Origin of the sequence: Pseudomonas sp. LFS074, from assembly GCF_047978165.1 — a bacterium.
Lineage (GTDB): Bacteria > Pseudomonadota > Gammaproteobacteria > Pseudomonadales > Pseudomonadaceae > Aquipseudomonas > Aquipseudomonas putida_P.
Genome location: NZ_JBFPFV010000002.1, coordinates 223,579 through 279,575, shown reverse-complemented (window position 1 = coordinate 279,575; position 55,997 = coordinate 223,579). Strand labels below are relative to the sequence as shown.

General features: G+C 62.4%; 52 protein-coding genes (2 of these 52 only partly in view). 18 read left to right on the top strand and 34 right to left on the bottom strand.

Annotated features, from left to right (window positions below):
- Window positions 1-559, top strand: partial view of a flavin monoamine oxidase family protein gene (locus ACNQP3_RS19435; protein ID WP_060493899.1) — the 3' portion only. 677 nt of this gene lie to the left of the window's left edge; 559 of the gene's 1,236 nt are visible here — the last part of the coding sequence; its start codon lies off the left edge, out of view; its stop codon occupies window positions 557-559.
- A 3-nt stretch (window positions 560-562) separates the two neighbouring features.
- Here the strand turns inward: ACNQP3_RS19435 and ACNQP3_RS19430 are convergent, their stop codons facing one another.
- The 10 genes from ACNQP3_RS19430 to gloB form a co-directional block, all read right to left on the bottom strand.
- On the bottom strand, window positions 563-3,493 hold the full coding sequence (locus tag ACNQP3_RS19430) for an aminotransferase (protein ID WP_264316347.1): 2,931 nt from the start codon (window positions 3,491-3,493) through the stop codon (window positions 563-565).
- A 141-nt stretch (window positions 3,494-3,634) separates the two neighbouring features.
- On the bottom strand, window positions 3,635-4,201 hold the full coding sequence (locus ACNQP3_RS19425; protein ID WP_071984576.1) for an HD domain-containing protein: 567 nt from the start codon (window positions 4,199-4,201) through the stop codon (window positions 3,635-3,637).
- A 64-nt stretch (window positions 4,202-4,265) separates the two neighbouring features.
- Window positions 4,266-4,835 carry a helix-turn-helix domain-containing protein gene (locus ACNQP3_RS19420; protein ID WP_264316346.1) on the bottom strand — a complete coding sequence of 190 codons (570 nt, stop codon included), beginning with the start codon at window positions 4,833-4,835 and terminating at the stop codon, window positions 4,266-4,268.
- A 2-nt stretch (window positions 4,836-4,837) separates the two neighbouring features.
- Window positions 4,838-6,445, bottom strand: a complete 1,608-nt coding sequence (locus ACNQP3_RS19415) for an ABC transporter ATP-binding protein (RefSeq protein ID WP_012273317.1) — start codon at window positions 6,443-6,445, stop codon at window positions 4,838-4,840.
- A gap of 1 nt (window position 6,446) precedes the next feature.
- Entirely contained in the window at window positions 6,447-7,466 is a 1,020-nt protein-coding gene (locus ACNQP3_RS19410) for an ABC transporter permease (protein ID WP_012273316.1), read from the bottom strand.
- A 1-nt stretch (window position 7,467) separates the two neighbouring features.
- Window positions 7,468-8,541: a microcin C ABC transporter permease YejB gene (locus ACNQP3_RS19405; protein WP_060493897.1), complete on the bottom strand. Its 1,074-nt coding sequence runs from the start codon at window positions 8,539-8,541 to the stop codon at window positions 7,468-7,470.
- A 1-nt stretch (window position 8,542) separates the two neighbouring features.
- Window positions 8,543-10,378 (bottom strand): extracellular solute-binding protein, encoded by a 1,836-nt coding sequence (locus tag ACNQP3_RS19400; protein ID WP_264316345.1) that lies wholly within the window; start codon window positions 10,376-10,378, stop codon window positions 8,543-8,545.
- Window positions 10,375-12,204, bottom strand: coding sequence for an extracellular solute-binding protein (locus ACNQP3_RS19395; protein WP_264316344.1), 1,830 nt, complete (start codon window positions 12,202-12,204; stop codon window positions 10,375-10,377). Before ACNQP3_RS19395 ends, ACNQP3_RS19400 begins: the two co-directional genes overlap by 4 nt.
- A gap of 267 nt (window positions 12,205-12,471) precedes the next feature.
- Window positions 12,472-13,902, bottom strand: a complete 1,431-nt coding sequence (locus ACNQP3_RS19390) for a lytic transglycosylase domain-containing protein (RefSeq protein ID WP_012273312.1) — start codon at window positions 13,900-13,902, stop codon at window positions 12,472-12,474.
- Between the two features lie 100 nt (window positions 13,903-14,002).
- Complete coding sequence (gloB, locus tag ACNQP3_RS19385) at window positions 14,003-14,782, bottom strand: hydroxyacylglutathione hydrolase (protein WP_264316343.1); 780 nt, start codon at window positions 14,780-14,782, stop codon at window positions 14,003-14,005.
- A gap of 85 nt (window positions 14,783-14,867) precedes the next feature.
- On the opposite strand from gloB, the gene ACNQP3_RS19380 reads away from it, so the two are divergent.
- The 4 genes from ACNQP3_RS19380 to ACNQP3_RS19365 all read left to right on the top strand — a co-directional run bounded on the left by ACNQP3_RS19380 (window position 14,868) and on the right by ACNQP3_RS19365 (window position 19,255).
- On the top strand, window positions 14,868-15,641 hold the full coding sequence (locus tag ACNQP3_RS19380; RefSeq protein WP_012273310.1) for a class I SAM-dependent methyltransferase: 774 nt from the start codon (window positions 14,868-14,870) through the stop codon (window positions 15,639-15,641).
- Between the two features lie 15 nt (window positions 15,642-15,656).
- Window positions 15,657-16,103 (top strand): ribonuclease HI, encoded by a 447-nt coding sequence (gene rnhA, locus ACNQP3_RS19375; RefSeq protein WP_003251460.1) that lies wholly within the window; start codon window positions 15,657-15,659, stop codon window positions 16,101-16,103.
- A 51-nt stretch (window positions 16,104-16,154) separates the two neighbouring features.
- The gene (gene dnaQ / locus ACNQP3_RS19370) at window positions 16,155-16,913 is read left to right on the top strand and encodes a DNA polymerase III subunit epsilon (protein ID WP_012273309.1); all 759 of its coding nucleotides are present in this window, start codon (window positions 16,155-16,157) and stop codon (window positions 16,911-16,913) included.
- Window positions 16,914-17,005: 92 nt separating this feature from the next.
- Window positions 17,006-19,255 carry an Orn/Lys/Arg decarboxylase N-terminal domain-containing protein gene (locus ACNQP3_RS19365; protein WP_071984573.1) on the top strand — a complete coding sequence of 750 codons (2,250 nt, stop codon included), beginning with the start codon at window positions 17,006-17,008 and terminating at the stop codon, window positions 19,253-19,255.
- Here ACNQP3_RS19365 and ACNQP3_RS19360 read toward each other — a convergent pair.
- Window positions 19,239-19,457 carry a hypothetical protein gene (locus tag ACNQP3_RS19360; protein ID WP_010954911.1) on the bottom strand — a complete coding sequence of 73 codons (219 nt, stop codon included), beginning with the start codon at window positions 19,455-19,457 and terminating at the stop codon, window positions 19,239-19,241. The genes ACNQP3_RS19365 and ACNQP3_RS19360 overlap by 17 nt on opposite strands.
- Before the next feature lie 156 nt (window positions 19,458-19,613).
- Here ACNQP3_RS19360 and chrR point away from each other — a divergent pair, with 156 nt between their 5' ends.
- Window positions 19,614-20,174 carry a class I chromate reductase ChrR gene (chrR, locus tag ACNQP3_RS19355; protein WP_012273307.1) on the top strand — a complete coding sequence of 187 codons (561 nt, stop codon included), beginning with the start codon at window positions 19,614-19,616 and terminating at the stop codon, window positions 20,172-20,174.
- 84 nt (window positions 20,175-20,258) lie between these two features.
- On the opposite strand, the gene ACNQP3_RS19350 is transcribed toward chrR, so the two are convergent.
- On the bottom strand, window positions 20,259-22,331 hold the full coding sequence (locus ACNQP3_RS19350) for a TonB-dependent receptor family protein (protein WP_264316342.1): 2,073 nt from the start codon (window positions 22,329-22,331) through the stop codon (window positions 20,259-20,261).
- Between the two features lie 219 nt (window positions 22,332-22,550).
- On the opposite strand from ACNQP3_RS19350, the gene ACNQP3_RS19345 reads away from it, so the two are divergent.
- Genes ACNQP3_RS19345 through ACNQP3_RS19335 form a run of 3 tightly spaced genes read left to right on the top strand, consistent with a single transcriptional unit; the run spans window position 22,551 to window position 23,511 of the window.
- Window positions 22,551-22,799, top strand: coding sequence for a LuxR family transcriptional regulator (locus tag ACNQP3_RS19345; protein WP_012273306.1), 249 nt, complete (start codon window positions 22,551-22,553; stop codon window positions 22,797-22,799).
- Window positions 22,800-22,808: 9 nt separating this feature from the next.
- Window positions 22,809-23,156, top strand: coding sequence for a head completion/stabilization protein (locus tag ACNQP3_RS19340; protein ID WP_060514460.1), 348 nt, complete (start codon window positions 22,809-22,811; stop codon window positions 23,154-23,156).
- Window positions 23,149-23,511 carry a hypothetical protein gene (locus ACNQP3_RS19335; RefSeq protein WP_060514459.1) on the top strand — a complete coding sequence of 121 codons (363 nt, stop codon included), beginning with the start codon at window positions 23,149-23,151 and terminating at the stop codon, window positions 23,509-23,511. Before ACNQP3_RS19340 ends, ACNQP3_RS19335 begins: the two co-directional genes overlap by 8 nt.
- Here ACNQP3_RS19335 and ACNQP3_RS19330 read toward each other — a convergent pair.
- Complete coding sequence (locus ACNQP3_RS19330) at window positions 23,508-23,888, bottom strand: helix-turn-helix domain-containing protein (protein WP_012273303.1); 381 nt, start codon at window positions 23,886-23,888, stop codon at window positions 23,508-23,510. The two genes, ACNQP3_RS19335 and ACNQP3_RS19330, sit on opposite strands and share 4 nt — an antisense overlap.
- 179 nt (window positions 23,889-24,067) lie before the next feature.
- Between ACNQP3_RS19330 and ACNQP3_RS19325 the strand changes: the two genes are divergently transcribed.
- Window positions 24,068-24,331, top strand: a complete 264-nt coding sequence (locus ACNQP3_RS19325; protein WP_264316341.1) for an ogr/Delta-like zinc finger family protein — start codon at window positions 24,068-24,070, stop codon at window positions 24,329-24,331.
- Between the two features lie 89 nt (window positions 24,332-24,420).
- On the opposite strand, the gene nuoN is transcribed toward ACNQP3_RS19325, so the two are convergent.
- The 16 genes from nuoN to ACNQP3_RS19245 form a co-directional block, all read right to left on the bottom strand.
- Window positions 24,421-25,890 (bottom strand): NADH-quinone oxidoreductase subunit NuoN, encoded by a 1,470-nt coding sequence (gene nuoN / locus ACNQP3_RS19320; protein WP_264316340.1) that lies wholly within the window; start codon window positions 25,888-25,890, stop codon window positions 24,421-24,423.
- 7 nt (window positions 25,891-25,897) lie between these two features.
- Window positions 25,898-27,430: an NADH-quinone oxidoreductase subunit M gene (nuoM, locus tag ACNQP3_RS19315; protein WP_012273300.1), complete on the bottom strand. Its 1,533-nt coding sequence runs from the start codon at window positions 27,428-27,430 to the stop codon at window positions 25,898-25,900.
- Between the two features lie 40 nt (window positions 27,431-27,470).
- Complete coding sequence (gene nuoL, locus ACNQP3_RS19310) at window positions 27,471-29,324, bottom strand: NADH-quinone oxidoreductase subunit L (protein WP_264316339.1); 1,854 nt, start codon at window positions 29,322-29,324, stop codon at window positions 27,471-27,473.
- Window positions 29,321-29,629, bottom strand: coding sequence for an NADH-quinone oxidoreductase subunit NuoK (nuoK, locus tag ACNQP3_RS19305; RefSeq protein WP_003251446.1), 309 nt, complete (start codon window positions 29,627-29,629; stop codon window positions 29,321-29,323). The genes nuoL and nuoK overlap by 4 nt, the downstream gene beginning before the upstream one ends.
- Window positions 29,630-29,632: 3 nt before the next feature.
- Entirely contained in the window at window positions 29,633-30,133 is a 501-nt protein-coding gene (nuoJ, locus tag ACNQP3_RS19300) for an NADH-quinone oxidoreductase subunit J (RefSeq protein WP_012273298.1), read from the bottom strand.
- Between the two features lie 10 nt (window positions 30,134-30,143).
- Complete coding sequence (gene nuoI, locus ACNQP3_RS19295) at window positions 30,144-30,692, bottom strand: NADH-quinone oxidoreductase subunit NuoI (protein WP_003251442.1); 549 nt, start codon at window positions 30,690-30,692, stop codon at window positions 30,144-30,146.
- An 11-nt stretch (window positions 30,693-30,703) separates the two neighbouring features.
- Window positions 30,704-31,711: an NADH-quinone oxidoreductase subunit NuoH gene (gene nuoH / locus ACNQP3_RS19290; protein WP_012273297.1), complete on the bottom strand. Its 1,008-nt coding sequence runs from the start codon at window positions 31,709-31,711 to the stop codon at window positions 30,704-30,706.
- Window positions 31,708-34,422, bottom strand: coding sequence for an NADH-quinone oxidoreductase subunit NuoG (gene nuoG / locus ACNQP3_RS19285; RefSeq protein WP_069942305.1), 2,715 nt, complete (start codon window positions 34,420-34,422; stop codon window positions 31,708-31,710). The genes nuoH and nuoG overlap by 4 nt, the downstream gene beginning before the upstream one ends.
- Window positions 34,423-34,555: 133 nt before the next feature.
- Window positions 34,556-35,920: an NADH-quinone oxidoreductase subunit NuoF gene (gene nuoF, locus ACNQP3_RS19280; RefSeq protein ID WP_012273295.1), complete on the bottom strand. Its 1,365-nt coding sequence runs from the start codon at window positions 35,918-35,920 to the stop codon at window positions 34,556-34,558.
- Window positions 35,917-36,414: an NADH-quinone oxidoreductase subunit NuoE gene (gene nuoE / locus ACNQP3_RS19275; protein WP_012273294.1), complete on the bottom strand. Its 498-nt coding sequence runs from the start codon at window positions 36,412-36,414 to the stop codon at window positions 35,917-35,919. Before nuoE ends, nuoF begins: the two co-directional genes overlap by 4 nt.
- A 2-nt stretch (window positions 36,415-36,416) precedes the next feature.
- A complete protein-coding gene (gene nuoC, locus ACNQP3_RS19270; protein WP_012273293.1) occupies window positions 36,417-38,198 on the bottom strand; it encodes an NADH-quinone oxidoreductase subunit C/D in 1,782 nt (593 codons plus the stop codon).
- A 79-nt stretch (window positions 38,199-38,277) separates the two neighbouring features.
- The gene (locus tag ACNQP3_RS19265) at window positions 38,278-38,955 is read right to left on the bottom strand and encodes a NuoB/complex I 20 kDa subunit family protein (protein ID WP_008096180.1); all 678 of its coding nucleotides are present in this window, start codon (window positions 38,953-38,955) and stop codon (window positions 38,278-38,280) included.
- A 10-nt stretch (window positions 38,956-38,965) separates the two neighbouring features.
- Window positions 38,966-39,379, bottom strand: a complete 414-nt coding sequence (locus ACNQP3_RS19260; RefSeq protein WP_003251427.1) for an NADH-quinone oxidoreductase subunit A — start codon at window positions 39,377-39,379, stop codon at window positions 38,966-38,968.
- Between the two features lie 381 nt (window positions 39,380-39,760).
- A complete protein-coding gene (locus ACNQP3_RS19255; RefSeq protein WP_264316338.1) occupies window positions 39,761-40,423 on the bottom strand; it encodes a lysoplasmalogenase in 663 nt (220 codons plus the stop codon).
- A gap of 157 nt (window positions 40,424-40,580) precedes the next feature.
- Window positions 40,581-41,906: an isocitrate lyase gene (gene aceA / locus ACNQP3_RS19250; protein ID WP_012273289.1), complete on the bottom strand. Its 1,326-nt coding sequence runs from the start codon at window positions 41,904-41,906 to the stop codon at window positions 40,581-40,583.
- 457 nt (window positions 41,907-42,363) lie between these two features.
- Entirely contained in the window at window positions 42,364-43,134 is a 771-nt protein-coding gene (locus ACNQP3_RS19245; RefSeq protein ID WP_012273288.1) for a secretin N-terminal domain-containing protein, read from the bottom strand.
- 222 nt (window positions 43,135-43,356) lie between these two features.
- Here ACNQP3_RS19245 and ACNQP3_RS19240 point away from each other — a divergent pair, with 222 nt between their 5' ends.
- On the top strand, window positions 43,357-44,799 hold the full coding sequence (locus tag ACNQP3_RS19240; protein WP_012273287.1) for a SulP family inorganic anion transporter: 1,443 nt from the start codon (window positions 43,357-43,359) through the stop codon (window positions 44,797-44,799).
- 72 nt (window positions 44,800-44,871) lie between these two features.
- On the opposite strand, the gene fusA is transcribed toward ACNQP3_RS19240, so the two are convergent.
- Complete coding sequence (gene fusA / locus ACNQP3_RS19235; RefSeq protein WP_012273286.1) at window positions 44,872-46,992, bottom strand: elongation factor G; 2,121 nt, start codon at window positions 46,990-46,992, stop codon at window positions 44,872-44,874.
- 73 nt (window positions 46,993-47,065) lie between these two features.
- Window positions 47,066-47,491 carry a hypothetical protein gene (locus ACNQP3_RS19230; protein ID WP_012273285.1) on the bottom strand — a complete coding sequence of 142 codons (426 nt, stop codon included), beginning with the start codon at window positions 47,489-47,491 and terminating at the stop codon, window positions 47,066-47,068.
- Between the two features lie 159 nt (window positions 47,492-47,650).
- On the opposite strand from ACNQP3_RS19230, the gene ACNQP3_RS19225 reads away from it, so the two are divergent.
- Window positions 47,651-47,953 (top strand): hypothetical protein, encoded by a 303-nt coding sequence (locus ACNQP3_RS19225; protein WP_012273284.1) that lies wholly within the window; start codon window positions 47,651-47,653, stop codon window positions 47,951-47,953.
- A 3-nt stretch (window positions 47,954-47,956) separates the two neighbouring features.
- Here ACNQP3_RS19225 and ACNQP3_RS19220 read toward each other — a convergent pair whose 3' ends face one another.
- Both ACNQP3_RS19220 and ACNQP3_RS19215 read right to left on the bottom strand, forming a co-directional pair.
- Window positions 47,957-49,207: an aspartate aminotransferase family protein gene (locus ACNQP3_RS19220; protein ID WP_071984566.1), complete on the bottom strand. Its 1,251-nt coding sequence runs from the start codon at window positions 49,205-49,207 to the stop codon at window positions 47,957-47,959.
- Window positions 49,208-49,328: 121 nt separating this feature from the next.
- Window positions 49,329-50,225 (bottom strand): LysR substrate-binding domain-containing protein, encoded by an 897-nt coding sequence (locus tag ACNQP3_RS19215; RefSeq protein WP_012273282.1) that lies wholly within the window; start codon window positions 50,223-50,225, stop codon window positions 49,329-49,331.
- Between the two features lie 255 nt (window positions 50,226-50,480).
- Here ACNQP3_RS19215 and ACNQP3_RS19210 point away from each other — a divergent pair, with 255 nt between their 5' ends.
- The 3 genes from ACNQP3_RS19210 (at window position 50,481) to ACNQP3_RS19200 (ending at window position 53,201) form a co-directional block, all read left to right on the top strand.
- Window positions 50,481-51,863: an amino acid permease gene (locus tag ACNQP3_RS19210; protein WP_012273281.1), complete on the top strand. Its 1,383-nt coding sequence runs from the start codon at window positions 50,481-50,483 to the stop codon at window positions 51,861-51,863.
- A 57-nt stretch (window positions 51,864-51,920) separates the two neighbouring features.
- Window positions 51,921-52,418 (top strand): PaaI family thioesterase, encoded by a 498-nt coding sequence (locus ACNQP3_RS19205; protein ID WP_071984565.1) that lies wholly within the window; start codon window positions 51,921-51,923, stop codon window positions 52,416-52,418.
- An 87-nt stretch (window positions 52,419-52,505) separates the two neighbouring features.
- Complete coding sequence (locus ACNQP3_RS19200) at window positions 52,506-53,201, top strand: glutathione S-transferase N-terminal domain-containing protein (protein WP_264316337.1); 696 nt, start codon at window positions 52,506-52,508, stop codon at window positions 53,199-53,201.
- A 12-nt stretch (window positions 53,202-53,213) separates the two neighbouring features.
- Here the strand turns inward: ACNQP3_RS19200 and ACNQP3_RS19195 are convergent, their stop codons facing one another.
- Window positions 53,214-54,830, bottom strand: coding sequence for an inorganic phosphate transporter (locus tag ACNQP3_RS19195; RefSeq protein ID WP_264316336.1), 1,617 nt, complete (start codon window positions 54,828-54,830; stop codon window positions 53,214-53,216).
- 127 nt (window positions 54,831-54,957) lie between these two features.
- Between ACNQP3_RS19195 and ACNQP3_RS19190 the strand changes: the two genes are divergently transcribed.
- The 3 genes from ACNQP3_RS19190 to ACNQP3_RS19180 form a co-directional block, all read left to right on the top strand.
- Window positions 54,958-55,344: a DUF488 domain-containing protein gene (locus ACNQP3_RS19190; RefSeq protein WP_071984563.1), complete on the top strand. Its 387-nt coding sequence runs from the start codon at window positions 54,958-54,960 to the stop codon at window positions 55,342-55,344.
- Window positions 55,345-55,354: 10 nt separating this feature from the next.
- Window positions 55,355-55,786, top strand: a complete 432-nt coding sequence (locus tag ACNQP3_RS19185; protein WP_264316335.1) for a GNAT family N-acetyltransferase — start codon at window positions 55,355-55,357, stop codon at window positions 55,784-55,786.
- Between the two features lie 118 nt (window positions 55,787-55,904).
- On the top strand, window positions 55,905-55,997 hold the 5' end (the start) of the coding sequence (locus ACNQP3_RS19180) for a helix-turn-helix domain-containing protein (RefSeq protein WP_012273275.1). Its footprint extends 297 nt past the window's final position; the window shows 93 of its 390 coding nt (coding positions 1-93); the start codon lies at window positions 55,905-55,907; its stop codon lies off the right edge, out of view.

The window sequence follows — 55,997 nt, the reverse complement described above, 5'->3', positions numbered from 1 at the left end:
ATGTTTGCCCGTGGAGCAACTGTCGGTCAGTGCCCTGGACGAGGAGGGTGTCGGGCATGGCGATTGGATGCTGCCAGGTGGTTACAGCGAGCTTGTCGACTTGCTGGCGAAGGATCTGGATATCCGTCTGAACACGCCGGTCACGCAGATAGACTGGTCGAGCGCGCGCGTCAAGGTGAACGATGAGGTATGCGATTTCTGCATTTGCACAGTCCCTGTAGGGGTATTGAAAGCGTTGCATTTCATTCCCGCGCTACCTGTAACTCAGCGACAAGCGCTGGCTCATCTGGGGATGGGCATGCTGGAAAAGGTGATTTTGCAGTTCGAAGAGCGCTGGTGGCCATGCTCACCCTCCGGCTACCTGCGCTGGTACGACGTACCTGCCAGCTGGGGCGAATGGCTTGACCTGACCGATGCCGTGGGCAAGCCTGCCATTGCCGGGCTGATTGCCGCCGATGCGATCGAGCGGCAGTTCAGTGGGCGTACTGATGAGCAGATTGCCATTGCAGCAACTGAGGCGTTGCAGGCGTGGGCCGCGGCGATTCGGTCCACGCCTTGATACTTACAGCCCTTCGCCCAGCACCCTGTCGATGCAGTCGACAAAGTAGTCCACACTCGCTCGGCTGGTGCACATCGGTGGCTTGATCTTGAGAATGTTCAGGTAGTCGCCGGTCGGTTGCATGAAGATGCCAAGGTCACGCAGCCGATTGCACAGCGTCATGGTTTCTTCGGTGGCCGGTTCCAGGGTTGCGCGGTCGCGCACCAGCTCCAGTCCCAGGTAGAAACCCGAGCCATGTGCCGCGCCGGCCAGCGGGTACTTGTCGACCAGGGCCTGCAGACGGGCCTTGAAGTAGCGCCCGGTGTCGCGGGCGTTGTCCCACAGGCCTTCCTCCTGCATCACGTCCAGTACCGCCATGCCTATGCGGCAGCTGACCGGGCTGCCACCGGCCGAGGAGAAGAAGTAACCCTCGGCCTCCAGCGCCTCGGCGATTTCACGGCGGGTGATGACCACGCCCAGCGGCTGGCCGTTGCCCATGCCCTTGGCCATGGTAATGATGTCGGGCACCACGCCTTGTTCTTCGAACCCCCAGAAGTACTCGCCCAGGCGGCCATAGCCCACCTGCACTTCGTCGGCGATGCACACGCCACCTCGGGCGCGGACCTTGGCATAGGCGTCGCGCAGGTAGCCTGCGGGCAACGAGATGCCGCCGGCATTGCCGTACACCGGTTCGCAGATGATACCCGCCAACTGGCGGCCTCGGGCGTCCAGGGCAGCCAGCTTGGCGTCGACGTCCTGCAGGTAGTCGGCGGCGCTGTCGGCACCGCGGAAACGCCCCCGGAACGTGTTCGGCGCCTCGACCGGGTGTACCCAGTCCGGGCGGGTTTCCAGGGCTTGCGGGTTGTCGGCGATGGAGGTGGAAATGGCATCGGTGGCCACCGACCAGCCGTGGTAGGCCTCCAGTACGCTGAGCAGGTCACGCCCGCCGCTGTAGGCCCAGGCCAGGCGAATCGCCAGGTCGTTGGCTTCGGTGCCGCTGTTGACCATGAAGACCCTGTCGAAACCGTCGGGGGCCAGGTCCAGCAGGCGTTCGGAGAATTCGGTGATCGCCGCGTAGTGGAAGCGTGAGTTGGTGTTCAGCAGCGACCACTGCCGCGCCGACTCGGCGGCCATGCGCGGGTGGCCGTGGCCCAGTACCGCGACATTGTTGAGCATGTCCAGGTACGAGCGGCCCTGCATGTCGATCAAGTAGTTGCGCCAGCCGCGCTCGATGTGTGGAGGTTGCGCGTAGTAGTGCTTCTGCGAGCGGGCGAAGCTGGCATCGCGGCGGGCCAATAGTGCTTGTGGGTCGGGCAGCGGACCGGCATCGCAATCGAAGCCTAGCAGCGCGGCTGGCGACGGGCACAGGGCCAGCCAGGCAGTAGCTTGGGACGGTGTGGCGAAGAACGACGGCTGGACGCCGTTGTCCAGGCACAATTGCACGCTGAGGAAGCCACAACTGCGGCCCAGGGACTGGCCTTTTTCTACGGCCTGGCCGTCTGCCGGAGCGTCCTCCAGGCCCTGCAGCCACAAAGCCCAGTGCGTGGTGCGCAGGCAGCCACGGCCGTCGCCATGGCGCTGCCAGATGCCGGTTTCCGGCGCCTGCACCTGGGAGCCGTTGGCCACGTGCAGCTCAACGCCGAGGGCGCAGGTGGCGGGCTCTTCAGGGCGATCAATATGGGTTTGCGAAAGGCGATATTGCCCGTGCAGGCTGCAGGCCGGAGCGGCCTGCAACGTCAGCAGGTGCTGGTCGAAACCGGGTTGCTCCCAGTTTCCGGCCTCGCAATATGTGCTGAGCACCCCCAGGTCTACCCGTGTTACAGCCTGCCCGGCCAGTTCGGGGAGCAAGGGGGCGCAACCGCTCAAGTCCGGCGCCTTGGGTTGCAGGCCCGCAGCCTGCAGGATAGCGGCTTCCATCAGCGCGAAAGGCACAGCGGTGGCGGTGTCGAAGATTTCCCATTCATGGGCGACGTTGTCGCGGGTGTATTGGTTGCCCGGGTCCACGGCAAGTTGTTGCGCGCTGCTCAGCACCAGCACTGCGGCGCGATTGAGCACCAGTGGCCAGAGGGCACGTACTTCGGCTTCGGTCAGTGGGTTGAGCGCCTGGTAGGCACTGATTGCCGGCAGGATCCGCAGCGGGTCGCCTCCGGCGTGGTGCAGCAGCGCCGCGCAAGTCACCGACAGGTCGGCGATGCGCCAGGTGTGCAGCAGGTCGCCGAAGTCGATCACCCCTTGCAACTGCCACTGGCGTTCGCCATCGCGGGCCCACACGGTGTTGTCGTCGGTGATGTCCAGGTGCACGGCCTGGCTTGGCAGTTGATTGACCAGGGGCGCCAGATGCTCGGCTGCCAGCTGGGTAGCCTGTTCGATGCGGGCGCGTTGCTCGGTATTCTGCAGCACGGGCAACAGGTGCTGGATCAGCGCCTGGGCATGTTGCGGGTCCCATTGCAGTGTGCGTGCAAGGCCGGGGTGGTCGAAGTCGACCAAGGCCTTGTCCAGCTTCGCGCAAAGCCCGCCCAGTTCAGCCATCAGACGTGGCGCCATGTGCTTGAGGCGGGTCAGCGGCTGACCTTCGATGTACTCGAGCAGGCGTATGCGCAGTGGTTGCCCGTCCAAGTCCAGTGTCAGCAACCCCTGGTCATCGAGGGCTGGGCGTACGGCCGGCACCGGCAAGCCCTGATTGCGCAGGAAGGCCAGGGCGGCGTGCTGCGCCTCCAGCTCCAGTTGCGCGTAGCTGCCATGGCAAGCCTTGAGTACAAAGCCGCCTTGTGGCGTGGTCACGCGGAAATTCAGGTCTTGCTGGCTGCCTAGCGCGGTCAGGTTGCCGGCAATGCCATAGTGCTTCTGTAGCACGGCGTGTGCCTGGGTTTCGCTGAGCGAAGGGCTGGGCAGGCCAGAACGCTGGATCAGCGTGGCCAGGGCAGGGGAGGCGGGCGGGTGCTGTGGGCTGGACATTAGGCTCTACCGTTGCTGCTGGGGGTTGACGGTGGAGAATTTATGCCCGATTCGGCTGACGATGGAAGACGATTGTTTTCAGAATTTCTGACAATTGGGGCTCAGCCAGTGACGCGCCTTAAGTCCGGCCCCGCCAACACGTCAGCTATTCAGGCGTTTGCGTGTTTCCTCATCGATTACTCGCCTCAGCGAGGCCAGGAACGGTATGGCATCGGTATAGCGTCGGCCATACTCAAGATTGAACGCATAGTCGAAACCGGGCGGGTTATCGCCTTGGGTGTGTTGCAGCAGGGTCTCGATTTTGTCCAAGGCCTTGACCACTTTGGCCTCTGGCGTACTGGCCGCTTCGTACTCATCGAACAAGCCAACGATGCTGTCCTGCATCGAGGGTTCCAGCATTGAAGTCATGGCAACCAGGTCCTGCCGCTCATTCGTCCCTTTGTCTGGAACCGCATGCGCTTGCGGCGCAGGTACATCACCACTCAGCGCTTCCCCAAGGTCATGGACCAGGCATAGCTTGAGCACCTTGCAGATATCGACATCACCCAGTTCTTGTTCGAACACCAGCGCCAGCAACGCCAGCCGCCAACTGTGCTCGGCGGTGCTTTCACGCCGGCCTGTCGAGGTGTGGGCACTGCGGGTTACGTTCTTGAGCTTTTCTGCCTGGCGCAGGAAGTCCAGTTTTCCATGAAGGTTGTGGTTTGGCATGGTGCGAGACCTCTGATTAGTGCAGAGGTAAATCTTCTGCTCGCCCTGGTCCTGCGTCCACGCATTAAATATGCGCGAGGGTTTCGACCAGCCTGGCGGTCGAGCCATCCGACAGGGTGAACCGCGTCCAACGGCATAGGCTGTGTTGGATGGGCACCAGTGCCGAGTCATTCGTGCCAGTAGTGAACTCCAGCGCCGGGGAGGCCTGGTTGTCGTGCCAGCCGATGCCTGCCAAGCGCTGTTCCTGGCTGGCGATTTCCTCTGTCGCGAATGGCCACAGCGAGACACCCAGCAAATCACTGATGGGCACACTGAACTCAGCTTCGCGGGAAGGCGAGCAGGCCAGCAGGCGGTGGGTAAGGTCGCACACCAAGTGCACCGGTTGCGAGCTGCCCGACACAAGGCGCGCCAACGCGTGATCCGCGGCGCTGCTGAGCTTGGCTTTGAGCAAGGCTTCGATACGCGCCCGTTGCTCGGGCTCGGCGTCCTGCGCGCCTGACTCCCAGCGAGAAATGGTCGACTGGCACACCCCGAACATCTGCGCGGCATGCAGCTGTTTGACCCGGTTCAACAGGCGCCAGTGCTTTAGCAGGGGGCCGATGGGGGTGCTGCGAAGTGAAGGTGAGGTATTCATTGCTACGAAGCCTCAACCTCCAGGAACGCCGCTTCCAGCAGCTGCCGCGTATACGGATGTTGCGGCGCATGGAATATCGCCTGCGCATCACCTTGTTCAACAACATGCCCATGTTTGATCACCATCAACTGGTGGCTCAGCGCCTTCACCACCGCCAGGTCATGGCTGATGAACAGGTACGTCAGGTTGTACTTCTGCTGCAGATTGCGTAGTAGCTCCACCACCTGCCGCTGCACCGTGCGGTCCAGCGCGGAGGTAGGCTCATCCAGCAGAATCAGCGCCGGCTTCAACACCAGCGCCCGGGCAATGGCAATACGCTGGCGCTGCCCACCGGAAAACTCATGCGGGTAGCGATGCCGAGTCCTTGGGTCTAGCCCCACTTCCTCCAGCGCCGCAATAATCGCCGTTTCCTGTTCCTGCGCGTTGCCAATACCGTGAATGCGCAGCCCTTCACCGACAATGTCCGCCACGCACATGCGCGGACTAAGGCTGCCGAATGGGTCCTGGAACACCACCTGCATCTCACGCCGCAGCGGGCGCACGGCTTTCTGGTTCAGCCCTTCGAGGTTCTGCCCATGGAAGCGAATGCCGCCCTGGCTGGAAATCAGCCGCAAGATCGCCAGGCCCAACGTGGACTTGCCCGACCCGGACTCGCCGACAATGCCCAGTGTCTGCCCCTGCGGCAAGCTGAAGTTGACCCCGTCCACCGCCTTCACATGGTCGACCGTACGCCGCAAAAAGCCCTTTTTGATCGGGAACCATACCTTGAGGTCATCCACCTCCAGCAGCGGCGCCCCGACCGGGTTGTGCGCTGGCAGCCCGCTGGGCTCGGCATTGATCAGCATCTGCGTGTAGTGGTGCTGCGGGGCGCTGAACAGTGTGGCGCATTCAGCCTGTTCCACGATCTGCCCGCGCTGCATCACGCACACGCGGTGGGCGATGCGGCGTACCAGGTTCAGGTCATGGCTGATCAGTAGCAGCGCCATGCCCAGGCGTGCCTGCAGTTCCTTGAGCAGGTCGAGAATCTTCAACTGCACGGTCACATCCAGCGCCGTGGTCGGTTCGTCGGCAATCAGCAGCTCCGGCTCGTTGGCCAACGCCATGGCAATCATCACCCGCTGGCGCTGCCCGCCAGACAGTTCGTGGGGCAGGGCCTTGAGGCGCTTGCGCGGCTCGGGGATGCCGACCAGCTCCAGCAGCTCCAGGGTGCGGGCAGTCGCTTCCTTGCCGGTCAGGCCCTTGTGCAGCAGGAGGATTTCGTTGATCTGCTTCTCGATGCAATGCAGCGGGTTCAGCGAGGTCATCGGCTCTTGGAAGATCATCGCAATGCGGTTGCCGCGAATGCGCTGCAGGGTCTTCTCGTTTTGCTGCAGCAGGTCCTTGCCCTCGTAGCGGATGCTGCCGCTGGGGTGACGGGCCAGCGGGTAGGGCAGCAGGCGCAGGATCGAGTGCGCGGTGACCGATTTGCCCGAGCCACTCTCGCCCACCAGGGCCAGTGTCTCGCCCTTGCGGATGTCGAAGCTGATGCCGTCCACCACCCGGTTGACCTGGTCGCCGGTGACAAACTCCACCGCCAGATCGCGCACTTCGATCAGGTTCTGTTCACTCATGTCACTTCCTCGGGTCGAAGGCATCGCGGGCGGATTCACCAATGAACACCAGTAGGCTCAGCATCAACGCCAGCACGGCAAAGGCGCTGATGCCCAACCATGGGGCCTGCAGGTTGGATTTGCCCTGGGCCACCAGCTCGCCCAGCGAGGGCGAGCCCGCGGGCAGGCCGAAGCCGAGGAAATCCAGGGCGGTGAGGGTGCCGATGGCGCCGGTGAGAATGAACGGCATGAAGGTCATGGTCGAGATCATGGCATTGGGCAGGATGTGCCGGTACATGATCGCGCCGTTGCGCATGCCTAGCGCGCGGGCGGCGCGTACGTATTCCAGGTTGCGCCCGCGCAGGAACTCGGCGCGTACCACGTCCACCAGGCTCATCCACGAAAACAGCAGCATGATGCCCAGCAGCCACCAGAAGTTTGGTTGCACGAAGCTGGCCAGGATGATCAGCAGGTACAGCACCGGCAGGCCCGACCAGACTTCCAGGAAGCGCTGCCCGGCCAGGTCGACCCAGCCGCCATAGAAGCCTTGCAAGGCGCCGGCGATGACGCCGACGATGGAGCTGGCCACGGTCAGGGTGAGGGCGAACAGTACCGAAATGCGGAAGCCGTAGATCACCCGTGCCAGCACGTCGCGGCCCTGGTCGTCGGTGCCCAGCCAGTTGTCCGCCGAGGGCGGCGCCGGGGCAGGTACGCGCAGGTCGTAGTTGATGCTTTGGTAGCTGAACGGGATGGGCGCCCACAGCACGAAGCTGTCTTTCTTGGCCAACAGCTCGCGGATGTAGGGGCTCTTGTAGTTGGCTTCCAGCGGGAATTCGCCGCCGAAGGTGGTTTCCGGGTAGCGCTTGAATGCCGGGAAATACCATTCGCCGTCGTAGCGCACAGCAACCGGTTTGTCGTTGGCGATCAGCTCGGCGCCCAGGCTCAAGCCGAACAGGACCAGGAACAGCCACAGCGACCACCAGCCACGGCGGTTGGCCTTGAAGCGCTCGAAGCGCCGGCGGTTGAGGGGGGACAAGGCCATGTCAGTGCTCCCGGCTGGCGAAGTCGATGCGTGGATCGACCAGGGTGTAGGTCAGGTCGCCGATCAGTTTCACCACCAGCCCCAGCAGGGTGAAGATGAACAGGGTGCCGAAGACCACCGGGTAGTCGCGGTTGATGGCCGCCTCGAAACTCATCAGGCCCAGGCCGTCAAGGCTGAAGATCACCTCGATCAGCAAGGAGCCGGTGAAGAAGATGCCGATGAACGCCGAGGGGAAACCGGCGATCACCAACAGCATGGCGTTGCGGAACACGTGGCCGTACAGCACCCGTGACCGGCTTAGGCCCTTGGCCTTGGCGGTGACCACGTATTGTTTGTTGATTTCGTCGAGGAAGCTGTTCTTGGTCAGCAGGGTCATGGTGGCGAAGTTGCCAATGACTAGCGCGGTGATCGGCAACACCAGGTGCCAGAAGTAATCCAGTACTTTACCGGTGGTACTCAGCTCATCGAAATTGTTGGAGGTGAGGCCACGCAGCGGGAACCAGTCGAAGTAGCTGCCGCCGGCGAACAGCACGATCAGCAGGATGGCGAACAGGAACGCCGGGATGGCGTAGCCGACGATGATCGCCGAACTGGTCCACACGTCGAAGTGGCTGCCATGGCGCACCGCCTTGGCGATGCCCAGCGGGATCGACACCAGGTACATGATCAGCGTGCTCCACAGCCCTAGCGAGATCGACACTGGCATCTTCTCCATGATCAGGTCGATGACCTTGGCATCGCGGAAGAAGCTGTCGCCAAAGTCGAGCTGGGCGTAGTTCTTGATCATGATCCACAGGCGCTCGGGCGGCGACTTGTCGAAGCCGTACATGCGCTCGATTTCAGCGATCAGCGCCGGGTCCAGGCCCTGTGCACCGCGGTAGTTGGAACCGGCAACGGAAACCTCGGCGCCGCCACCGGCGATGCGGCTGGTCGCGCCTTCGAAGCCTTCGAGCTTGGCGATCATCTGCTCGACCGGGCCGCCGGGGGCGGCCTGAACGATGATGAAGTTGATGATGAGGATGCCGAATAGGGTCGGGATGATCAGCAGCAGGCGGCGCAGGATGTAGGCCAGCATCTTAGTTGGCCTCGTCCGCAGGGGCTTCGCTGACCGCCGGGGTTACCCCGGGCTTGATCCACCAGGTATCGATGCCGATGTCGTACTTGGGCGACACTTTCGGATGGCCGATGTGGTTCCAGTAGGCCACGCGCCAGGTTTTGATATGCCAGTTGGGTATCACGTAGTAGCCCCACAGCAACACACGGTCGAGGGCGCGGCAGTGGTCGACCAGGCTCTGGCGCGAGTCGGCGTTGATCAGCTCTTCCACCAACTGGTCGATGGCCGGGTCGCGCAGGCCGATGAAGTTGCGGCTTCCGGGGTTGTCGGCGGCGGCACTTGACCAGAACTCGCGTTGTTCATTGCCCGGCGAGTTGGACTGCGGGTAGCCGCCGACGATCATGTCGTAGTCCCGAGATCGCAGGCGGGTAATGTATTGCGAAACATCGACCCGGCGGATGTTCAGCTCGATACCGAGGTCGGCGAGGTTGCGCTTGAACGGCAGCAGGATGCGCTCGAACTCGGTCTGCGCCAATAGAAACTCGATGCTTACCGGCTTGCCTTGGGCGTCGACCATCTTGTCGTCGACGATTTTCCAGCCGGCTTCCTGTAGCAGCTTGTAGGCCTGGCGCTGCTGCTCGCGGATCATCCCGCTGCCGTCGCTGACCGGGTTGTGGAAGGCCTCGGTAAATACCTGCTCGGGCACTTTGCCGCGCAATGGTTCGAGGATTTTAAACTCGCTGGGGCTGGGTAGGCCGTGGGCGGCCATTTCCGAATTGTCGAAGTAGCTGCCGGTGCGGGTGTAGGCGCCGTTGAACAGCTGCTTGTTGGTCCATTCGTAGTCCAGCAGCAGGCTCAGTGCCTGGCGCACACGCACATCCTGGAACACCGGGCGGCGGATATTGAAGATGAAACCCTGCATGCCGGTGGGGTTGCCGTTGGGCAGTTCTTCCTTGATCAGACGGCCGTCACGCACGGCGGGCACGTTGTAGGCGGTGGCCCAGTTCTTGGCGCTGACTTCCAGGGCATAGTCGAACGCGCCGGCCTTGAGTGCTTCCAGGGCGACAGTGGTGTCCCGGTAGGAGTCGAAGGTCATGACATCGAAATTATAGAAGCCACGGTTGATCGGCAGGTCTTTGGCCCAGTAATCCTTGACCCGCTCGTAACGCACCGAGCGCCCGGCTTTGACCTCGGCGACCTTGTACGGGCCGCTACCCAGCGGGATCTCCAGGTTGCCGCGGTTGAAGTCGCGGTTTTCGTACCAGTGTTTGGGCAGTACTGGCAATTGGCCGAGAATCAGCGGCAGCTCGCGGTTGTTGGTGTGCTTGAACTTGAACAGCACCTTCAGTGGGTCTTCGGCGACTACCTCGGCGACGTCGGCGTAGTACTGCCGGTACAGTGGGGCGCCGTCCTTGATCAGGGCGTTGAAGGTGAACACCACGTCGTCGGCGCGCATCGGGTGGCCGTCATGGAAGCGTGCTTCGGGGCGCAGGTAGAAGCGCACCCAGCTGTTGTCCGGGGCCTTTTCGATCTTGCCGGCGACCAGGCCGTACTCGGTGAACGGCTCATCCTGGCTCTGGCGCATCAGGGTGTCGTAGATGCTACCGATGTTCTCGGCCGCCACGCCTTTGTTGATGAACGGGTTGAGGCTGTCGAAGCCGCCAAAGCTGGACTGGCGGAAGGTGCCGCCCTTGGGCGCGTCCGGGTTGACGTAGTCGAAGTGCTTGAAGTTGGCGGGGTACTTGGGTGGCTCATCGTACAAGGTAAGCGCGTGTTGCGGTGCGGCCAGGGCGGGAAGGCTCAGGCAGGCGAGCAACAGGCTGCCTGCCAGCCGGCGCAGACGGTGCGTTGGCGTCATTGGGCTTTCTCCGAAGTCTTGATCCACCAGCTGTTCAGCCCAAGGGTGTAGGGCGGCGTGGTGACGAAGGCGAACCGGTTGCGGTAGGCCAGGCGGTGATTGTCGAGGTACCAGTTGGGGATCATGTAGTACTGCCATGAGAGCACGCGGTCCAGGGCACGGGCGGCGGCGACCTGGTCATCGCGGGTGCGGGCGGCGAGCAAGGTGTCGAGCAGGTGGTCGACCACCGGGTCCTTGACCCCAGCATAGTTCTTGCTGCCCTTGGTCGCGGCCTGGCTGGAATGGAAGTACAGCCATTGTTCGAGGCCGGGGCTCAGGGTTTGGTTCAGGGTCATCAGAATCATGTCGAAATCGAACTGGTCCAGGCGTTGTTTGTACTGGGCACGGTCCACGGTGCGCAAGCGCGCATCGATGCCGATGCTGGACAGATTTTCGACATAAGGTTGCAGGATGCGTTCAAGGTTGGGGTTTACCAGCAGCAGCTCCATGCGCAGTTGCTGGCCTTTGCTGTCGACCAGGCGCTGGCCGTTCAGCTTCCAGCCGGCCTCGGCGAGCAGGCCCAGGGCCTGGCGTAGGGTCTGGCGGCTGATGCCACGGCCATCGGTGTGGCTGACCTTGTAGGGTTCGCTGAACAGTTTGGCGGGCAACTGGTCCCGGAATGGCGCCAGCAGCAGCCACTCTTTGCCGGTGGGCAGGCCGCTGGCGGCGAATTCGCTGTTGGGGTAGTAGCTGGTTGAGCGGCGGTAGGCGCTGCTGAACAGTGCGCGGTTGGTCCATTCGAAGTCGAGCATCAGCCCCAACGCCTGGCGTACCCGCGGGTCGCTGAATGTGACCCGGCGGCTGTTCATGAACAGGCCCTGGGTTTGCGTGGGGATGCTGTGCGGGATTTGTGCTTTGATCACCTCGCCACGGCGCACGGCGGGGAAGTTGTAACCGTTGGCCCAGTTTTTTGCCTGGTGCTCGATGTAGATGTCGAATTCACCAGCCTTGAACGCTTCGAAGGCCACGGTGGCGTCGCGGTAGAACTCGTATTCCACCCGCTTGAAATTGTACTTGCCACGGTTGACCGCCAGGTCCTTGCCCCAGTAGTTCTTCACCCGTTCGAACACCAGCCGGCGCCCGGGTTGTACCTGGGTGATGCGGTAGGGGCCGCTGCCCAGGGGGGGCTCGAAGGTGGTGGCCTTGAAGTCGCGCTTTTGCCAATAGTGTTTGGGCAGCACCGGCATTTCGCCCAGGCGCAGGATCAGCAGCGGGTTGCCGGCGCGTTTGAACACGAAGCGGATGCGCAGCGGGCCCAGGATGTCCACCCGTTGTACTTCCTGCAGGTTGGTGCGGTAGATCGGGTGGCCGTCCTTGAGCAGCGTGCGGTAGGAGAAGGCCACGTCGGCCGAGGTTATCGGCTGGCCGTCATGCCAGCGGGCTTCCGGGCGCAGGTTGAACACCACCCAGCTGCGGTCCTCGCTGTACTCCACCGAGCGGGCGATCAGGCCATAACTGGAGGTGGGCTCGTCACCGGACGGGTCGTACAGGCCGGTGCCGACCATCAGCGGCTCGTTAAGCTCGCTGATGCCGTACTGCTGGAAATTGGGCGTGGTTATAGGGCTCGACCCCTTGAAGGTGTAGGGGTTGAGGGTATCGAAGGTGCCAAAAGCCATGGCCCGCAAGGTGCCGCCCTTGGGCGCTTGCGGGTTGACCCAGTCGAAGTGGGTGAAGGTGGCTGGGTACTTGAGCGTGCCGAACTGCGCGTATCCGTGGCTTTCGCTCACCATCGCGGCTGCGGGAAAGCTCAAGGCCAGGCTGAGTGATAGCAGGAGGGGACGTATCAAGTCGGCATCCGATCCAGAGGCGTTGGGCTTTGACCGGGTACAGTAACAGCTTGGTGGGGTTGGAAAAAGAGAGGTTTTGAGGGAGGGGTTGGTGGTACAGGTCGGCGTGAGCGGCGTGGTACCTGTGGGAGCGGCCTTTTGTCGCGAAAGGGGCGCTTAGCGGCCCCAGGGTCTCAGCTTCGCAGCTTGCATTGCCGGGGCTGCGAAGCAGCCCTGTCGCGAAACAAGGCCGCCCCACAGGGCCGCGCAATGGCCCTGAGCGTTATATCAATGCGAGAGGTAGACGGTCAGGGTTTGGCCCGGCTTGAGGGCGTGGCCGCTGCGTGGGTTCCAGCGTTTGAGGTGCTGCATTTCCACGTTGAAGCGCTTGGCCACCAGGTACAGCGAGTCGCCCTTGCGTACCTTGTACTGGGTGGAGCGCTTGCCGGACGCCGCTACCCGGTTGCCGGCGGCGCTCGGTCCGCTGCCACCGCGAAGTGCCAGCACCTGGCCGGCACGCAGGTTGTTGCCGGACAGACGGTTCCAGCGTTTGATGTCATTGACCGAAACACGGTTGGCCTTGGCGATGGCGCCCAGGTTGTCGCCGCGTTTGACCCGGTAGCTGCGCGCGGCCACCGGTGCCTTGGCTTCGGCCACGGCGCGGGCGAACACGGCCTTGTTCGGTTGCAGGCTGACCAGCTGTTCTGGCTTGAGGTTGGACAGGCTGTCGCTCAGCAATTGCGCCTTGGCGGTCGGTACCAGCAACTGCTGCGGGCCGTCCACGGTCATGCGTTTCTTGAAGGCTGGGTTGAGTTGGATCAACTCGTCTTCGTCGATGTTGGCAAATGCCGCCACCCGCGACAGGTCGAGGCGGTCGTTGATGGCCACCGCTTCGAAATAGGGCTCGTTGGCGATCGGGTTCAGGTTCACGCCGTAGGCTTCAGGCGTGAGCACCACCTGCGACAGGGCCAGCAACTTGGGTACGTAGTCGCGGGTTTCCTGTGGCAGCGGCAGGTTCCAGTAGTCGGTTGGCAGCCCGAGCCGTTCGTTGCGTTCCATGGCGCGGCTGACCGTGCCTTCTCCGGCGTTGTAGGCGGCCAGGGCCAGCAGCCAGTCACCGTTGAACATGTCGTGCAGGCGGGTCAGGTAATCCAGCGCAGCGTTGGTCGACGCGGTGATGTCGCGGCGGCCATCGTAGAAGTTGGTCTGGCGCAGGTTGAAGTGACGGCCTGTGGCTGGCATGAACTGCCACATGCCGGCAGCACTGGCGCGTGAGTAGGCCATCGGGTTGTAGGCGCTTTCAATGGCGGGGAGCAGGGCCAGCTCCAGCGGCATGTCGCGTTCTTCAAGACGCTCGACGATGTAATGCAGGTAGAGGCTGCCACGCTCGCCAGCGCTTTCGATGAAGGTCGGGTTGCTGGCGAACCACAGGCGCTGTTGTTCGATGCGCGGGTTGACGTCGATGCTGTCCTGCAGGGCAAAGCCCTGGCGCATGCGCTCCCAGACATCCTGTGGTGCTTGCTCGGCCGGCTTGGCCAGCAGCGGTGAAGGTTTGTGCTTGATCCGCGCCTGGTAGTTGTGCGCGCGAACGCTTTCGGATTCGTCGAGCTGACGGGTGCTCTGGCAGCCCACCAAGGTGGCGGCCAGGGCCAGCGCACTGATTTGGGCCAGGCGCGTCAGGGCGACGGAATGAGAGGTTCTGCGGCTACGGGAAGACATCGGCTGACACAGGTATCCGGGCGAAAAATTTCGGCGATTCTAGAAACCGCTCCGGGCCTGGTCAACCTTTGACCATCACTTGCGATATATCTTGCGGTTATCAGAAGGTGTCCTTCCAAGACCTCAAGGCAGCAAAAACAGCGACATGCGAGGTGTTTGAATGTCCCTTCCATTCGTCTGCTTTTTGTTTAACTAATGTTTCAGAGGTACGTAAGAAGGGGTTGGTCAGACGCTCCAGGCCAATCGTTGATGGCAAGCTGATGCGATTTTCGGCGCGTAAACGGGTAACGTCCTCGAAGCGTTGCTGAACGTGCGTATTGGTCGGCTCTACCGCCTTGGCGAAGCGCAGGTTGCTGAGGGTATATTCGTGGGCGCAATACACTTCGGTCTGCTCTGGCAGTGCCGCCAGGCGGGCGAGGGCGGGCTGCATCTGTTCGGGTGTACCCTCGAACATGCGCCCGCAACCGGCGGCGAACAGTGTGTCGCCACTGAACAGAACGGGGGTTGGCGGCCCGTCGCTGAAGAAGGCAATGTGCCCCAGGGTGTGGCCGGGCACCGCCAGAACCTGGAAGGTCACGCCCAGCACGTCGACCTTGTCGCCTTCGTCCAGGGCCAGGTCGCGGGCGGGAATACGCTCGTTGGCGGGGCCGCAGACTCGCGCGCCGCTCAGTTGCTTCAGCCGTTCCACACCGCCGACGTGGTCGTTGTGGTGGTGGGTGACGAGGATGTCGCTCAGCACCCACTCCGGGTTGGCGGCCAGCCAGCGTTCCACCGGGGCGGCATCACCCGGATCGACCACCGCACAACGGCGTTTGGCAGTATCCTGTAACAACCAGATGTAGTTGTCGGAGAAAGCGGGGAGAGCATCGATCTGTATCATGGTGCGGATCCGATTCGCCTAGCGTGGCACATGAGGGCATCTTAGCCGCGATGGCGCGGTGGGAGAACCTTCGAGGGAGAGCGCAATGACCGACCAAGCCTTTGCCCAGGCCGACCCGGACTGGGTCGAGCTGATCAGCCTGGCCCGTGAGTGGTTCAATGGGCCACTCGGCCAGCTGATGCTCAAGGAGGAAGAAAAACTGCTGAAAGAAGAGCTTGGGCGCTTCTTCGGCGGTTACCTGGTGCACTACGGGCCTTGCGCCGAGCCGCCACCGAGCGCGCCCCAGGTGCAGCGCAACGTGCGCCTCGGCGCGCCGCTGCCTGGGGTGGAGATCGTCTGCGAGGAGCAGGCCTGGCCGCTGAGCGAGCATGCTGCCGACGTGGTCGTGCTGCAGCATGGCCTGGATTTCTGCCTGTCACCCCATGGCCTGCTGCGCGAGGCCGCCAGTGCCGTGCGCCCGGGCGGGCACCTGCTGATTGTCGGCATCAACCCGTGGAGCAGCTGGGGCATGCGCCATTTCTTCAGCCATGGCGCGCTGCGCAAGGCGCGCTGCATCTCGCCGTCGCGGGTGGGCGACTGGCTCAACCTGCTGGGCTTCGCGCTGGAGAAACGCCGCTTCGGGTGCTATCGTCCGCCGCTTGCTTCACCGGCCTGGCAGCAACGCCTGGAGGGCTGGGAACGGCTGGCCGGCGGTTGGCAGGGCTCCGGTGGCGGGGTGTACCTGCTGGTGGCGCGCAAGATGGTGGTAGGGTTGCGGCCACTGCGCCCGGAGCGCCGCGAGCCGATGGGCAAATTGCTGCCGCTGCCACTGGCCAAGGTCAACCGCACGGCGGCCAACCCCGAAACTGACAAGCACTGAATTCAAGAGTGGTACATGAGCGATAGCGTCGAGATGTTTACTGATGGTGCCTGCAAGGGCAACCCAGGCCCTGGTGGCTGGGGCGTCCTGATGATCTACAAGGGCGTCGAGAAGGAACTGTGGGGCGGCGAACGTGAGACCACCAACAACCGCATGGAGCTGATGGCCGCGATTCAGGGCCTGATGTCGCTGAAGCGCGAATGCGAGGTGGTGCTGACCACCGACTCGCAGTACGTGATGAAGGGCATCAACGAGTGGATGGTGAACTGGAAGAAGCGCGGCTGGAAGACGGCGGCCAAGGAGCCGGTGAAGAACGCCGACCTGTGGCAGCAGCTTGATGAGCAGGTCAACCGCCACAAGGTGACCTGGAAGTGGGTGCGCGGCCACATCGGCCACCCCGGCAACGAGCGCGCCGACCAGCTGGCCAACCGTGGGGTCGATGAGGTACGCGCCCAGCGTTGAGCTGGGGTACAATCGCGGCCTTCGTAACTGATGCAAGTTGGAGCGCCCCGCGTGGAGCAGCAGCAAGATAAACGGTTCGTCATTCTCGATACCGAAACCACGGGTATGCCAGTTGGCGAAGGCCACCGGATCATCGAGATCGGCTGTGTCGAGGTCATCGGCCGGCGTCTGACCGGGCGGCACTTCCACGTCTACCTGCAGCCAGACCGCGAGAGTGACGAGGGCGCGATCAACGTCCACGGTATCACCGATGCCTTCCTGGTCGGCAAGCCACGCTTTGGCGATGTCGCCGAGGAGTTCTTCGAATTCATCCAGGGCGCCACGCTGGTCATCCACAACGCGGCGTTCGACGTTGGCTTCATCAACAACGAATTTGCCTTGATTGGCCAGCAGGACCGCGCCGACGTTTCGCAGCACTGCACCATCCTCGATACCCTGCTGCTGGCACGTTCGCGCCATCCGGGGCAGCGCAACAGCCTGGATGCGCTGTGCAAACGCTACGACATCGACAACTCCGGCCGTGAACTGCACGGTGCGCTGCTCGACTCGGAACTGCTGGCAGACGTTTACCTGGCCATGACCGGTGGCCAGACCAGCCTGTCGTTGGCTGGGCATGGCGCAGACGCCGAGGGTGAAGGGAGTGAGGCTGGCGGCAGCGAGATCCGCCGTATTACCGGGCGTACGCCGGGGCGGGTGATCATGGCCAGTGCCGAGGAACTGGAGGCACATGCCGAGCGCCTGGCGGCCATCGCCAAGTCGGCGGGTGGGCCTTCGATGTGGCAGGCCTTGACCGAGACGCCAGCGGGCTGATCGTTCGGCTGCCCCGGTCTGTTCGCGGGCACTGACAACACAGGTTCTACTACCCTGAGAAGGACGCCATGTCCTTCGGAGGTAGCCACCTGATGTACAAGGACCTCAAGTTCCCGATCCTCATCGTCCACCGTGCTATCAAGGCTGACAGTGTCGCCGGGGAGCGCGTGCGGGGCATCGCCGAGGAACTGCGCCAGGACGGTTTCGCCATTCTGGCCGCCGCCGACCACGCCGAAGCGCGCCTGGTTGCCGCCACTCACCACGGCCTGGCCTGCATGCTGATTGCCGCCGAAGGAGTTGGCGAAAACACCCACCTGCTGCAGAACATGGCCGAGCTGATCCGCCTGGCGCGCATGCGCGCGCCCGACTTGCCGATCTTCGCCTTGGGCGAGCAGGTGACCCTGGAAAACGCCCCTGCCGAAGCCATGAGCGAGCTCAACCAGCTGCGTGGCATCCTTTACCTGTTCGAAGACACCGTGCCGTTTCTCGCCCGCCAGGTGGCGCGTGCCGCACACACCTACCTTGACGGTCTGCTGCCACCGTTCTTCAAGGCCCTGGTGCAGCATACCGCGCAGTCCAACTATTCCTGGCATACCCCGGGCCATGGCGGTGGCGTGGCCTATCATAAAAGCCCGGTAGGCCAGGCCTTCCACCAGTTCTTCGGGGAAAACACCCTGCGCTCGGACCTGTCTGTTTCAGTGCCGGAGCTGGGCTCGCTGCTCGACCACACAGGCCCCTTGGCCGAAGCCGAGGCCAGGGCGGCGCGCAACTTCGGTGCCGACCACACCTTCTTCGTCATCAATGGCACCTCCACAGCCAACAAGATTGTCTGGCACGCCATGGTCGGTCGCGACGACCTGGTGTTGGTGGACCGCAACTGCCATAAGTCAGTGGTGCACGCGATCATCATGACCGGCGCCATTCCGCTGTACCTGTGCCCAGAGCGCAACGAGCTGGGCATCATCGGCCCGATCCCGCTCAGCGAGTTCAGCCCCGAGGCAATCGAGGCGAAGATCCAGGCCAACCCCCTTGCCCATGGCCGTGGGCAACGTATCAAGCTGGCGGTAGTGACCAACTCCACCTATGACGGGCTGTGCTACCACGCCGGGATGATCAAGCAGGCCCTGGGTGCCAGCGTGGAAGTACTGCACTTCGACGAGGCCTGGTTCGCTTATGCGGCGTTTCACGGCTTCTTCACCGGGCGCTATGCCATGGGCACTGCCTGCGCAGCCGACAGCCCGCTGGTGTTCAGCACCCATTCCACCCACAAGCTGCTGGCGGCGTTCAGCCAGGCCTCGATGATCCATGTGCAGGACGGGGCCAGGCGGCAGCTGGACCGGGACCGCTTCAACGAAGCGTTCATGATGCATATCTCGACTTCGCCGCAGTACAGCATCCTTGCCTCGCTGGACGTGGCCTCGACCATGATGGAAGGGCAGGCCGGGCATTCGCTGTTGCAAGAAATGTTCGATGAGGCGCTGAGTTTTCGTCGTGCCCTGGCCAACCTGCGCGAGCACATTGCTGCGGATGACTGGTGGTTCAGTATTTGGCAGCCGCCCAGCACTGAAGGCATCCAGCCCTTGGCCGCGCAGGACTGGCTGCTGCAGCCGGGGGCGCAGTGGCATGGCTTTGGTGAGGTGGCGGACGGCTACGTGTTGCTCGACCCTCTGAAGGTGACCCTGGTAATGCCGGGGCTGAGTGCGGGCGGTGTGCTGGGTGAGCATGGCATCCCGGCGGCGGTGGTCAGCAAGTTTCTCTGGGAGCGCGGGCTGGTGGTGGAAAAAACCGGCTTGTACAGCTTCCTGGTGCTGTTTTCCATGGGCATCACCAAGGGCAAGTGGAGCACCTTGCTCACCGAACTGCTGGAGTTCAAGCGCCACTATGACGGCAATACACCGCTGAGCAGTTGCCTGCCGAGTGTGGGGGTTGCCGATGCCTCACGCTACCGGGGCATGGGCCTGCGCGACCTGTGTGAACAGTTGCATGACTGCTACCGTGCCAATGCCACGGCCAAGCAGCTGAAGCGGGTGTTCACGCGTTTGCCGGAGGTGGCCGTGAGCCCCGCTCGGGCTTATGACCAGATGGTACGTGGCGAGGTGGAAGCGGTGCCGATCGAAGCTTTGCTGGGCCGTGTGGCCGCGGTGATGCTGGTGCCGTACCCGCCCGGTATTCCGTTGATCATGCCGGGAGAGCGGTTCACCGAGGCGACCCGCTCGATACTTGACTACTTGGCCTTCGCCCGAGCCTTCAACCAAGGCTTTCCGGGGTTTGTCGCGGATGTTCACGGCCTGCAGAACGAAAATGGCCGCTACACCGTGGATTGCATCATGGAATGCGAGTGATCTCGACGCCGGAGCGCGCCAGTTCGAAACGGTTTTCGCCCAAGTGGTTGACCTTGTCGCCGATGGCAAGGCGGTAGGTGGTGATGGGGGCGCCCAGCGTGCTGCCGTCGAGTTGCAGGGTGGACTCCTGGAACTCGTGCACGGGGTAGATGCGGCCTTCGGCGTCACGGGCGTGGAATTGGCCGACCATTACTGCTGCCATTTGGGTGGAAACCTCTGAATTACGTAGGAAATGTCTAAAGGCATAGACCGTGAAACAGCCTCGGAAGTTTTCGCCCTGCGGAAAAAAAACCAAAGTGCCGAGGAACGGTCATCTATAACTACAACGTCTCTTTACCCCGCAAAGGTTGGAATTGCCATGAGCCAGGTGTATTCGGTAGCAGTCGTCGTTGGTAGCTTGCGCAAGGAGTCCTACAACCGCAAGGTCGCCCGCGCACTTTCAGAGCTGGCGCCGTCCAGCCTTGCCCTGAAAATCGTCGAGATTGGTGATTTGCCGTTGTACAACGAAGATGTCGAGGCCGATGCGCCGCCAGAGGCCTGGAAGCGTTTTCGCGAGGAGATCCGCCGCAGCGATGCGGTGCTGTTCGTCACGCCGGAATACAACCGCTCGGTGCCGGGCTGCCTGAAAAACGCCATCGATGTGGGCTCGCGCCCCTATGGACAAAGCGCCTGGAGTGGCAAGCCGACAGCGGTGGTGAGTGTGTCGCCGGGGGCTATTGGTGGCTTTGGCGCCAACCATGCCGTGCGTCAGTCGCTGGTGTTTCTCGATATGCCTTGCATGCAGATGCCAGAGGCTTATATCGGCGGTGCGGCGAGCCTGTTCGAGGATTCGGGCAAGCTCAACGACAAGACCCGGCCATTCTTGCAGGCGTTTGTCGACAAGTTCGCTTCGTGGGTGAAGTTGAACAGGGCGGTCTGATCCGCAGTCGTTGGGTAGGTGCTTTGCAGGAGCAGCCTTGTGCTGCGAAGAGGCTGCTCCTACATAAAGCGTGCGCGGTGAGTTCTAGCGGAAGCTATAGGAAACCCCGGCGTATACGCCAAACCCTTCGCCCGGCGTCGAGCGGGCGTTGTCCTTGCCGGCGTCGTTGTAGGCCGGCGTCACCGTGGCCGCATAGCGCTTGTTGGTCAGGTTGCGTAAATCCAGCCAGGTCTGCCAGTCCTGCTTAGGTGAGTCCCAGCCCAGCCGCGCGCCGAGCAAGGCATATTCGTCGGCGTGGTAGCTATTGGCATAGTCCACTTGCACCTTCGACGCCATCTGCGTGTTGAGCCCGGCGTAGAAGCCGCTCGGCCAGTCATAGCGCAGCTCGGCCTGGTAGTAGTGCATAGGGATGCCAGGCAGGCGGTTATCACCGAACGTGTCGTCATCACGGTAGTGGAAATCGCTGAACGTGTAGGCCTGGCGCAGGCTCAGTTTGCCGGTACCGGCGCGTTCCCACAGGGTGCTGTCAAGGCCGGCTTCGACGCCTTGGTGCACGGTGTCACTGGCGTTGAATTCCGAGGTGAAGTTCGGCACTACCTCAACGGCCAGCAATTCGTGGCGCACCTGCGAGTAGTACCAGGCCAGGTCCCAGCGGCCAACCGCCGAATCGCCACGGGCGCCCAGCTCCAGGGTGGTGGCGGTCTGGTTCTGCATTTCGATCGGCTGGATCTGCTTGCCGCCTGTGCTGGGGGCGCTCCAGATCAGTGACCACGGGTGCGGCGGTTCTACCGAGCGGCTCAGGTTACCGTACACCTGCAGGTCCGGGCGAATGTCGTAGCGCAGCCCCAGGCGTGGTGCATAGTCCCAGTCATGCATGCTCACCTTGCCGCCTTCGGCGGGGTAGGTCACGTCACTTTCCCGGCGGGTGTAAATCATTGCCAGGCCGGTGGTAAGCCACAGGTTAGGGGCCAGCTCCAGGTCGTTGCCGAGATGCAGTACGGTGTCCGAGCCCTGGTAGGTGAAGTCGCGGGTGCGCTCGCCGAACACATCGCCAATGCGGGTAAATTGTGAGGCGCCGCTGTTGGGCAGGTGCTTGGTGGTGCGCCAGCCAATGGTGGTCTTGCTTTCGTGGCCAAGCAGCGTGTCGCGACGGAAATAGTTCAGCGTGCCGCTGACATCGGTGTAGGCGACCTTCAGGCGCATCGGGCCTTCACGCAGGTCCATCGGGTAATCGTGATATACCAGGCCGGCTTCCAGGCGCGCATCGTCGTCGAGGTAGAAGGTGGTCTTGTTGCCCACCCAGGTGCTGCCTGGCTGCGGGCGGCTGTCGTCGCGGGCCAGATAGGCCGGGTTGGCCGCGCGCGGGTGGTGCTTGATCTGGTCTTTGGTCAGGCGCCCGGCCAGTTCGTTTTCGGTTTCCCGGTAACGCAGGTAGAAGCGGGTTTCCAGGTTCGGGTTGAAGCGGTAACCGACATTGGCGGCAACACCCTTGGCGCTGCCGCTGCTGTGCGTCTGGTAGCCGTCGTATTCCGAATCGGTCAGGGCCACGTAGTAGTCGAGGTTGCCCAGCACTTGGCCCGAGCTGATGTGCCGGTGCTGGTAACCACGGCTGCCAACCTCATAGCGTACTTGCAGCGGTGCGGCGTCGTAGCCAGTGTGCGTGACATAGTTGATCGCGCCACCCAAGGCCAGGGAGCCTTGGTCGAAGCCATTGGCGCCGCGCAACACCTCGGCTCGGCTGAGCCATAGCGGCTCGAACAGCTCGTAAGGGGTGCCGCCCGGGCCGGTCAGCGGCAGGCCGTCGAACATTGTGTACACCCCAGAGCCGTGCGCACCCGGCGCACGGTTGATGCCCGAGCCGCGGATCGACAGCTTGATGCCGTCGTTGCCTGCCGATTGGGCGAACACCCCAGGCTGGTAGGCCAGCACGTCCTGGTTGCTGGCCACTCGGCCTTGCCCCACGCGCTGCATGTCCACCAGGTTGCTGGCCCCCGGTATTTCACGCAGGCGCTCGCTGGCTGCCGTCAGCTCGTTCTGCTCCTCGTCGGTGATCAGGACCTGGCCCAATTCGACCGAAGACGCCCCCAGGGCGGGCTGGCTGGCGGCCAAGGCAGCCAGCAGACCGAGGCAGGGCGAGAGGGGTAAATCGGCACGCATTGTACGACTCCAGGCGAAAGGCGAATGGACAACGGCGTTGAGACGAGCGAAATGCGGCTTGGAGCACGAGGAAGTAAGCAAATCTTTTGTAACCATCGTCAGACGGTTTTGTACGAAAGTTCTTTACAAACCACGCAAGTGGAAGCGGATGGCCTGCGCTTCGTAAGGTGACTGCAGATCGGCAGCGATGCCTTGTTCAATCACCTGTGGAGTTCATACATGACTGACAACGCTCGATACTCGCAGCAACCCCCGGCGGACGCCCCGGTGCGTCTGACGCCTCGTGAACGGCAGGTCCTGTTGTGGTGTGCCTACGGCAAGAGTTCGTGGGAGATCGGCCGGATTCTTGACTGCAAGGAGTCGACGGTGAACTTCCACGTGTCCAACATCCTGCGCAAATTCGATGTGCCTACCCGCGTGGTAGCGGTGATCAAAGCCATTCGCTACGGCTTGCTGGCCGAGCAATGAGGGGGACGCATGACCAACGATCTGCGGTTACCGCGCTTTGCCGATTGCCATGACCCTTTCTGGCCACGGGTAGACCTGGACAGGTTGCGTGAGCGCCTGCAATTGCAGCGGTCTGTCAGTGAAGCTGTGCTGGAACTTGCCGCGCGCTGCGCCGCCATCGACGCAGCACGTGAATTCGCCCGTTGGCGGGCAGTATTACGAGACCGGGGTTACAAGCGCCTCGAGGATGTGGCCGGGCACGAGCATGGGCGCGCGTTACGGGTGTGCTACATCCGTTTTGTCGAGGCTGCTGTCATGCATAGCCTAGGTTCTACAGCCTACCTGCCAGTGTCGCGCCGAGGGCTTGCCCATGCCTGAGCAATTTGTTTTCGACCAATTGCCCGCGGCAATGGTGGCGTTGCTGGGTGTGGATGGCTATGTACTGTTCGCCGCGCTACTGGGGGCTTTGCTGGTGAGTGCCGCGCGCGACCGCTTGATCACCAACATGACCAAGCGCCTGAAACTGGGCAAGAAACTGTTGCTGGTCTTCGTGACCGTGGGAGTGGGCCACTTGTTCGAACCGCTGGTTTCGTCATTGGTGCCTTTGCTGACCCGGGGGATGGCTGGATTCGTCGCGGCAGTGGTGGTGATTCCCATCAGCCTCAAAGTCATGGTCCTGGTGGATACGCTGGACCCGCGAGAACTGCTGCAGCGTTGGCGTCGTCGGAGTTAACCATTGGCCACTGCACCAAGCGCATTCAGTTGCTGTTCCAGTTGCTGGATACGCTGCTTGTCCTTGACGAACAACAAGATGGCTTGACGATCGCAGGGCGATAACGTGCGCAGCCGTTCAAGCATATCGCACTCCCAGCCTGCGTCATCCGGGCCGGCGGTGTTGTGCTCGGCCTGGCCTAGCAATAGCCAGTCCAGTGAACACGCATGCTGCCGGGCAATTTCTATGCAAAGTGAGTATGGGACGCTGTCGCGAACCTTCCAACTGCTCAGTGTCTGTGGGCTGATGGACAGCGCGCGTGACAGCTCGGCATCTGTCTGGGCGCCAGTGAGAAGCTTAAGGCGCGTGAGCACCGCAGCAAGTACGTGAGTACTCATAACAAATATCCATGACTGGTTTATTAATATTCCATGGGCTTAAACTACTCGTTATGAATACAGCCCTGCGTTTTAAGGAGCATTCCTGAAATGAGACACATCGAGTTAAAGAATACACTAGCAGTTGCAGTCAATTCTGACAGAAAGGTTGGCCTGAGCAATGCTAGTAGGTACTTGCCGTGAGTACTTACAAATTGGTTTGCCCGCACTGCCACAGCCGGATGCGCATACGTACAAGTGAAGGGCGCCATATTTTCCTGCGAATTGCTTATTTGCAATGCACCACCGAAGTGTGTGGCTGGTCAGTGCGCGCCGAATTCGAAATGACCCATGAACTCTCCCCTAGCGGTATGCCCAACCCGGAAGTGTACCTGCCTTCGGCCAATGGTGATTTGCGCAAAGCCGCCCTGCCGGGCGCGGGCCAGGGCAGCCCGATTGATTAGGCACTCTTGGGTGCAGGCAGTAGAACGTGCAGATAAAAAAACACCCCGCCTAGGCGGGGTGTTTTGTTTTACCGAGGCTGCCGGGGCGATCAGCCGATCAGTTGCAGGCCCGCTTGCTGAACCAGTTCCAGCAGTGGCTGCGGGTATACGCCCAGCACGAAAGCAAGAATGGCGATGGCCAGCAGCATGACGCCGCCGGTGCGCTGTTCCCACTTCAGTGGGGCGTCGTGGCGACGCAGGTTTGGCTCGACCAGGTACAGGGTCACCATGACACGCAGGTAGTAGTAAACGCCGATGGCGCTACCGATCACCAGCGCACCGACCAGCCACCACAGGTGCGACTCGACGCCGGTGGCGATGATGTAGAACTTGCCGATGAAACCAGCGGTCAGCGGGATGCCCGCCAGCGACAGCATCATCACGGTCAGTACCGCGGTCAGGTACGGACGGCGCCAGAACAGGCCGCGGTACTCGTACAGTGCATCGGCGTCACGGCCGCCGTAGGGCGAGGACATCAGGGTGATGACACCGAAGGCGCCCAGGCTGGTGATCACGTAGGTGACCAGGTACACGCCCATGGCTTCCAGGGCCAGGCCCTTGCTGGCGACCAGCGCGATGATCAGGTAACCGAAGTGGGCGATGGACGAGTAACCCAGCAGACGCTTGAGGTTGCTCTGGGTCAGCGCCAGCAGGTTACCAATCAGGATCGAGGCCACGGCGATCACCGCCAGCACGGTGCTCAACACGCCGCTGCTGGCAGCAGGGGAGAGCATGAACAGGCGCACGACCACGGCGAATACTGCCACCTTGCTGGCGGTTGCCAGGAACGCGGCGACAGGTGCCGGGGCGCCTTCGTATACGTCCGGGGTCCACAGGTGGAACGGTACCAGCGACAGCTTGAAGGCCAGGCCGACCAGCATCATGCCCAGGCCCAGCTGGGCCACCAGGCTTGGCATGCTGGTGGTAGCCAGGGCCTTGCCGATCTGGTCGAAGCTGAGGCTGCCGGCGTCGGCGTACAGCAGGGCCATGCCGAACAGCAGGAACGCCGAGCCTGCGGCCGACAGCACCATGTACTTGATGCCGGCTTCCAGCGAGCGTTTGTTGAAGAACGCATAGGCCACCAGGCCATAGACCGGTACCGACAGCAGCTCCAGGCCAATGAACAGGCCGGCCAGGTGGTTGGCGCTGACCAGCACCAGGCCACCGAGGGCCGACATCAGCAGCAGCAGGTACAGTTCTTCACGGTTGCCCGGGAAACCTTTGGAGCCTTCGCCGAGGTAGGCGTGAGCGAGGGTGACGCAGGCCAGCGTGGCGACCAGGATGATCGCCATGTACAAGCAGGCGAACTTGTCGATGGTGATCAGCGGGGTGACCGCCAGCGGCGCAACCTTCAGCGCCGGCAGGATCGACAGCAGGGCCAGGTTCAGGCCCACGGTGGACAGCAGGAAGGTCTGCGAGTGGTTGCGCTTCCAGGCGATCGCCAGCATCACCACCACCGTGGTGATGGTGGTGATCAGCATCGGCGCCAATGCGATGAAGTGTTGAGTGGTGAATTCCATAGCGCTCTTACCGGGCCGAAGCGAGTTGAGTGAAAGCGGAACCGAGCCACTGCTGCACACCACTCATGGTGGCGGCAGAGGTGTCGAGGAACGGCTGCGGATACACGCCCAGCAGGATCAGCAATACCGCCAGACCCAGGACCATGATCAGTTCGCGACCGTCCATGCCGGCCAGCACGGTATCGCTCTTGGCCGGGCCGAAGTAGGCGCGGTGGATCATGATCAGCGAGTACACCGAACCGAACACCAAACCTGTGGTGGCAATCACGGTGATCCACGGTACATGCACGAAGCTGCCGATCAGGATCAGGAACTCGCCGACGAAGTTACCGGTGCCAGGCAGGCCCAGCGATGCGGCGGCGAAGAACAGGCTGATAGCCGGCAGGTAAGCGATGCGGTGCCACAGGCCGCCCATTTGACGCATGTCACGGGTGTGCAGGCGCTCGTACAGCTGGCCGGACAGGATGAACAGCGCGGCAGCCGACAGGCCGTGGGCCAGCATCTGGATCACCGCGCCTTGCAGGGCCTGCTGGCTGCCGGAGTAGATGCCGATCAGCACGAAGCCCATGTGCGAGACGCTGGAGAACGCGATCAGGCGCTTGATGTCGGTTTGTGCGAAGGCCAGGAAAGCACCGTAGAAGATACCGATCAGGCCCAGGGTCATGGCGATGGGCGCAAACTCGGCCGAGGCATTCGGGAACAGCGGCAGGGCGAAGCGCAGCAGGCCGTAGGCCGCAGTCTTCAGCAAGATACCCGCCAGGTCCACGGAACCTGCGGTCGGTGCCTGGGCGTGAGCATCAGGCAGCCAGGAGTGGAACGGCACGACCGGCAGCTTCACCGCGAAGGCAATGAAGAAGCCCAGCATCAGCACGTACTCGACGCCGGCTGGCAGCTCGGCCTTCAGCAGGTCGCTGTAGTTGAACGTGAGCACGCCGGTGGTGTTGTAGTTGACCAGCACCAGGCCCAGGATCGCCACCAGCATGATCAGGCCGCTGGCCTGGGTGAAGATGAAGAACTTGGTCGCCGCGTAGATCCGGGTTTTCTTGCCGTCTGCCGAGCTGTGACCCCAGAGCGCGATGAGGAAGTACATCGGCACCAGCATCATTTCCCAGAAGAAGAAGAACAGGAACAGGTCCAGGGCCAGGAACACACCGACCACGCCGCCGAGGATCCACATCAGGTTGAGGTGGAAGAAGCCGACGTGGCGCTGGATCTCTTTCCAGGAACACAGTACCGACAGCACACCGAGCAGGCCGGTGAGCAGGATCATCAGCAGCGACAGGCCGTCGAGGGCCAAGTGGATGCTGATACCGAAGCGCTTGATCCACTCGACTTTGTATTCGAGTGCCCAGGCAGGTTCGGCGCCCGGAGCAGGGGCCAGGGTGTAGTCGCCGGTGCCCCACAGCCACAGGCCGATGCCAAGCAGCAGGGACATGGTCAGCAGCGCGATCCAGCGCGGCAGGGTGGCGCCGAAGCGCTCACCCAGCCAGCACAGGAAGCCGCCGATGAAGGGGATCAGGATCAGCCAAGGCAAAATCATGACGGGTTGGTTTCCTTTGGCAAAGTCGCAAGATTCAGAGTCATACCGCAGCCACTACCACGGCACCGAGCACCAGCACGGCACCCACGGCGATAGAGGCGGTGTACCAGCGCAGTTGGCCAGTCTCGGTCTTGCTCATGGCGACGTGGCCGCCACGCGCCATCCGAGGAATCAGGCCGATGGTGCGGTCAACCGGGTCCTTGCGCAGGATGTGGCTGATCAGCAGGTACGGTTTGACGAAAAGCTTGTCGTAGATCCAGTCGAAGCCCCAGGCGGCGAACCACCAGGCCGACAGGACACGACCGATGCCGCTGTTGGCAACTGCGCTGACAAAGGTGCGCTTGCCCAGGAACAGCAGGGCCGACAGCAGGATACCGGCGATGGCGATGGCACCGGAGGTGATCTCCAGCGCATGCTTGGCTTCGCCACCGGCGTGGCCGGCGCTTTCAGGCAGCACGCCTGCCAGCGGCGGGTGAATCCAGGCGCCAACGGCGGTCGACAGCACGATCAGCACGCCCAGTGGCAGCCAGTGGCTGATGCCGTGGCCGGCGTGGGCTTCGGTCTTGGCTTCGCCGTGGAAGGCGATGAAGATCAGGCGGAAGGTGTACAGCGAGGTCATGAACGCGCCCACCAGGCCGGCGTACAGCAGGCCGGTGTTGCCGCTGGCGAAGGCTTCCCAGAGGATCTCGTCCTTGGAGTAGAAGCCCACGGTCACGATCGGCAGGGCAGCCAGGGCTGCGCCACCGACCACGAAGCTGGCGTAGGCCAGTGGCAGTTTCTTCCACAGGCCGCCCATCTTGAAGATGTTCTGCTCGTGGTGGCAGGCAACGATCACCGCACCGGAGGCTAGGAACAGCAGGGCCTTGAAGAAGGCGTGGGTCATCAGGTGGAAGATCGCCGCGTCCCAGGCACCTACGCCCAGGGCCAGGAACATGTAGCCGATCTGGCTCATGGTCGAGTAGGCGAGGATACGCTTGATGTCGGTTTGCACCAGCGCGGCGAAGCCGGCCAGTACCAGGGTCACGCCACCGACCACGCCTACCAGGTGCAGGATGTCCGGCGCCAGCAGGAACAGGCCGTTGGTACGGGCGATCAGGTAGACGCCCGCGGTCACCATGGTCGCGGCGTGGATCAGTGCCGAAACCGGGGTCGGGCCCGCCATCGCGTCGGCCAGCCAGGTCTGCAGTGGCAGCTGGGCCGATTTACCGACCGCGCCGCCCAGCAGCATCAGGGTTGCCAGCACCATCCAGGTGTCGCCAGCCTGGAACTTCTGCGGTGCCAGCACCAGCAGTTCCTGCACGTTCAGGGTACCCAGCTGGGCGAACAGGATGAACAGGCCGATGGCCATGAACACGTCGCCGATACGGGTGACGATGAAGGCCTTGAGTGCCGCGTTACCGTTGTTGCGGTTGCTGTAGTAGAAACCGATCAACAGGTACGAGCACAGGCCCACGCCTTCCCAGCCGAAGTAGATGAACAGCAGGTTATCGCCCAGGATCAGGAACAGCATGCTGGCGATGAACAGGTTGGTGTACGAGAAGAAGCGCGAGTAACCGGCTTCGCCACGCATGTACCAGGAGGCGAACAGGTGGATCAGGAAGCCCACACCGGTGACCACACCCAGCATGGTGACCGACAGGCCATCCACATACAGGGTGAAGTTCGGCGCGAAGCCGTCCACCGACATCCACTGCCACAGCAGCTGGCTGTACGCACCGCCTTCAGGCGGGGCGACGTTGAACTGCCAGATGACATAGGCGGCTGTGGCGGCCGACAGGCCGACCGAACCGACGCCGATCAGGGCGGACAGGTTCTCCGAGAACCGCCCGCGCGAGAACGACAGCAGCAGGAAGCCGACGAGGGGGAAGACGAAAGTCAGGAAGATAAGGTTCATCCGCGCATCTCACTGGCAGCATCGATGTCGAGAGTGTGGAAGCGGCGATACAGCTGCAGCAGGATGGCCAGGCCAATACTGGCCTCGGCGGCTGCCAGGCTGATCACCAGAATGAACATCACCTGGCCGTCGGGCTGGACCCAACGGGCACCGGCGACGACGAACGCCAGGGCAGAGGCGTTCATCATGACTTCCAGGCTCATGAGCACGAAGAGGATGTTGCGGCGGACCATCAGGCCAACCAGACCTAAGCAGAACAGGATACCGGCGACCGCCAGACCATGCTCGAGAGGGATAGCACCCATGATTTACTCCTTCGCCTCGTTGCGGCCCAGGTGGAAGGCGGTGACGGCTGCAGCCAGCAGCAGCATCGAAGCCAGTTCGACCACCAGCAGGTACGGGCCGAACAGGCTGATGCCCACTTCTTTCGGGCCCACGGTGGTGCCACTGATGCCAGCGCCGCTCGGGGTGACGAACAGCACGTACAGCAGCTCTGCCAGCAGCAGGGTGCCCAGGATTACCGGCCCTGCCCAGATACCGGGCTTGAGCCAGCCGCGTTCCTGGGCGACCGAAGCCGGCCCGAGGTTGAGCATCATCACGACGAACACGAACAGCACCATGATGGCGCCGGCGTAGGCGATCACTTCCAGGGCGCCGGCGAACGGCGCACCCAGGGAGAAGAAGATCATGGCCACGGAAATCAGCGAAATGATCAGGTAAAGCAAGGCGTGCACGGGGTTGGTGCCGGTAACCACCCGAAGGGTGGAGACCACGGCGATCCCGGATGCGAAGTAGAAAGCGAATTCCATCTTTCTGTCCTTATGGGAGCAAGCTCTTCACGTTGATCGGCTCGGCTTCGTTCTGTGCAGAGCCCTTCGGCTTGCCAGCGATCGCCATACCCGCAACACGGTAGAAGTTGTAGTCAGGGTTCTTGCCGGGGCCGGAGATCAGCAGATCTTCTTTCTCGTACACCAGGTCCTGACGCTTGAACTCGGCCATTTCGAAATCCGGGGTCAGCTGGATCGCGGTGGTCGGGCACGCTTCTTCACACAGGCCGCAGAAAATGCAACGCGAGAAGTTGATGCGGAAGAACTCCGGGTACCAGCGGCCGTCCTCGGTCTCGGCCTTCTGCAGCGAAATGCAGCCAACCGGGCAGGCCACCGCGCAGAGGTTGCACGCTACGCAGCGCTCCTCGCCATCGGGGTCGCGGGTAAGGACGATGCGGCCGCGGTAGCGCGGCGGCAGGTACACGGGCTCTTCGGGGTACTGCAGGGTGTCGCGCTTGCGAAACCCGTGGGAGAACACCATGGCCAGGCTGCGCAGCTGTGTGCCGGTGCCCTTAACGATGTCGCCGATATACTTGAACATGGGTCAAATCCTCACTGGGCCGCGACGGCTGGCGTGTTGTAGAGCACGATCGCAGCGGTCACCAGCAAATTGATCAGGGTCAGCGGCAGGCAGAACTTCCAGCTGAAGTCCATCACCTGGTCATAGCGCGGGCGCGGGATCGAGGCGCGCAGCAGGATGAACAGCATGATGAAGAACGCGGTCTTCAAGGCGAACCACAGGAACGGCACTTGCGGCAGAATGCCGAACGGGCCGTGCCAGCCGCCGAAGAACAGGGTTACCAGCAGCGCCGAGATGAGGATGATGCCGATGTACTCACCGACGAAGAACATGCCCCATTTCATGCCGGCATACTCGATGTGGTAGCCGTCGGCCAGTTCCTGTTCTGCTTCTGGCTGGTCGAACGGGTGACGGTGAGTCACGGCGACGCCAGCGATGAAGAAGGTGCAGAAGCCGAAGAACTGCGGAATGATGAACCACAGGTTCTGCGCCTGGTACTCGACGATGTCGCGCATGTTGAAGGAGCCTACCTGTACCACCACGCCCATCAGCGCCAGGCCCAGGAACACTTCGTACGACACGGTCTGTGCCGAAGCACGCAAGCTGCCCAGCAGGGCGTACTTGTTGTTCGACGACCAGCCAGCGAACAGTACCGCGTAGACCGACAGGCCGGCCATGGCGAAGAAGAACAGCAGGCCGATGTTCAGGTCGGCAACGCCCCAGCCCGGTGTGATCGGGATGATCGAGAAGCCGATCAGCAGGGCGCTCATGGCCACGACCGGCGCCAGGGTGAAGATCATCTTGTCGACGAAGGGCGGGTTCCAGTCTTCCTTAAAGAACATCTTCAGCATGTCGGCGGCGATCTGGAACATGCCGAACGGGCCGACACGGTTCGGACCGTAGCGGTCCTGCCACCAGCCCAGCAGACGGCGCTCGACGAAGCTGAGCAGGGCGCCGCAGACCACCACGGCCAGCAGCACCACGATAGCCTTGACGACCTGGATGATCACATCGATCACTTCGGGGGTGAACCAGCTCATTGTGCTGCCTCCTGCAGGCCTTCGACGGATGCACCGAAGATGGCAGGCGGGATGCCGGCCAGGCCTTTCGGCAACGCGACCAGGCCAGCGCCCAGCTCTTCATTGATACGCAGCGGCAGGCGCAGGGCCACACCGGCCACGTTCAGGCTCAGCATCGCGCCGTCGTTGACACCCAGGCGGTCGGCTTCGGACTTGGCCAGGGCCACGTAGGCAGCCGGGATGCGCTGTTGCACCGGGGCTGCGCGCGACGAGCTTTCTTCGCTGCCGAACAGGTGGAAGAACGGCACGGCAGTCCAGGTGCCACGGGCCGGGTTGAAAGCACCCGGAATGGCGTTGAACCAGTTCAGACGGTCGCCTTGCGATTCGATCAGGCGCACACCTGGGTCACCGGCGCGCAGGTGGCCACCGACTTCGTCCTGGAACTTGTTCCAGGCTTGCGGCGAGTTCCAGCCCGGCGACCAGGCGAACGGCACCTGCTGGCGCGGTTCGGCCGAGCCCGAGTAGCCTTCCATGGAGAAGGCGAACGCGGTGTCCTTGTCTTGCGGGGTACGTGGCTCGTGCACGCTGATGTTGGCGCGCATGGCGGTACGACCGGAGTAGCGCAGCGGCTCACGGGCCAGTTTCATGCCCTTGATGCGGAATGCGGCGCTTGGTGCGGCGTTGACGATGCCGGCCAGTTGCGGGGCGGCTTCGGCGCAGGCGCTGGTAACGTGGTCCAGCTGGGTCCAGTCGACCGGCTTGTTCAGCAGGGTGGCACGCAGGGCGTGCATCCAGCGCCAGCCTTCGTGGATCTGGATGCTGCTGTCCAGGTACTGCGGGTCGAACACCTGGAAGAAGCGCTGGGCACGGCCTTCCTGGCTGACCAGGGTGCCGTCGCCTTCGGCGAACGAGGCGGCCGGCAGCACCAGGTGGGCGCGGTCGACAGTGGCGGTTTTGGAGTGGTCGGCAACGATCACCACCTTGGCGGCAGCCAGGGCTGCATCAACCTTGGCGGCCGGTACGCGGGCGTACAGGTCGTTTTCCAGCACGACGATGGCGTCGGCCTTGCCGCTGATGACCGCATCCAGGGCAGCATCGACGGACTCGCCACCAAGCATGGCCAGGCCGATGCTGTTGGCCTCAGGCACCACCAGGCTCAGCGAGCCGTTTTTCTCGCGCAGTTTCAGGGCCTTGGCGATGTTGGCGGCGGCTTCGATCAGCGCCGGGTCGGCCAGGGAAGTACCGGCAACCACCAGTGGGCGCTTGGCGGCCACCAGGGCGTCGGCGATGCGCTGGGCCAGGGCCTTGGCTTCGTCGTCCAGGCCGGCGACTGCCGGTGCGCTCGGGTCGATGGCGTGGGCCACGGCGAAACCGATGCGGGCGAGGTCGGCCGGGGCTGCGTGTACGCACTCTTCGGCGACGTCGTCGAGCTTGGTTTCAGCCAGGGAGGCGATGAACAGCGGGTACAGTGCGTGCTGGCCGATGTTCTTGACCGCAGCGTCGAGCCAAGGCTGGACCTTCATGGCTTCGGCCATGGCCTCGGCCTTGCCTTTGGTGGCCTGGCGCACGGCCAGGGCAACGCGGGCAGCGGTCTGGGTCAGGTCTTCACCGAGCACGAACACCGCGTCGTGGTCTTCGATGTCGCGCAGGGTCGGCACTGGCAGCGGGCTGTTGTTCAGCACGTTCAGGGCCAGGCGTACGCGTGCCAGTTCGCCAGCTTCCATGCCGGAGTAGAAATACTCGGCGCCGACCAGCTCACGCAGGCCGTAGTTGCTTTCGAGGCTGGCGCGTGGCGAGCCGATACCAACGATGGTGCGGCCGCGCAGCAGGTCGGCGGCTTTGTCCAGGGCGGCGTCCAGGCCCAGCTTGGTGCCATCGGCCAGGTGTGGCTGGCGTGGGCGGTCCTTGCGGTTGACATAGCCGTAGCCGAAGCGGCCACGGTCGCACAGGAAGTACTGGTTGACCGAGCCGTTGAAGCGGTTTTCGATACGGCGCAGCTCGCCGTAGCGTTCACCCGGGCTGATGTTGCAGCCGCTGGAGCAGCCATGGCAGATGCTTGGGGCGAACTGCATGTCCCACTTGCGGTTGTAGCGCTCGGAGTGGGTCTTGTCGGTGAACACGCCGGTTGGGCAGACCTCGGTCAGGTTGCCGGAGAATTCGCTTTCCAGCACGCCGTCTTCGACGCGGCCGAAGTACACGTTGTCGTGGGCACCGTATACGCCCAGGTCGGTGCCACCGGCGTAGTCCTTGTAGTAGCGCACGCAGCGGTAGCAGGCGATGCAGCGGTTCATCTCATGGGCGATGAACGGGCCGAGGTCCTGGTTCTGGTGGGTACGCTTGGTGAAACGGTAGCGGCGCTCGTTGTGGCCGGTCATTACCGTCATGTCCTGCAGGTGGCAGTGACCGCCTTCCTCGCACACTGGGCAGTCGTGCGGGTGGTTGGTCATCAGCCATTCGACGACGCTGGCGCGAAACGCCTTGGATTCTTCGTCTTCGATGGAGATCCAGGTGCCGTCGGAAGCAGGGGTCATGCAGGACATGACGATACGACCACGGGTGTCGTTCTCGTCGGTGTACTGCTTGACCGCGCACTGCCGGCAGGCGCCAACGCTACCGAGCGCCGGGTGCCAGCAGAAATAAGGGATGTCGAGGCCTAGCGACAGACATGCCTGTAACAGGTTGTCTGCACCGTTGACTTCGAGCGCTTTGCCGTCTACGTGGATAGTGGCCATTGTTCAAAGTTCTTCGTTGGCCCGCGTGAGCGGGCGTGGCTAATGGAAATCGGTGAGCTTGCGACACGCCGCGAATGAATCGGGCCTGCCGGCAAGCTGGCGAGTGGCACGGACCACCCGCCTAATCATCTTGTTATGCGCCGACCACGATCGGCTTGGCCAGGTTAGGGCGCAGGGTGTCACCAGCGGAGGCTGGCGCGACACCGGCTTCGAACTCGGACCGGAAGTATTTGATGGCACTGCCCAGCGGCTCGACGGCACCTGGTGCGTGAGCACAGAAGGTACGGCCAGGGCCGAGGAAGTTGACCAGCCCCAGCAGTGTCTCGATGTCTTCGGCGCGGCCCTGACCTTTCTCCAGCGCACGCAGCATCTTCACGCTCCACGGCAGGCCGTCACGGCAGGGTGTGCACCAGCCGCACGACTCACGGGCGAAGAACTCTTCCATGTTGCGCAGCAGCGAAACCATGTTGATGCTGTCGTCCACCGCCATGGCCAAGCCAGTACCCATACGGGTGCCGACCTTGGCGATGCCGCCGGCGTACATTTGTGCGTCGAGGTGCTCGGGCAGCAGGAAACCAGTACCGGCGCCGCCTGGCTGCCAGCACTTGAGCTTGAAGCCGTCGCGCATGCCGCCGGCGTAGTCTTCGAACAACTCGCGAGCGGTGACGCCGAATGGCAATTCCCACAGGCCTGGGTTCTTCACCTTGCCGGAGAAGCCCATCAGCTTGGTACCGTGGTCTTCGCTGCCTTCACGGGCCAGCGACTTGTACCAGTCGTTGCCATTGGCGACGATGGCCGGCACGTTGCACAGGGTTTCGACGTTGTTCACGCACGTCGGCTTGCCCCATACGCCCACGGCGGCAGGGAAGGGCGGCTTGGAACGCGGGTTGGCGCGGCGGCCTTCCAGCGAGTTGATCAGCGCGGTTTCTTCACCGCAGATGTAGCGGCCGGCACCGGTGTGCACGAACAGCTCGAAATCGAAACCAGAGCCCAGGATGTTCTTGCCCAAGAGGCCTGCGGCCTTGGCTTCATCGATGGCACGGTTGAGGTTTTTCGCTGCGGTGGTGTATTCGCCACGCAGGAAGATGTAGCCACGGTAGGCCTTCAGGGCGCGGGCGCTGATCAGCATGCCCTCGACCAGCAGATGGGGCTGTTGCTCCATCAGCATGCGGTCCTTCCAGGTGTTGGGCTCCATTTCGTCCGCGTTGCACAGCAGGTAGCGGATGTTCATGGATTCGTCTTTGGGCATCAGGCCCCACTTCACACCCGTGGGGAAGCCTGCGCCACCACGGCCCTTGAGGCCGGAGTCCTTGACCGCTTGCACGATATCGTCCTGCGACATCTGCGCCAGCGCCTTGCGGGCTGCGGCGTAGCCGTTTTTCGATTCGTACTCGGCCAGCCATACTGGCTCGCCATCGTCACGCAGGCGCCAGGTCAGCGGATGAGTTTCGGCCGAACGCGCGATGCGGTTGGCCGGGCCGAAGGAAGTGATGGTCATACGTAACCCTCCAGCAGTTTGGTGACGCCAGCGGGCTGCACGTCGCCAAAGGTGTCATCGTCGATCATCAGCGCCGGGGCCTTGTCGCAGTTGCCCAGGCAGCACACTGGCAGCAGGGTGAAGCGGCCGTCGGCGGTAGTCTGGCCGAGGCCGATGCCCAGCTCGCTCTGGATCTGGCTGACGACCGACTCGTGGCCGCCGATGTAGCAGACCATGCTGTCGCACACGCGGATGATGTGGCGGCCGACCGGCTGGCGGAAGATCTGGCTGTAGAAGGTGGCCACGCCCTCGACGTCGCTGGCCGGGATGCCCAGCACTTCGCCGATGGCGTGGATGGCGCCGTCCGGCACCCAGCCACGTTCCTTCTGGACGATCTTCAGGGCTTCGATGGACGCCGCGCGCGGGTCCTCGTAGTGATGCATCTCGTGCTCGATGGCCGAGCGCTCTGTTTCGCTCAGGGCGAAACGGTCTGTCTGGATAAGCGTGCTGTTCATGCTTAGCGGTCCACGTCAGCCATAACGAAGTCGATACTGCCCAGGTACGCAATGAGGTCGGCGACCATGCTGCCTTTGATCACCGAAGGGATCTGCTGCAGGTGCGGGTAGCTCGGGGTACGGATCCGGGTGCGGTAGCTCATGGTGCCGCCATCGCTCGTCAGGTAGTAACTGTTGATGCCCTTGGTCGCCTCGATCATCTGGAACGACTCGTTGGCCGGCATGACCGGGCCCCACGAGACTTGCAGGAAGTGCGTGATCAAGGTTTCGATGTGCTGCAGGGTGCGCTCTTTCGGCGGCGGCGTGGTCAGCGGGTGATCCGCCTTGTACGGGCCTTCCGGCATGTTGCGCAGGCACTGGTCGATGATGCGGATACTCTGGCGCATCTCCTCGACACGGACCATGCAGCGATCGTAGGCATCGCCGTTGTGGGCCAGCGGTACTTCGAACTCGAAGTTCTCGTAGCCGGAGTACGGGCGGGCTTTACGCAGGTCGAAGTCGCAACCGGTGGAGCGCAGGCCGGCACCGGTGGTGCCCCATTCCAGCGCTTCTTTGGTGTTGTACGCGGCAACGCCAATGGTACGGCCCTTGAGGATGCTGTTCTGCAGGGCAGCCTTGGTGTATTCGTCGAGGCGCTTGGGCAGCCATTCGACGAAGTCCTTGACCAGCTTGTCCCAGCCGCGTGGCAGGTCGTGGGCGACGCCACCGATGCGGTACCAGGCCGGGTGCAGGCGGAAACCGGTGATCGCTTCGATCACGGTGTAGGCGCGCTGGCGGTCGGTGAAGGTGAAGAACACCGGGGTCATGGCGCCCACGTCCTGGATATAGGTACCCAGGAACAGCAGGTGGCTGGTGATGCGGAAGAACTCGGCGAGCATGATGCGAATCACGTCGACTTTTTGCGGCACTTTGATGCCGGCGAGTTTTTCCACTGCCAGTACGTACGGCAGGTTGTTCATCACCCCGCCGAGGTAGTCGATGCGGTCGGTGTAGGGGATGAAACTGTGCCAGGACTGGCGCTCGGCCATTTTCTCGGCGCCACGGTGGTGGTAGCCGATGTCCGGTACGCAGTCGACGATCTCTTCACCGTCCAGCTGCAGGACGATACGGAACGCACCGTGCGCCGAGGGGTGGTTGGGGCCGAGGTTGAGGAACATGTAGTCCTCGTTGGCGCCCTGACGCTTCATGCCCCAGGCTTCCGGGTTGAAACGCGCCGATTCCTCTTCAAGCTGCTGCTTGGCCAGGGTCAGGCTGTAGGGGTCGAACTCGGTGGCGCGGGCTGGGTAGTCCTTGCGCAGCGGGTGACCTTCCCAGGTCGGCGGCATCATGATGCGGCTGAGGTGCGGGTGGCCGGCAAAGTCGATGCCGAACATGTCCCACACTTCGCGCTCGTACCAGTTGGCGTTTGGCCAGATACCGGTCACGGTCGGCAGGTTCAGGTCGCCTTCGCTGAGCGACACCTTGATCATCACGTCGCTGTTACGCTCGACCGACAACAGGTGGTAGAACACGCTGAAGTCGGCGGCCGGCAGGCCACGGCGCTGGGTGCGCAGGCGTTCGTCCACGCCGTGCAGGTCGTACAGCATGCTGTAAGGCTTGGCGACACCGCGCAGGAAGCTGAGCACCTCTTTGAGCTGGGCGCGTTTGACCCACAGCACGGGCATGCCGGTGCGGGTTTCCTGGGCGACGAATGCTTCGGCGCCAAAACGGTTGTTCAGTTCGACGACCACATCTTGGTCGTCAGCCTTGTAGGGCGGAATGAAAATAGCGTTGTCCGCTGTCATGGTCTCGGTCGCTTTGGGTCAACGTTAAGAATGAAGCCAGGCCGCCGGCTCCCTCGGGAGCGGGCGGCAGGTCGCTGGATCAGACTTCGTCGGGGCTGCGCAGGTTGGTTACTGCAATGCGCTGCTCACGACGCAGGTCTTTCTGGGCTGGCATCTCGGCACGGTAAATACCTTGATCACCAACAACCCAGGAAAGCGGGCGTCGTTCTTGGCCGATCGACTCCTGCAACAGCATCAAGCCTTGCAGGAAAGCCTCAGGGCGTGGCGGGCAGCCAGGCACATAGACGTCCACGGGGAGGAACTTGTCGACCCCCTGAACGACCGAGTAGATGTCGTACATGCCGCCGGAGTTGGCGCACGAACCCATGGAGATGACCCACTTCGGCTCGAGCATCTGCTCATACAGGCGCTGAATGATCGGCGCCATTTTGACGAAGCAGGTACCGGCGATGACCATGAAGTCGGCCTGACGCGGCGAGGCCCGGATGACTTCGGCGCCGAAGCGGGCGATGTCGTGGGGTGCCGTGAAGGCCGTGGTCATTTCCACGTAGCAGCAGGACAGGCCGAAGTTGTACGGCCAGAGGGAGTTCTTGCGACCCCAGTTGACCGCGCCACGCAGCACATCTTCGAGTTTCCCCATGTAGATGTTCTTGTGGACCTGGTCCTCCAGCAGTTGGTCGGTGACGGTTTCCCGTTCACCTACCGGGTACTGCTCGTTAGGCGCATCCGGATCGATTCTGGTGAGATTGTATTGCATTGCCAAAGCCTCATTGTTTCAGCTTCGCTTGCCGCTTGCGGCGACCTTCGGGAGCCCAATCAAGAGCACCGACGCGCCATAGGTAGACAAGACCTGCCAACAGAATTGCTATGAAAACGAGAGCTTCGACGAACCCGGTCCAGCCGCTTTCGCGGACGGACACAGACCATGCAAAGAGAAAGAGGGCTTCGATATCGAAGATCACGAACAGCATCGCGACCAGATAGAATTTGGCGGACAGGCGCAGGCGGGCGCTGCCGACGGGCAGCATGCCGGATTCGAAGGGTTCGTTCTTGGCGCGGCCCCAGGCCTTGCTACCGAGCAGGCTGGACAGGCCGAGCATGAAGGCACACAGGCCGACGACACCCAGGAGGAAGATGGCAAAGCCCCAGTTGTGGGCGATGAGTCCTGCCGAATCGGACATGCTAGAGATCCTTATACAGAGACCCAGCTCTGCAGTCTGAAATAAGTAAAGCGGCGACGTGGTGTCGCAGGTGCAGTGACCAAATGTCGCAGCTGAATCAATCGCGCTGATTTTATGGGTAAACCCGGTGCAAGTAAAATTTCTGTCGCAAATTTATTCGTAGGATTAAGAACAAAACACGCGTGTAACTGGCTGAAAGCCTTGATATTCGGGCATTGCGTGCGCTTTTGTTAATTATGTTTCTTGCGACTGGTAACGAATTACAAGTTTCGTAATGATAATTAATATCATTTGGCCTGATGCCTTTTAATTTGGCTGTACTGTGCCTTGTAAAGTTCATCTGGCAGTTCCCTCTACTTGCAAATGCGAAAGCCTCCTGTTCTAGCAGCTGCTGGCGTCGTGCGCACCGCTCTGGGTCAATACTTTATCGTTTGAGCGATGACTGGCTGATGAAGCAATCGCCCACTGACCGAGCCAGTAGGTGAGGATGATCAGGTAGGGCGCGGCGGCGAACGGGCTGACGAAGCGGTCGATGCCGATCAGGCTGTCGGAGAGCACGAACAGGCAGGCCCCCAGCGCGGCCATTCCACCACATGCCAAGGCGCGCCAAAGCATGGCGCTGATGGCTATCGCGTATAGTGCGACCGGGATCAGCAGCGGGCCAAGGCCATGGGCGGCCAGTACGCCCAGTAACGTGATGCCAATGATGGCGCTGAATGCGAGTGCGGGCAGGGCGGGGCGCAAGGTAATGCCGCAATAGGCGCGTAGATAGGCAAGGTGGGCGCAAAGGAAGGCGGCCAGGCCGAAAACGAACAGGTCCGCAGGGGTGGCCAGCAGGATATCGCCGAGCACCGAGAAGCCCAGGCCGATAGAGATCCACCTGGCATAAGGTGAGGGTGGTGCGCCGCGCAGCCAGGCAATAAGTGCCAAGACGGGAATGGGCTTGGCCAGAAGGGCGAGCAGCGTATTGTCGCTGGCCAGTGCATATATATAGAGGGCCGCGGCGGTCAGGGCGAGAATCATCAGGTGGCTTGGACGAGGCATGGGGCGGTCCTTGCTACTGTGCTGCCCCAAGCATAGACCTGATCCTGGGTTTTGCCGTTCTCGGATGTTTGTCGCTCCTACTGGAGGCGCGCAGGCAAAAAAAGAAAGGCCCGAGGCTTTCACAAGTCTCGGGCCTTTCTTCAGTAGCAACCCACCATCAGTGGAACTGCTCTTCCTCGGTGGAGCCGGTCAGTGCAGTCACCGACGATGCGCCACCCTGGATCACGGTGGTCATGTCGTCGAAGTAGCCGGTGCCCACTTCCTGCTGGTGCGCCACGAAGGTGTAGCCTTTGCTGGCGTCAGCGAACTCCTGCTCTTGCAGTTTCACGTAGGCGGTCATGTCGTTGCGGGCGTAGTCGTGCGCCAGGTTGAACATGCCGTGCCACATGTTGTGGATGCCAGCCAGGGTGATGAACTGGTGTTTGTAGCCCATGGCCGACAGCTCGCGCTGGAATTTGGCGATGGTGGCATCGTCCAGGTTCTTCTTCCAGTTGAAGGACGGCGAGCAGTTGTACGACAGGATCTGGTCCGGGTATTCCTTCTTGATCGCTTCGGCGAAGCGGCGGGCTTCGTCCAGGTCCGGCTTGGCGGTTTCACACCAGATCAGGTCGGCGTACGGCGCGTAGGCCAGGCCGCGGGAAATTGCCTGGTCGAGGCCGGCACGTACCTTGTAGAAGCCTTCACGGGTACGCTCGCCAATCACGAACGGCTGGTCGTACGGGTCGCAGTCGCTGGTCAGCAGGTCGGCGGCGTTGGCGTCGGTGCGGGCCAGGATGATGGTCGGTACGCCCGACACGTCAGCTGCCAGGCGCGCGGCCACCAGCTTCTGTACGGCTTCCTGGGTGGGTACCAGTACCTTGCCGCCCATGTGGCCGCATTTTTTCACCGAGGCCAGCTGGTCTTCGAAGTGCACGCCGGCGGCGCCTGCTTCGATCATGTTCTTCATCAGCTCGTAGGCGTTCAGTACGCCGCCGAAACCGGCTTCAGCGTCGGCCACGATTGGTGCGAAGTAGTCGATGTAGCCTTCGTCGCCTGGGTTCTTGCCGGCTTTCCACTGGATCTGGTCGGCGCGGCGGAACGAGTTGTTGATGCGCTTGACCACGGTCGGTACCGAGTCGACCGGGTACAACGACTGGTCAGGGTACATCGACTCGGCCGAGTTGTTGTCGGCGGCAACCTGCCAGCCGGACAGGTAGATGGCCTGGATGCCGGCCTTGACCTGCTGCACTGCCTGGCCACCGGTCAGGGCGCCCATGCAGTTGACGAAATCTTTTTCTGGGCGGAAGGATGGGTGGGCACCTTGGGTGACCAGCTTCCACAGTTTTTCTGCACCCTGACGGGCCAGGGTGTGCTCTGGCTGCAGGGAGCCACGCAGGCGAACGACATCAGCGGCGGTGTAGGTACGGGTCACGCCTTTCCAGCGCGGGTTCTCGGCCCAGTCTTTCTCGAGGGCTGCAATTTGCTGTTCGCGTGTCAGTGCCATGGAAATAAACCTCGTCGCATCGATCTTGGGTTAATTGTGCTGATGCTCGGGTGCAGATCAGGGCGCTTGGCGGCTGTCCTGTTCGCAGGAGTGCGGCGGCGAACGCGAAGGCTCGAAGGGGAAGGGTGGGCAGGCCAGGCGAAGGTGTGCTCCGGCAGGTCGGCTCGTGGTTGCCTTGCTGCGGTGCTACGCGATTGCCAGTACTGCGGTGATGCGCTTCCGTCCCTCGGGACAACTTCTTCGTTGCAGTCGCAATCCCGTCGAACCGCCTTGTGGGCCGTATAGACACGAGACGCCTCCAGGGGTGGGGAGGAGCACGCCTCGAAGGCCCTTGCCAGGGCCCCTGATTAGCGGGAGCGAGGCCATCATGCCCTTGGGAAAAAGACCCTGTCAAATGTTTTGTAGTGGTTTTTTCTACTTACTACATCTTTGGTCTAATGCGACTTGGCAGTCAGTTTCAAGGCCTTTGGTCGAGGCCTTGAATTGCCTGGGATCCGTCGAGAAGGTCGACTTTGACACGTAATGTCATGTTTTCCCCGCGCTGGGTGCTGTAACTACGGCTTGACGTACTCCGGTCGGCTTGGCTCTGCTGGTTGTAGCCTGCCAGGGTGATCCATTCACCCAGCCTGCCGGTGACTGTCGTGTCGGTACTTTGAACTTTCACTACATCTGCACGTTCCTGGCTGATGCGGTCGTTATTGGTGCTTATTTGCAGACGAACCGTATCGCCGCTCAGGCTTGGTGTGACGTAGAAACCTTGGGTCACGTTGCGGTATTCGGTGTTGCTCTGGATGCGCCCGTAGCCGTCGGTGCTGGTGCTGGTGATCGGGATGCTCTGGCCAACCTGGATCAGCGCTGGCTGGCCTTCGCTGGCTTGCACTTGCTGCATGCCGCCGTCGCGGTTGCTGGTGCCGTAGTGGATGACGCGTGCATTGCCACGGTTATCCTGGAAGTTGCTGTCGTTGTTGTCGACGCTGATCAGCAGGCGCTTGGGGGCGGTGTCCAGCTGTTGCAGCAGGGCGCGCAGGTCGTCGATGCGCTCGGGGCTGGCGTTGACGATCAGTTTGTTCTCGAAGGCGCTGACCGTACCGTCCTTGCCGATGAATGCCTGTGCGGCAGGTAGCAGTTCGGCGCTGGCGCGGTGCTGCAGCGGCACCACCTCGGTGGCGGCCTGGGCGGCGTAGCTGGCAACGAGCAGCAGGGAAGCGAAAAGGGGGCGTAGCGGCATGTCCATGATCTCCGCAGGTGGAATGATCATGATGGCAAATTTGCCTGGGTTGTGCCGGTTCCAGATCACAAGTTGTCTTTTGTCTACGTTTGCCCAGCGCGCCAGGCGAGCATGGGTGCCTGACGCTGCAAAGCCGAGAGCGGTGGCCGCTGTCAGACAAATTCCGTAACATCGCGCCCCTCGTTTTTGTAACGTCCGCCCGGACCGCACCACAGGATGTCCATGAAGCCCGCCCGACTACGCGCCGACCTGCTCGCCGGCCTGACCACCGCGTTCGCCCTTGTGCCCGAATGCATCGCTTTTGCCCTGGTGGCCCACCTCAACCCGCTGATGGGCCTGTATGGCGCGTTCATCATCTGTACCCTGACTGCGCTGTTCGGCGGTCGACCCGGAATGATCTCCGGCGCCGCTGGCTCGATGGCGGTGGTGATCGTCGCGTTGGTGGTGCAGCACGGTGTGCAATACCTGTTGGCCACGGTGCTGCTGGGTGGCGTGGTGATGATCCTGTTCGGTCTGTTGAGGCTGGGCAAGCTGGTGCGCCTGGTGCCTTACCCGGTCATGCTGGGCTTCGTCAACGGCCTGGCAATCGTCATTGCCATGGCCCAGCTCGAGCATTTCAAGGACGGCGATCACTGGCTCAGTGGCGCGCCGCTGTACTTGATGATCGGTTTGGTGGCACTGACCATGGTGGTGGTCTACCTGCTACCCAGGCTGACGCGTGCGGTGCCGCCGGCGCTGGTGGCGATTCTCGGTGTCGGCCTGCTGGTGTACCTGTTGGGCCTGCCCACCCGTACCCTGGGCGACATGGCGCATATCGCCGGCGGCCTGCCAGGGTTGGCGCTGCCGGATGTGCCCTGGAATCTGCACACCCTGAAGGTCATTGCCCCCTACGCGGTGTTGATGGCCATGGTCGGCCTGCTGGAAACCCTGCTCACCCTCAACCTGACCGATGAAATCACCGAGAGCCGTGGCTTTCCGGACCGCGAGTGTGTGGCATTGGGTGCCGCCAACATGGTCTCGGGCCTGTGCGGTGGCATGGGTGGCTGCGCGATGATCGGGCAGACGGTGATCAACCTCAGCTCCAATGGCCGTGGCCGGTTGTCGGGCGTAGTGGCCGGGGTGATGATCTTGCTGTTCGTGTTGTTCCTGTCGCCGCTGATCGAGCGTATTCCGCTGGCGGCGCTGGTGGGGGTGATGTTCGTGGTGGCTCAGCAGACCTTCGCCTGGGCGTCGCTGCGGGTGCTCCACAAGGTGCCGGTGAACGATGTGCTGGCGATCATTGCGGTGACCGTGGTCACGGTATTCACCGACCTGGCCACGGCAGTGCTGTTCGGTATCATCATCGCGGCGGTGAACTTTGCCTGGCAGCATGCGCGAGAGCTGTATGCCGACAGCCATGAGGATGGCGAAGGGGGCAAGCATTACCAGGTGCATGGCACGCTGTTCTTTGCCTCGACCACACCGTTCCTCAACCAGTTCGACCCGGCCAACGACCCAGGCAAGGTCACGCTTGACTGCCAGCATTTGAGCTTTGTCGACTACTCGGCAATCGCGGCGTTGAAAACACTGCGTGAGCGCTATGCCAAAGCGGGCAAGCAACTGCGGGTGGTGCATTTGTCGGAGCGGTGCAAGACGCTGTTGAAGCGGGCAGGCGAGCAGCACTGAGGCTTGCAGGGTTGGGTGGCCAGCCCTCCAGGGGTTTGGCGAAAACTGGAGGACTGGAGCGCCATCGGAGGGTTAGGTTTTGGTTTTGCCCTGGCTCTTGCTGATGATCGTCTCGACAATGTTTGCCGGTGCCTCGGCGTATTTGGTGAACTCCATCGTGTAGCTTGCGCGCCCTTGGGTCATCGAGCGCATTGAGGTGGCATAGCCGAACATCTCCCCCAGTGGTACTTCGGCGCGAATCACCTTACCTGCAGGCGTCTCGTCGCCGTCCTGGATCATGCCTCGGCGGCGGCTCAGGTCGCCCATGATGTCCCCCTGATACTCTTCGGGCGTAACCACCTCGACCTTCATCACCGGCTCCAGCAGCACCGCGCCGCCTTTCTGCGACAGCTGCTTGGTGGCCATCGACGCGGCGATCTTGTAGGCCATTTCGTTGGAGTCGACGTCGTGATAGGAACCGTCGAACACCGCGGCCTTGAGGTTGATCAGCGGGTAACCGGCAAGTACGCCGTTTTTCATTTGTTCTTCGATGCCTTTCTGGATTGCCGGGATGTACTCGCGCGGCACTACGCCGCCGACAATCTCGTTGACGAATTCCAGGCCCTCCTTGCCCTCATCGCCAGGCGCAAAGCGGATCCAGCAGTGGCCATATTGGCCGCGCCCGCCGGACTGGCGGACGAAGCGCCCCTCGATCTCGCAGGTGTTGCGGATTTTTTCGCGGTAGGCCACCTGCGGCTTGCCGATATTGGCTTCGACATTGAACTCGCGGCGCATGCGGTCGACGATGATGTCCAGGTGCAATTCGCCCATGCCGGAGATGATGGTCTGACCGGTTTCTTCATCCGTACGTACGCGAAACGATGGGTCCTCCTGGGCCAGCTTGCCCAGGGCGATACCCATTTTTTCCTGATCGGCCTTGGTCTTCGGTTCCACGGCCACGGAAATCACGGGGTCGGGGAAATCCATGCGTTCCAGGATGATCGGTTTGTCGATGTCGCACAGGGTGTCGCCGGTAGTCACATCCTTCATGCCGATCAGTGCGGCGATGTCGCCGGCGCACACGTCCTTGATTTCGGCGCGCTGGTTGGCGTGCATCTGTACCATGCGGCCGATGCGTTCCTTCTTGCCTTTGACCGAGTTGAGTACCGCGTTGCCTGAACTGAGCACACCGGAGTACACGCGGGCGAAGGTGAGGGTGCCAACAAAGGGGTCGGTGGCAATCTTGAAGGCCAATGCCGAAAATGGTTCCTTGTCGTCGGCGTGGCGCTCCAGGTGTTTTGCTTCGTCATCCGGGTCGGTGCCTTTGATCGCCGGGATTTCGGACGGGGCGGGCAGGTAGTCGATGACGGCATCGAGCATCAGCGGCACACCCTTGTTCTTGAACGATGAACCAAGGATGGTCGGCACGATTTCGTTGGCGATAGTACGCTGGCGCAGGGCAGCCTTGACCTCGTCGATGCTAAGTTCCTCGCCGTCGAGAAACTTCATGGTCAGCTCGTCATTGGCCTCGGCCGCCGCTTCGAGCATGTGCGCGCGCCATTCGTCGGCCAGCGCCTTGAGCTCCTCGGGGATCTCTTCTTCGCGATAACTCGTGCCATGGTCGTCATCGTTCCAGTAAATGGCCTTCATCTTCACCAGGTCGATCTGGCCAATGAAGTTCTCTTCACTGCCGATGGCGAGCTGTATCGGCACCGGGTGGTGCCCCAGGCGCTTGTCGATCTGTTTGACCACGCGCAGGAAGTCGGCGCCCTGGCGGTCCATCTTGTTGATGTAGGCCAGGCGTGGCACATGGTATTTGTTGGCCTGGCGCCAGACTGTCTCGGACTGCGGCTCTACCCCGTCAGCACCGCTGAAGACCACCACCGCACCATCGAGCACGCGCAACGAGCGCTCCACCTCGATGGTGAAGTCGACGTGGCCGGGGGTATCGATGATGTTGAAGCGGTACTTGTCGGGGAATTGCTTGGTCGAGCCTTGCCAGAAGGCCGTGGTCGCCGCCGAGGTGATGGTGATGCCGCGCTCCTGCTCCTGGGCCATCCAGTCCATGGTCGCGGCGCCATCGTGCACCTCGCCCATCTTGTGGTTGACCCCGGTGTAGAACAGGATCCGCTCGGTGGTCGTGGTCTTGCCGGCGTCCACGTGGGCGACGATGCCGATATTGCGGTACAGCTCGATGGGCGTTGTGCGGGCCATGGCGGACTACCTGCGAATGGGCGGATTCCACCACGTTAGCAGACCGGTGGAATCCTGCCGTGCCGCCGGGCCGTCAGTCGGCCTGGGCTTGCAGCATCCATTGGCCATCCACTTCACGGGCCAGGCCGCTGGCCGGCAGCAAGGCCAGCAGGCGCGCGTGCAGGGCGTCTTCGGTAAAGGTCTTGAGGGTGGTCAGGTCCAGCACGCCGATCAGGTTGAGGTCGGCTTTGGTGTAGGACAGCCAGGCCTTTTTCAACACCTGGCCGACGTCGCTGCCGGCGGTGCTGGCGAAGCGGCGGTGCCACTGGCGGCCCTCGAAGGTGAAGTCGTGCGCGTGGCTGTAGGTGCTTGGGTCGGCACCTTCAAGGCAGCGGTGGCAGCGGCACGGGCCTTCGCCGAAGGCGTTGCGCAGGTAACTGTTGAAGTCCACGACAGGCTTGAGGGACAGGCGTTTGTCGACGTCGAACAGGTCGGCGATCAGGGGTTCTTCGGCGCTCACTCGGGATCCTCGTGTGGTGTGGCGTGCATCGGCGGGCACCCTAACAGATCGGGGCAGGCAGATCACCTTTTGCTGGCGATGAGGCCAGTAGAGACAACAGGGGCCGCCTGCCGTACTCTACGCGCCCATACGCCTACACACCCAATGAGGTAACCCCGCTTGAGCACCCAGTACCCGTACACCGCCACCGTGACCATCAGCGCCGAAGACCGTGGCGGAGATACCGAGGCCTCGGAAAACCCCAACATGCGCGTTGGCCTGGAGGCGGTGACCGAAACCCTGAAAAAGGTGCATTTCGTCGGTACGCTCGCGGCCCCAGAAAAAAGCGCCACGCATATCTGCGTGACCTTGGAAAACGGCCTGACCTACTACGGCCCGATCGTCAATGGCCACGCTGAGCTCGAAGGCGGCTGGATTGCCTTCGAGTCCGACATGCTCACCCCGCAAGAACTGGGTCTGTAAACCTCAGTTCAGCTCCGTCAGGCACTGCTCGAGGATATCCAGGCCTTCTTCGAGCACCTCGGCCTCGATGGTCAGGGGGGCCAGCAGGCGGATGATGTGCCGCGCTTTGCCGCTGGGCATCAGCAGCAGGCCCTTGGCCCGCGCCGCCTCCATCACCTTGGCCAGTGGCGCCGGTGCCGGGCTGCCGTCGGCATTGACGAACTCGATACCGCGCATGGCGCCCACGCCGGTCAGGCGGCCGATGTACGGGCTCAGGCCCGAGGACTTCCAGCGCTCGACACGGCTGACGATCGCCTGCTCCTGGCGCTCACCCCAGGTGGCGACGTTTTCGTCGGTCATCTGCGCCAGGCTGGCCAGGGCTGCCGCACAGGCAATCGGGTTGCCTGAATAGGTGCCACCCAGGCCGCCCTTGGGCAGCGATGCCATCAATTCCTTGCGCCCGACCACCGCACCCAGTGGCATGCCACCGGCAATGCTCTTGGCCAGCAGCAGCAGGTCGGGCTCGATGCCCAGGCGCGGGAAGGCGAAGCGCTGGCCGGTGCGGCCAAAGCCCGACTGGATCTCGTCGATGATGATCAGGATGCCGCGCTCGTCGCAGAAGCGGCGCAGGGCCTGGGCGAAGGCCGGGTCCAGGGCGAGGAAGCCGCCTTCGCCTTGTACCGGTTCGAAGATGAACGCTGCCACGTCTTCCACGGCCAGCTCGACGCTGAACAGGCGGTCCATGGCCTTGAGTGCCTGTTCGCAGGTCACCCCGGTGTCGGCGCTGGGGTAGGGCAGGTGGTACACCGGCCCGGGCAGTTCTCCGACCCGTTGCTTGTAAGGGGCGACTTTGCCGTTGAGGTTCAAGGTGGCCAGGGTGCGCCCATGGAAGCCACCGTCGAAGGCGATGATGGCGCGCTTGCCGGTAGCGCCGCGGGCCACTTTCAGGGCGTTTTCCGCTGCTTCCGCGCCGCTGTTGGTGAGCATGCCGGCCAGTGGGTAGCTGACGGGCACGAACTGGCTCAGCTGCTCCATCAACGCAAGGTACGGGCCGTGAGGTGCCGCGTTGAAGGCGTAGTGGGTCAGGCGGGTGGCCTGGGCCTGGATGGCCTCGACCACGGCCGGGTTGCAGTGGCCCAGGTTGAGTACACCGATACCGCCGACAAAGTCGATATAGCGTTTGCCGTCGGTGTCCCAGACTTCGGCATTGCGGCCATGGGAAAGTGTGATCGGGTGAACGATGGCGATGGATTGGCTGATACTTTCCTGGTTCATGGGCACGCGGGACCTTTGTTCGAGTTTCTTATTATCCAAGCGTGTCGAGGGGGTATTTCGCAAACGAATTATTCGATTGCGGTCATTCCCTGGATTCGTGATCTGGCCGGGATCGGTTGAATCAGTCCCCCTCAGCCACCCGTTCGCGGATCCACTGCACAAAAGCCCTGATCTTCGGCACTTCGGCCGCATGCTCGGCATGGGCAATGAAGTGCCGGCCATTGCTCGCCACCGGGTGGTCCCAAGCCACCACCAGCTTGCCCTCGCTCAGTTCTTCGGCCACCAGGTAGCGTGGTATCAGGGCAATGCCGCAGCCGGCAATGGCCGCCCGGATGCACAGGTAGAACGTGTCGAAGCGCGGCCCGTGGTAGCTGTTCTGGCTGTGCAGCCCCAGCCCGAGAAACCACTCATGCCAGGCTTCCGGCCGCGACACGCACTGCAGCAGGCGGTGCTCGGTCAGCGCCTGGGCGCTGTCGAATCGGTGATTGGCCAGCAGCTGCGGGCTGCAGACGGGCACCACTTCTTCGCTGAACAGCTCGATGCAGGTTGCACCAGGCCAGGTGCCCTGACCGAAGAAAAAGGCGATGTCGGCCTTGGCCTGTACCAGGTCGAACGGCTCCAGCTCGTTGCGTACATCCAGGTGAATGCGTGGGTAGCGGTCGCCAAAACCCTTGAGCTTGGGCACCAGCCAGCGCGCGCCGAAGGTGGGTTGGGTGGCGATGCGCAGCACTTCGGTTTCGTCGCCGTAGCTGAGGATGTAGCGGCTGGAGATGTCGATCTGGGTGAGGATCTTGTTCACTTCGGTGAGGTACAGCGCGCCGGCCGGGGTCAGGTGCAGGCGCCGTCGAATGCGCTGAAACAGCGAGTGCGAGAGCATGTCCTCAAGCTGCGCCACCTGCTTGCTGACAGCGCTCTGGGTCAGGTGCAGTTCCTGGGCCGCACGGGTGAAACTGAGGTGGCGGGCGGCCGCTTCGAAGCACTGAAGGGCGGTGGTCGAAGGCATCAGGCGTTTGGACATGACGGGCAAATACCGAGCAAAAAAGGATGAAGTTCATTCCAAAACGGAATCATGTGGTTCGAAAAGGTCGTTTGTTGACCCCGGCCTATAGATTAATACTGACCTGGATCAACGATTACAACCGGTCATGCGAAGAGGAGGTCAGTACCCGCTTCCGGCATCTGCAAAACAACAACAACGACAATCAGAAATTTATAAGAATTCTGCTCCGACCTTCAGCCGCTTTGCTGCGGCCGACCCATTCGAGGGTTCTTCATGGCTTCGCAAGACAACAAGAAACAGCGTTCCCTGCAACACGGCCTGACCTCCCGTCAGGTGTCCATGATCTCCATCGCCGGCATCATCGGCGCCGGCCTGTTCATCGGTTCTTCCAACGCCATCGCCACCGCCGGCCCGGCCATCCTCATTTCCTACGCCATGACCGGCTTGCTGGTCCTGCTGGTGATGCGCATGCTCGGCGAAATGGCCATCGCCAACCCCAACAGCGGCTCGTTCTCCACCTATGCCTCGGAGGCCATCGGCCCTTGGGCGGGCTTTACCATCGGCTGGTTGTACTGGTGGTTCTGGGTACTGATCATTCCGGTGGAAGCCATTGCCGGCGCTGACATCCTGCACGCCTACTTCCCTGGCGTGCCGTCCTGGCTGTTCGCCTTCCTGATCATGCTGGTGCTGTCGGGTACCAACCTGGTCAGCGTGAAGAACTTCGGTGCCTTCGAGTACTGGTTCGCGCTGGTCAAGGTGGTAGCGATCATCGGCTTCATCGGGGTGTGCACCTTGGCGGTGTTCGGCTTCTGGCCGCTGGCTGAAGTCTCTGGAGTCAGCCGGCTGTGGGACAACGGTGGTTTCATGCCCAATGGCTTCGGGACGGTGTTGGGGGGCGTACTGATCACCATCTTCTCGTTCTTCGGTGCCGAAATTGTCACCATCGCCGCTGACGAAACCGCCAACCCGAAAGACAAGATCCGCCGCGCCACCAACCTGGTGGTGTATCGCATCGCCATCTTCTACCTGGCGTCGATCTTCCTGGTGGTGTCCCTGGTGGCCTGGAACGACCCAGCGCTCAAAGCAGTCGGCTCGTTCCAGCGCGTGCTGGAAGTGCTGAACGTGCCGGGCGCCAAGCTGCTGGTCGATCTGGTGGTACTGGTGGCGGTGACCAGCTGCATGAACTCGGGGCTGTACACCGCGTCGCGCATGCTCTACTCGCTGGGTGCTCGTGGTCAGGCGCTGAGCGTGACCAAGCGCATTTCCGGTTCCGGCGTGCCGACAGTGGCGGTGATCTTCTCTACCCTGGCAGGCTTTGCCGGCTGCCTGGTCAACTATGTGTTCCCTGGCAAGGTGTTCGGCTTCCTGTTGTCCACCACGGGGGCCATCGCCCTGCTGGTGTACCTGGTGATTGCCGTATCGCAGCTGCGCATGCGTGCCCGTGCCGAACGTGAAGGGCGCCCGCTCGAGCTGAAGATGTGGCTGTTCCCGTGGCTGACCTGGCTGGTGATCGGCACCATCGTCATGGTGCTGGGCTACATGCTGTTCAGCGATGCCTACCGCTATGAAACGCTGATGACTGCGGGGGTGACCGCGTTCATCCTGCTGGTTTCGCTGACCCAGCGGCGTGCCAATGTGGTTGCCCAGACGGCCTGATGTTTCTGCTTTAATGGGGGCGTTGCGCGCCCCCATATCAATAAGCACAGGAAGCGTATGAACGACCAATCCCTTTCCCTTCAGGCCCTCGCGGCGCCGGAGGGTACCTGCTACGGCTGCGGCTGTTCCCACCCAAGCGGCCTGCACCTGCAAAGTCACTGGGACGCCGACGGCGTTCACCTGTTGTGCCGGCACTCGCCCGACAGCACCTTCATTGGCTGGCCCGGCCTGGTTTACGGTGGCCTGCTGGCGATGCTGGTCGACTGCCACTCCAACTGGACAGCCATGGCCTACCACTACCGCAACGAAGGCCGCGAGCCCGGAAGCCTGCCACGTATAGACTGCGTTACCGGCACACTTAACCTGACCTACCTGAAACCTACGCCGATGGGTGTCGAGTTGCTGCTCAAGGCGCGTGTGGAGGGCGAAGTGGGTCGCAAGAGCCGGGTTATCTGCGAAGTTTGGGCTGGCGACGTGCTGACCGTGAGCGCCGACTCGGTGTTCGTGCGTGTGGATACCGAAAAACTCAAGCTCAAGGCCCATGGCCAGGCCTGAGTTGCCCGCGCTGATGAGTGGTCGGTGATGGTCACCGGCCGGGGATGTCTCTAGAGTGACAGGTTCATCCCCCAGGCAAGGTTGATCATGACCGATCTCAGTGCTTTCCCCATTACCCGCAAGTGGCCCGCCAAACACCCTGAACGCCTGCAGCTGTACTCGCTGCCGACGCCCAATGGCGTCAAGGTGTCGATCATGCTCGAGGAAATCGGCCTGGCCTATGAGCCGCACAAGGTCAGCTTCGACAACGATGACCAGTTGAGTGCCGAGTTCATCTCACTCAGTGCCAACAACAAGATCCCCGCCATCCTCGACCCCAACGGGCCGGGCGGCCAGCCGCTGCCGCTGTTCGAGTCGGGGGCGATTCTGCAGTACCTGGCAGAGAAGAGCGGCCAGTTGCTCAGCCAGGACCCGGCCCAGCGTTACCAGACCCTGCAGTGGCTGATGTTCCAGATGGGCGGCATCGGGCCGATGTTTGGCCAGGTCGGTTTCTTTCACTTCTTTGCTGGCAAGGAATATGAAGACAAGCGCCCGCGTGACCGCTATGTCAACGAGTCCAAGCGCCTGCTGGGTGTGCTGGATCGGCGCTTGAAAGGGCGGGAGTGGATGGTTGACGAATACAGCATCGCCGACATCGCCATTTTCCCGTGGGTGCGTAACCTGGTGGAACGTTACAACGCCCGGGAGTTGGTCGGTTTTGATCAGTTCAACGACGTGCAGCGGGTGCTGGCCGCGTTTCTTGAGCGGCCGGCGGTGCAGCGCGGCCTGAAAATCCCCGCCTGATCACCCCGCTGACTAGAAGATCTGGTTCAGCAGCCAGTACAGGCTCCCTGCCAACAGCATTGCCGCTGGCAGGGTCAGCACCCAGGCCATCAGTAGATTGATCAGCGTGCGCTTCTGAAGCCCCGAGCCATTGGCAACCATGGTCCCGGCTACCCCCGAACTCAGCACATGGGTGGTCGAAACCGGCAGCCCGAACATGTCCGCTGCGCCAATGGTGCACATCGCCACCACTTCGGCCGAAGCCCCTTGGGCATAGCTGAGGTGGGTCTTGCCGATCTTCTCGCCAACCGTGACCACAATGCGCCGCCAGCCCACCATGGTCCCCAGCCCCAGCGCGATGGCCACGGCCACCTTCACCCACAGCGGGATATAGCGAGTGGCGTCGTCCAACTGGGTCTTGAACAGCTGCACATGGTTGCGGGTGTCGGCATCGAATGCCACCAGCCGGTTTTTCTCCATGAGGCGGATGGCTTCACTGGTCAGGTACATGTCGTTGCGCACGTTGGCCATGGCTTCGGCGGGGACGCGCTTGAGCGAACCGTAGCCTTTGACCTGTTCGCCGATCATCCCGGTGAGTGCGGCCAATGCCGGGACCAGTTGCGGGCTGGCCTTGGGTTCGGCAATGAACAGGGTGAGTACCTGGCGTGGGTCGGCCGGGGCCGCATGCGGGTCGCTGCGCAGCAAGGCCTGGCGGGTTACTTCGGCGACGGCAGAAAACTGCAGGGCCTGCTCATTGGGCATGGTCTTGTTCAGCGCGTAAGCCATCGGCAGGGTGCCCACCAGAATCAGCATGATCAGGCCCATGCCTTTCTGGCCGTCGTTGGAGCCGTGGGCGAACGATACCCCGGTGCAGGTCAGGATCAGCACCCCGCGGATCCACCAAGGCGGCGGGGTTCGGCCTTCTGGCGCCTGGTACAGCTCTTTGCGTTTGACCAGCGCGCGCAGGGCCAACAGCAGGAGGGCAGCGCAGGCAAAACCGATCAGCGGCGAAAACAGCAAGGCATACCCCACCTTGCTGGCCTGGGCCCAGTCCACCCCGCTGGTGCCGTCGCGCCCATGTATCAGTGCATTGGCCACGCCCACGCCGATGATCGAGCCGATCAGGGTGTGCGAGGACGACGCCGGCAGGCCCAACCACCAGGTGCCAAGGTTCCAGATGATCGCCGCCAGTAGCAGGGCGAAGACCATGGCGAAGCCGGCTGACGAGCCAACCTGCAAAATCAGTTCTACCGGCAGCAGGGCGATGATGCCGAACGCCACCGCGCCGCTGGAAAGCAGCACCCCCAGGAAGTTGCACAGCCCGGACCATACCACCGCTATCGGTGCCGGCAACGAATGGGTGTATATCACCGTGGCTACCGCGTTGGCGGTGTCGTGGAAGCCGTTGACGAACTCGAAGCCCAAGGCAATCACCAGCGCCAGGCCCAGGAGCAGGAAGGGTGTGACCGTGGTGATAACCGTGCCGCTGGCGGTTACATCCTGCTTGAGGCTCCAAGCGGTGTAGGCGATGCCTGCCAGCAACAGGCCGAAGAACAGCACCAAGGTGGCACGCCCGGGCTTGTGGGCGAGCTGCGGGCGGGAATCGCGTTGGGCCAGTTGCGGCTGGCTGGCCACTGACGGGGTTGCCATGAGGGCTCCGGTTGGCGTGGGCGAAGTTGCCAAAGGCCTTGAGCATAGAAACAATTGGCGAGTCGGCCGTGACCTCGATCAATGAATTATCTAGGCTCAAGACGGACGGTAATGGCAGGAGCAACCCATGATTCGCTGCAAGCGTGTCTACGATGCGGTCTCGGATGAAGATGGCCAGCGCGTGCTGGTCGACCGCCTGTGGCCGCGCAACAAACGCAAGGAAGACCTGCACGGGGAGTGGTTGCGCGAGGTGGCACCCTCGGCAGAGTTGCGCAAGGCATTTCATCTGGGTGAGATCGATTTTGCCGGTTTTACCCAGCGCTACCAGCAACAGCTGGCGGCCCACCCCGAGCACTGGTATCCGCTACTGGACATGGCTGGCAAGGGTACGCTGACATTGCTTTTTGCCGGCAAGGACACCGAGCACAACAATGCCCGAGTGCTGGCCGAGTGGCTGGAAGACGAACTGGACCGGCGTGGGCCTGGTAGTTCGCCAGTCTGTTATGCCCGATGAGCGATAAGCGATGCCCTTACAGTTAACCCCCGCCGACGACACCCACTGCACCTTCGCCCGTGACCTCACTCGCCGGGCCATGTTGCCGTACTACCGCGAATACGACCTGCTGTGGATCGAAGAGGCCTTCGACGAAGCCTGGGGCTGGCGTGAACAGTGGCTGGTGACCGAAGGTAGCACCCTGCTGGGTTTTTGCAGCCTCAGCCAGGACCGACAGGCGCTGTTCATCCGCGAGTTGCACCTGTTGCCCGAGCACCGTGGGCGTGGGGTCGGTGGCTGGGTGTTGGAACAGCTGGCGCTGTGGGCCAGGCAACGGCGCCTTGCGCTACTGCGGCTGATGGTGTTTCGCAGCAACCCGGCCCGCTTGCTGTACCAGTGCCACGGCTTCGTCGAAATGGGGGCGGACGATTGCTTCGTACGTATGCAGCGGGTAATCGGCTAATAGCTAAATGATGGCTTGTCGCGACTGCAGAGCAGGGGCATAGTGGATCCACACGTTTACGGCTGCCTGCAGGTGGGTAGGCCGTGCATGACGGCGATCAGGGAAGAGGAGAAGCCCTATGAATGGAATCGGTCCACGGCTGCGGGAAGAGCGTGAACGGCTGGGCATGACCCAGCGCGTATTTGGCGATATCGGCGGGGTCGAGCCCAAT

What these genes read in the sequence shown, in the direction of transcription:
- ACNQP3_RS19430 (WP_264316347.1), bottom strand. Translation starts at nt 3,493, where the DNA reads ATGTCCAGCCCACAGCACCCGCCCGCCTCCCCTGCCCTGGCCACGCTG.
- ACNQP3_RS19425 (WP_071984576.1), bottom strand. Translation starts at nt 4,201, where the DNA reads ATGCCAAACCACAACCTTCATGGAAAACTGGACTTCCTGCGCCAGGCA.
- ACNQP3_RS19420 (WP_264316346.1), bottom strand. Translation starts at nt 4,835, where the DNA reads ATGAATACCTCACCTTCACTTCGCAGCACCCCCATCGGCCCCCTGCTA.
- ACNQP3_RS19415 (WP_012273317.1), bottom strand. Translation starts at nt 6,445, where the DNA reads ATGAGTGAACAGAACCTGATCGAAGTGCGCGATCTGGCGGTGGAGTTT.
- ACNQP3_RS19410 (WP_012273316.1), bottom strand. Translation starts at nt 7,466, where the DNA reads ATGGCCTTGTCCCCCCTCAACCGCCGGCGCTTCGAGCGCTTCAAGGCC.
- ACNQP3_RS19405 (WP_060493897.1), bottom strand. Translation starts at nt 8,541, where the DNA reads ATGCTGGCCTACATCCTGCGCCGCCTGCTGCTGATCATCCCGACCCTA.
- ACNQP3_RS19400 (WP_264316345.1), bottom strand. Translation starts at nt 10,378, where the DNA reads ATGACGCCAACGCACCGTCTGCGCCGGCTGGCAGGCAGCCTGTTGCTC.
- ACNQP3_RS19390 (WP_012273312.1), bottom strand. Translation starts at nt 13,902, where the DNA reads ATGTCTTCCCGTAGCCGCAGAACCTCTCATTCCGTCGCCCTGACGCGC.
- gloB (WP_264316343.1), bottom strand. Translation starts at nt 14,782, where the DNA reads ATGATACAGATCGATGCTCTCCCCGCTTTCTCCGACAACTACATCTGG.
- ACNQP3_RS19380 (WP_012273310.1), top strand. Translation starts at nt 14,868, where the DNA reads ATGACCGACCAAGCCTTTGCCCAGGCCGACCCGGACTGGGTCGAGCTG.
- rnhA (WP_003251460.1), top strand. Translation starts at nt 15,657, where the DNA reads ATGAGCGATAGCGTCGAGATGTTTACTGATGGTGCCTGCAAGGGCAAC.
- ACNQP3_RS19365 (WP_071984573.1), top strand. Translation starts at nt 17,006, where the DNA reads ATGTACAAGGACCTCAAGTTCCCGATCCTCATCGTCCACCGTGCTATC.
- ACNQP3_RS19360 (WP_010954911.1), bottom strand. Translation starts at nt 19,457, where the DNA reads ATGGCAGCAGTAATGGTCGGCCAATTCCACGCCCGTGACGCCGAAGGC.
- chrR (WP_012273307.1), top strand. Translation starts at nt 19,614, where the DNA reads ATGAGCCAGGTGTATTCGGTAGCAGTCGTCGTTGGTAGCTTGCGCAAG.
- ACNQP3_RS19350 (WP_264316342.1), bottom strand. Translation starts at nt 22,331, where the DNA reads ATGCGTGCCGATTTACCCCTCTCGCCCTGCCTCGGTCTGCTGGCTGCC.
- ACNQP3_RS19345 (WP_012273306.1), top strand. Translation starts at nt 22,551, where the DNA reads ATGACTGACAACGCTCGATACTCGCAGCAACCCCCGGCGGACGCCCCG.
- ACNQP3_RS19340 (WP_060514460.1), top strand. Translation starts at nt 22,809, where the DNA reads ATGACCAACGATCTGCGGTTACCGCGCTTTGCCGATTGCCATGACCCT.
- ACNQP3_RS19335 (WP_060514459.1), top strand. Translation starts at nt 23,149, where the DNA reads ATGCCTGAGCAATTTGTTTTCGACCAATTGCCCGCGGCAATGGTGGCG.
- ACNQP3_RS19330 (WP_012273303.1), bottom strand. Translation starts at nt 23,888, where the DNA reads ATGAGTACTCACGTACTTGCTGCGGTGCTCACGCGCCTTAAGCTTCTC.
- nuoN (WP_264316340.1), bottom strand. Translation starts at nt 25,890, where the DNA reads ATGGAATTCACCACTCAACACTTCATCGCATTGGCGCCGATGCTGATC.
- nuoM (WP_012273300.1), bottom strand. Translation starts at nt 27,430, where the DNA reads ATGATTTTGCCTTGGCTGATCCTGATCCCCTTCATCGGCGGCTTCCTG.
- nuoL (WP_264316339.1), bottom strand. Translation starts at nt 29,324, where the DNA reads ATGAACCTTATCTTCCTGACTTTCGTCTTCCCCCTCGTCGGCTTCCTG.
- nuoK (WP_003251446.1), bottom strand. Translation starts at nt 29,629, where the DNA reads ATGGGTGCTATCCCTCTCGAGCATGGTCTGGCGGTCGCCGGTATCCTG.
- nuoJ (WP_012273298.1), bottom strand. Translation starts at nt 30,133, where the DNA reads ATGGAATTCGCTTTCTACTTCGCATCCGGGATCGCCGTGGTCTCCACC.
- nuoI (WP_003251442.1), bottom strand. Translation starts at nt 30,692, where the DNA reads ATGTTCAAGTATATCGGCGACATCGTTAAGGGCACCGGCACACAGCTG.
- nuoH (WP_012273297.1), bottom strand. Translation starts at nt 31,711, where the DNA reads ATGAGCTGGTTCACCCCCGAAGTGATCGATGTGATCATCCAGGTCGTC.
- nuoG (WP_069942305.1), bottom strand. Translation starts at nt 34,422, where the DNA reads ATGGCCACTATCCACGTAGACGGCAAAGCGCTCGAAGTCAACGGTGCA.
- nuoF (WP_012273295.1), bottom strand. Translation starts at nt 35,920, where the DNA reads ATGACCATCACTTCCTTCGGCCCGGCCAACCGCATCGCGCGTTCGGCC.
- nuoE (WP_012273294.1), bottom strand. Translation starts at nt 36,414, where the DNA reads ATGAACAGCACGCTTATCCAGACAGACCGTTTCGCCCTGAGCGAAACA.
- nuoC (WP_012273293.1), bottom strand. Translation starts at nt 38,198, where the DNA reads ATGACAGCGGACAACGCTATTTTCATTCCGCCCTACAAGGCTGACGAC.
- ACNQP3_RS19265 (WP_008096180.1), bottom strand. Translation starts at nt 38,955, where the DNA reads ATGCAATACAATCTCACCAGAATCGATCCGGATGCGCCTAACGAGCAG.
- ACNQP3_RS19260 (WP_003251427.1), bottom strand. Translation starts at nt 39,379, where the DNA reads ATGTCCGATTCGGCAGGACTCATCGCCCACAACTGGGGCTTTGCCATC.
- ACNQP3_RS19255 (WP_264316338.1), bottom strand. Translation starts at nt 40,423, where the DNA reads ATGCCTCGTCCAAGCCACCTGATGATTCTCGCCCTGACCGCCGCGGCC.
- aceA (WP_012273289.1), bottom strand. Translation starts at nt 41,906, where the DNA reads ATGGCACTGACACGCGAACAGCAAATTGCAGCCCTCGAGAAAGACTGG.
- ACNQP3_RS19245 (WP_012273288.1), bottom strand. Translation starts at nt 43,134, where the DNA reads ATGCCGCTACGCCCCCTTTTCGCTTCCCTGCTGCTCGTTGCCAGCTAC.
- ACNQP3_RS19240 (WP_012273287.1), top strand. Translation starts at nt 43,357, where the DNA reads ATGAAGCCCGCCCGACTACGCGCCGACCTGCTCGCCGGCCTGACCACC.
- fusA (WP_012273286.1), bottom strand. Translation starts at nt 46,992, where the DNA reads ATGGCCCGCACAACGCCCATCGAGCTGTACCGCAATATCGGCATCGTC.
- ACNQP3_RS19220 (WP_071984566.1), bottom strand. Translation starts at nt 49,207, where the DNA reads ATGAACCAGGAAAGTATCAGCCAATCCATCGCCATCGTTCACCCGATC.
- ACNQP3_RS19215 (WP_012273282.1), bottom strand. Translation starts at nt 50,225, where the DNA reads ATGTCCAAACGCCTGATGCCTTCGACCACCGCCCTTCAGTGCTTCGAA.
- ACNQP3_RS19210 (WP_012273281.1), top strand. Translation starts at nt 50,481, where the DNA reads ATGGCTTCGCAAGACAACAAGAAACAGCGTTCCCTGCAACACGGCCTG.
- ACNQP3_RS19205 (WP_071984565.1), top strand. Translation starts at nt 51,921, where the DNA reads ATGAACGACCAATCCCTTTCCCTTCAGGCCCTCGCGGCGCCGGAGGGT.
- ACNQP3_RS19200 (WP_264316337.1), top strand. Translation starts at nt 52,506, where the DNA reads ATGACCGATCTCAGTGCTTTCCCCATTACCCGCAAGTGGCCCGCCAAA.
- ACNQP3_RS19195 (WP_264316336.1), bottom strand. Translation starts at nt 54,830, where the DNA reads ATGGCAACCCCGTCAGTGGCCAGCCAGCCGCAACTGGCCCAACGCGAT.
- ACNQP3_RS19190 (WP_071984563.1), top strand. Translation starts at nt 54,958, where the DNA reads ATGATTCGCTGCAAGCGTGTCTACGATGCGGTCTCGGATGAAGATGGC.
- ACNQP3_RS19185 (WP_264316335.1), top strand. Translation starts at nt 55,355, where the DNA reads ATGCCCTTACAGTTAACCCCCGCCGACGACACCCACTGCACCTTCGCC.